The sequence below is a fragment of the Paenibacillus sp. PAMC 26794 genome (assembly GCF_000316035.1).
GTDB lineage: Bacteria > Bacillota > Bacilli > Paenibacillales > Paenibacillaceae > Paenibacillus.
Genome location: NZ_ANHX01000050.1, coordinates 1 through 57,671 on the forward strand (window position 1 = coordinate 1; position 57,671 = coordinate 57,671).

A 57,671-nucleotide genomic window follows, 5' to 3' on the forward strand; every position below is an offset into this window, starting at 1 on the left:
CATGTGCTGGCTTCGTTAGAGTCCGTTCCAAGGCGTTCTGAGGAGCAAGCTTCGTAGAAGCCTATTCGGGGTTTTCGTGGATACAAACTTTTTAGCTAGCCAGGGTGATGGCGGTTTCATAGCGTCTTGTTTTTTAGAGCTTGGTTACTTCCGGTTAATAAAGGTCGTATTCAGGAGGGCACGAATCGGAGTCTGTCCTTTAAACTCCCCCGCACCTATTTCGCTGAATCCCTACTTTCCAGCAAGATTGTATAAGCCTTACCGGGTTTCGGGTTTCGAATTGGCGGTTTGCGGTTTGCGGTTTGCGGTTTGTGGTTTTAGAGTCTAATTTTCACCTAGGCAAAAAACTTTCAACAAGATACTTTGCTGCAAACTAGTGAACTCACTAACCATGTTGGACTACAACACACATGGCACACGACATAGAAAGAGCCGTCCCTAACGTCAGAATCATGACGATGGGACAGCTCTTTTTTTTAACTCTATATTCAACTTCATATTTATACTCATATCTATCACTTTACTCAACCCAAGATCGAAGCGGAAGGAACCCCATGCAACTCCACACTCTCCACGTCATCTTGAACCCTACTCTACTTCATCCTCCCACCCCACTGCTCTCCCTCTCACAACTGCGGTCTACAAATCCAACCGTCACCTACGATCTGCTGCAACCGCAGCCGAACGATCGCAACTGTCTCCTACGAATCAGCCACAACCGTGCGAATCATGATCCGCAGAGCATCCAGCATCATGGGAATAGGCAGCGACGGAACGGAAGGCTGCAACACCGCCATCTCTGTGGAGGCGGGAAAATGTACAAATCCCGCACGGATCGGAAGTTGCCCTACTCGAATGTGATCCAGAACCCGGTACATCGTGTTGTTGCAGATATATGTACCTGCTGTATTGGACACGGTAGCGGGAATACCTGCTGCGGACATGTCATCCACCATGGCACGTATGGGCAAGGTGGAAAATAGGCCGTCCGGGCTGCCATCTACAATTGGCTCATCCACCGGGCTTTGCCCCTGGTTATCCGCGTAGGAGCCAGGCGGAATGTCTTTGACATTAACGGCAATCCGCTCCGGTGTGATGGACGTTCTGCCCTTGGCCAACCCACAGGCGATGACCACATCTGGCCGATAGGCTTCCATCTCTGCGATCAGCAGGTCTGCACATTCATCGAAGTGCACGGGCAACAGTACTGTTTTTAGCTCAGCACCCTCGATCACTTCGTTTGCAAGAGCATCCATTAATGCCCCCGTCGGATTCACCGCATCCCCGCCAAAAGGTTCAAACCCGGATATCAGAATCTTCACTATCACACGTCAGCTCCTGTCTGTTTACTCCGATTTGTAACGCAATCCCCACTGGCCCCGAATCGTGTCCATCAGCTTCATGATTTCCAGGGATTCATCCAGTTTGATGGTATGGCTCTCCGTCCGACCTTCTAAGATACAACGTCCCGCTTCTTCTGCCTCAAAAGCATAACCAATGCACGTTCGATCATCCGTGAACTTCTCAGGCTCGTCCTGACCATTCACATGCAGATAGGCTTCTTTGCCCGCCAGGAATAAAGGTAGACGAATCTTGCCTTCCGTACCGTATATGACCGCTTCATTGCTGAGGTTCAGACGAATGGCAGCACTCAGTGATGCAGAACGCCCCTCAGAATAGGACAATAAAACCGAAAACTGCTCATCCACACCTGTCGCTCCGATGTTCGCTGTGCTCCACACATGCTGGGGCTGCTCGCCAAAGATCATCGATGCAAAAGAAATCGGGTACACCCCTGCATCCAGCAAAGCTCCCCCACCCAGATCCGGATTAAGCAACCTACCTTCCGGCTCCCAGCCGACACGGAATCCAAAGTCTGCCTGGAGCAAACGTACTTCACCAATTCGTCCTTCTGCAATCCATGCTCTGGCTTGAGCGATCGGTGGCAAAAAGCGTGTCCACATCCCTTCCATCAGGAAAAGGTTACGCTCCCGTGCCGTCTCCACCAGTTGCTCCAACTGACGCGTATTCATGGTAAACGGCTTTTCACAGAGAACCGCCTTGCCTGCCTCCAGACAAGCCATTACATTCTCCTTATGTACAGGATGCGGTGTTGCCACATAGATAATATCTACCTCAGGATCTTGCAGCATCTCATCATACGAGCCGTAAGCGCGTGCAAAACCATATTCAGCTGCAAACTTCTCCGCACTTCCCGCTGTCCGTGAACCTACCGCTGCCTTCACTGCGTTCCCGGCATGCTCCAGATCCCTTGCGAACTGGGATGCAATCCATCCCGTGCCCATAATGCCCCAGCGTACTTTGTCCCGTCCCACTACTTCTGTCATATTAAAGCCTCCCTACTGCAATTTGAGTTGAAAAGGTTCATGATTCAGATCAGGCCAACATGTTATCCCCTTTATTTTACCAAAAAGAAACACTTACGTCAGAAAACGATTTCGATTATGTGCTTTCAATAGACTTCAAGCTCATCAGGGCCTCGAACATATCTGTGTACATTTCAATTCTCCAGTAGATTTGCTAAGATTATCAGCAGACTAGGGCCAAGAGGTCTTGTCCCTTAGCATGCTTGTAACTAGCGACAATCTGGTTAAACTATCGATCACATCTGATAACGGGATCATATACCCTGTGCTATTCATAAAACATCTGACTATACTGCAAACGCGCTTTTGACAAGACAGTCAGTAATCATAACATCATGCAAAGCGTATCAATAGATGAGACATTCAAGAAAGACGCTCAGGTCCGAGAAAATAGGGTACGTTCCAGATTCAATTATTACCTAAAACTGTTCATAAGAGAGGAGGTCGCATAGCACCATGACTATCATCCCCGGTACCGCCCACAGCGGCATGAATCCACACACGTTGCACCAGCAGACAAGTCCAAATTCAGAAAAGGAATCCTCAACCCGAGCAGACCTGGATGCATTCTTGAATGATACCCTGATCGAACTTCGTCAGGCAGAACATATTATAACCCGTGGGAAATGGCGCTGGTCCACAACTGAGCTAGCTCATCATACCTTCATATACATGCACAAATTCACAGGCCAACTGATCATGAACAGGACCGAATCTCACGTGGTTCGCAAATCCGCTTATCTGTGCACACCAGGAACTGCAATTGAACTGATTAGTGATGAAGACCATGATATTGAACTGTATATCATTCACTTTGATATGTATCGGGCTACGGAGAAAACAAAAGCCAGACGAATCTACGAACGTGAGCTCAGTTCACCTGTTACAGGCTGGATTCAGGGCCCATTTTACGGTATACAGCGCATTGCCGCACAGCTTACACAATTAAGCAATGAAGGTTTGGAAAGGGGCTTGAAAGCACAGCTCTTCCTGACGGAACTGTTACATATGCTCTGGCCTCAAGAAGACCAGACTGACGTGGGGGCTGGGCAGGATGAACCCGAACAGTGGCTCAGGTCCACCCTGCAATACATGCGCGAAAACTATATGCACGAGATCAAGCTGGAGAAGCTGGCTGAACTGGCTGACATGCACCCGTCCTATTACTCGCAGCTATTCAAGAGCCGCATGCAGAAAAATCCGATTGAGTACATCACTCATCTGCGTATGAACCGAGCCAAGGAATTGCTGCTTACTTCAGATCTGCGTATCCGTGATGTAGCTCGTGAAGTGGGTTACCGTGACGAATTTTATTTCAGCCGACGTTTCCGAAACCATGCCGGTTATGCGCCAACTTCCTATTCGAAGCAGGTCCACCGAAATATCGTGTCGCTCTCCTATCCATACACGGACCACCTGATGACACTTGGTATCACGCCATGCGCAGCTCAGATCCAAGGCCATCTTCCTCATATGCCCAAATCGCTGACGCTGCCCTTCCACGCCTATGAACCTTGGGAACAGGGACGTCAGGCTTTCCTTGATGTGAATCCTGAATTGATTCTGACCAAGGACAATGCAGCTGCCAAAGCGATGGAGCATATTGGCGATGTCGCGCCCATCATCACGATTCCCTGGAACCAGACAGACGTATTCGGTCATCTGCATCAGATTGCATCCATTGTGGATCGTACCCAAGCAGCCAGAGATTGGCTGGATCGACATGAACGCAAGGCAGAGCGTGCACGCAAAAAAATCAAGGGATTCGTCGGGGACATCACCGTTGCCGTTGGCACGTTAACGCCTAAAGGTCCACGGATGTATAGCCATCGGAACTTTGGACATGTCTTTTATCGAACCTTGCAATTGGCCGCTCCTCAGCGCATTCAGACCGAACTGGTTGGCAAATCTCCCGGCGTTGGATTCAATTGGCTTCCCTTTACACCAGGAGAATGGGACGGACTGGAGGCAGATGTGCTGGTACTGGCGATTAATTCTATGCATGAAAAGGCAACACTGTTGAAAGAGATGGCTTCAAATCCACTGTGGAACAGCCATCCTGCGGTAAAAAACGGACGTGTACATCTCATCGACTGGAATTCATGGGTCGTATATGCTCCATATTCCATCAACATCCAGCTCGATGAAGCGCTCTCTATGTTGACGAACAAACCTTCACTTTTGTAATCTAAAAAATGTCCATCTCCAGAATCTTAATTTATGCCATGTACGGGCCTGAATTAAGATTCTATAATGATCACTAATTGATAATGATAATCAATAACAATGAAATACGTTGTTGGTACCAAAGGAGTGACCCGTATTCAACATCCGGGACTGCCACATCGTCCGTCTAATTTAAGAAAATCTGCAGTGACCGTTGGGCTGACGTTTTTGTCTGCCATAGCCATACTGCTGCTAAGTATGTTTGTCGCAATCTCGTTAGGTGCCAAAGGGCTAACTCTGGAAACCGTATGGGCTGCCATATTTCAGTACAACCCAGCGTTGACACCACATCAGATTATTCATGAGCTGCGGCTGCCTCGTGTCCTTGCCGCGGTTATTATCGGCGCTGCCTTTGCTGTTGCAGGAGCTTTAATGCAAGGCATTACGCGTAATCCGCTGGCAGACACGGGCATTCTGGGCATTAATGCTGGAGCCACTTTTGTCGTAGCACTGAGCTTTGCCTTTTGGCCCGGACTACCATACGGCTGGATTATGTTTTTATCATTCGTGGGGGCTGTTCTCGGCACACTGCTTATCTTCATGCTTGGAATGGCAGCACCTGGTGGTCTGAATTCCATCAGACTGACCGTTGCCGGAGCCGTTATTGCAGCCATGTTAACCTCGCTCAGCACAGGCGTTGCCATTTATTTTGACCTGAGTCAGGATCTGGCCTTCTGGTATGCGGGAGGTTTTGGCGGAATAGAATGGCGGCATCTCAAGCTGATTCTTCCCGTGCTGCTCGCCACACTAGTACTCATTATGCCACTCGCCCGGCGTGTATCGCTTATGTCACTCGGTGAAGAAGTAGCGATTAATCTCGGGATCAACTTGCGCTGGACGAGGTTTCTCGCCCTCGCAGCGGTTGTTGTGCTGGCTGGTGTGTCCGTGTCGGCAGTAGGCTCGATTGGATTTGTCGGACTTGTCATCCCTCATATCTCCCGCAAACTGGTGGGTGTGGATTATCGACTCATCATTCCGATGTCTTCTCTACTTGGAGCGATATTACTGGTGCTCGCCGATCTGGGCTCACGCATCGTGAACCCGCCCGAGGAGCTCGCGGTAGGCATTATGGTCGCTTTTGTCGGTGTACCGTTCTTCCTCTATCTGGCCCGTAAAGAAAGGAGGGCCTTGTAGCGATGAATTTTAATACACCTTCACGAGGTAAACGTTCGATCGTCGTCAGTATCACGCTGGTCTGCATCGCCATTGCCGTTATTGTGATCAGCCTGAACACGGGAACCATTCGTCTCTCCCCAGCGGCTGTGTTACAGACTTTGCTTGGTAATGGCAGTTCGGATGATCAGATCGTATTGTTCGATTACCGACTGCCACGCATTCTGGTCACTGTACTGGCCGGAGCAGGACTTGGTATTGCCGGAGCCGCCCTGCAAGGGATCACCCGCAATCCATTGGCGGACCCGGGCATTCTGGGATTACATGCCGGGGCTGCATTTGGACTAATGGTGTTTGTTAGTCTCTCCTTTACGATGGATGGCTCTGTGGCCTTGCTGATTCCGTTGTTTGCTTTTGCAGGCAGTGTGGCCGCCGCCCTGATCATCATGCTGTTATCTTATGATCGGCACAACGGCGTATCACCCATTAAGCTGATTCTGGTGGGAATCGCGGTAGCGGCTGGGTTCCATGCGTTGACACTCTACCTATCCCTGCGTTTGGATGAAGACACCTATTCCTTTGCCGCACGCTGGCTCGCTGGAAGCGTCTGGGGCCGGGATTGGATTCATGTGCAAGCGTTGCTTCCTTGGGTGGTGTTATGTATCTCGTACATTTGGAGTCGATCCAAAACGCTCGATGCCTTCAATCTTGGAGATGCTGCCGCAACCAGTATTGGGACGCCTGTCCGATCCCAGCGTATTATTTTGCTGCTCTGTGCCGTGGCTTTGTCTGCCGTTAGTGTATCGATGGCTGGTGGAATCGGCTTTATCGGTCTGGCGGCGCCGCATCTGGCACGCAGACTTGTCGGTCCGATGCATCGGCATCTGATCCCTGCTGCCGGGCTCATCGGTATGGTTATTCTGGTGACCGCTGATACGATCGGGCGAACCATCTTTCAGCCTAATGCCATTCCGGCAGGCGTGGTGGTTGCTGCGATTGGTGCACCTTACTTTTTGTACCTGTTAGTACGAAGCAAGTGATCTTTTTTTCAAAAAAAACAATTAAGACATCCAAGAGATGTTCAAGGAGAATGTGATTACCCATGTTAAAGAAAAATCTTATGCTTGTCATGAGTATCTGTCTGGTGCTTGTGCTTGCAGCCTGTGGAACGACCAATAATTCATCATCTGCTTCTGGTGGTTCTTCTACGGATACTTCAACCAAGAATCAAGACAACAGTGCAAATTCGGGAGAGCAACGTATTGCCTCCATGTCGATCCACTTGACCAATGATCTGCTCTCTCTTGGCATTACTCCGGTTGGTTCCGTTATCGGTGGCGAAGCCAAAGGCTTCCTGTCCCATGTTGCTGATCAACTTCAAAATACAACGCCACTTGGTCCGGTTAAAGACCCGGATATAGAAGCTTTGCTTGCCCTGAAACCGGATGTGATCTATCTGGACGAAGAATTCTCCGGTGGTGATATTGCCAAATTCGAAAAAATTGCTCCGGTGCATGTCTTCAATCTGGATGACGGTACATGGCGCGACCATCTGAAAGACATTGGCAAACTCGTGAATCGCGAGAAGGAAGCCGAGCAATATATTCAGGACTATGCGACCGAAACGGAAGAAGTGAAATCTCTGATTCATGACACGATTGGTGATGGAACTGTGATGGCGATCCGTGTTACTGCCAAAGAATTGCGTGTATTCAGTACACGCCGTCCCATGGGTCCCATTTTGTATGAGGATCTCGGTCTGACTCCTGCCAAAGGGATCACAGATATCGATTCGACTAAACCGTATCAAGTCGTCTCCCGTGAAATATTGCCGGACTATGATGCAGATGCGATCTTTGTGGTTGTGAATTCGGATGATGAAGCCCAAACCATGTTCAAGGAGCTGCAAAACAATCCGATCTGGCAAGGTCTGAAAGCAGTCAAAGCCGGTCATGTCTACCCGATTGGTGCACAACCTTGGCTCGATTACTCATCGATCGGTAATAAAATGGCCATGGATGAAGCCAAAGAAATGTTCTCCAAAAAATAAAGTGTCCGATACATCTGATACCCATCAACTATAAAAACAACAAAAAACCTCACTTTGAAATCGGAACAGCGTTTGTATGAATCATACTTACACTCTATTCCCCTCAAAGCTGAGGTTTTTTGCTTTGGGTCTGCCAGCAAGTTGCAGTCCATCCTCTTCCACCAAGTGCGCTCAAAGTGTACAGACAATGATCTCAACATCCGTATCGGCAAAAGCCTCCTGGATAATCGGACTGACTTTCTCCCACTTTAGCCTGTCCAACCCGCATCCTATTCGGGGCATAGCCAGTTTCGTAATGCCATCCTTCATACATACGTCCCGCATGGATTCTACCGCATTAGTCAACGATTGATACGTCGGCTTATTGGAGACTTTGCCTTGGTGACCAGATTCATCGTCCGTCCTACTGGATAACATCGTCCAATCTCAAGCGGCTCTTGTTTGGCCTGCTCTTTAAGATTTTTCAAACCAAATCGCTCCCGGAACTGTACCGCAATGCCCTTGCCCATCCTTGCATCGGCTGATATGCAGTGTGCAAGCGTGTACTCATCCCCCAGTTCAAATAAATCCTGTTCTCTCTCATGAAACTGCATGCATTCATCTCCTTTTCACGCGCTCTCATTCAATCTATATCCCATATTTTTTTATTAGCCCTCTGTCAAAAAATGTTGAAATGCCTTTAGTGTTCTCTGACCTGCGGATCGATCATATACAGCAAATACAATTCGTGCAAAGGAGTCCTTAAATCCCTCTCCCACTAACACATCATGAAAATACTTCGCCACCACTGCCGGTTCATTACGAAATACTCCACAACCATATGCACCGAGAACAATCGTCCGATGACCATTCGTAGCAGCCACGTCCAGAATATAACGGATGCGTTCCTTCATCACGGACTCAATCTGTAGATCATCAGCTTCTCCACGCTCTTTCACCACCCCCGCATTCACCGCTGGCGCAGTGATGAAGGATGATACATAATATTGATCCAGCAGTCGGTCTTCATCATCACGGATCACCGGAACATCTGGAGAATAGATCATATAATTCGAATAGAGACCCGATCGCTGTTTGCGATTGTACTCGTACATTTCATCCATTTGGGCGACGCACGGGTATAGTCCTGTCGCTCGGGCCAGACTCTCTTCCTGTGCCTGACTTCCACCAAGGAAACCGCCGCCAGGATTTTTCGCCGATGCAAAGTTCAGACAGACCACATCTTCTCTTCCTTCAGCTACCGTCAAACGTGAAGCCGCTCCAAGTGTAGTCTCGCCAGTAACCTCAATGCGAACCGATACAGCTTCTGCTTCAGTTGATGAGGCTACCGAATGAGTTTCTGCGCGAGCTTCTGTACGGAACTTTCCCCTGAGTGCAGAAAGCTCCGAAGGACGGTATAATACCGAATTACTGATCGCTTGCTGCACATCAGTGCCAATCTCAACCTTATTTTCATATCCATTGACGTATTGCCCTTCTTCCAGAATAGCCAGCGTCTGCTGTGCGATACTGGCCCGCATGGTACGTGGATTGGAGCCGGCAATACCCGTTGATCTATCGAGTTTACTGTTGTTGTAACGCCCGCTGCTGTTCTTGTTATTACTGCTATTGTTCTTATACTGTTGCTTATCACTCATCTGAATCACTTCCTATATCTTCTCTTAGACGGGTGAGAATCTCACCCAGCCAGTTGGTTCCCCGCCATGTTCTTCTATTCCGAATACGCGGATCTTCCTCCGCTAGTCCCACACCCCAGATACGATCATCCGGACTTGCTTCCACAAGGGTCGTTCCATGGGTGGCACGCAGTGCGGTCAACAGTTCTTTGTTTTGTGTAAATTTGGCCAAATTGCCTTCATAGACAATGCGCTGGCATTCCGTTTCCCATAAAGTCTGGTCGAAACCTGCGACCTGCCTGCCCAGCTTTTTTTGTACCGAAGCAGAGCTTGCCTTCAGAATCTTGTCTGCGATGGTCTGATCGCCAAACAGAAGCGCTTTCTGGTGCATCATGTATTGCTCCGCACTTGTGTAGTGAACCCCGTTCACGGTAAAATCCGCCGGGTGCCACTGTGAGAACGGAGATACAGTCCGCCAGAAAAACGTAAACTTTTCCATCCATATCCCCTCTTTACTTGTTCCTCATGGTTGCAGCGATCCCGCCCATGGCTTGAATCACTTCTCCTATTTCATTGATGCTTCCCCTTTTCAGGGTGTCTGCCTCTCTGGGTTCAATCTGTATAAACGTGATGGTCGATGACCGGCACTGCTCGCATACTCTCCCGTCTCAATGACCCAATCGGCGATTTTACGCCGGAAAGCGGCAGCCAGCAGTTTTTTGCCACTGATGATCTCATGTACTTTCTGAAGTGCAGTCAGCGTAAACGTCTCCGGCATCAGATTAAATGCAATATCCGTGTACTCGATCTTGGATCGCAGACGTTCAAGCGCATAATGAATGATTTTGGCATGATCAAATGCAATCCCCTGAACCTCACCCAACGTCAAACGATGGCTTCGTACTTTTCCTTCTATGGCTTCTTTTGTCTCAACAATTGCCGATAACTCTTCTGTTCCATTGGTCAAAATCAACTGCAATCTGCGTTCTGTCACACGTCCACGCTCATGGATATGGCGCTTCTCTTCCAGAAGCCGCTGCTCCACCCGAAACCAATGGGCCTCACTGGCATCATCGCCAGCCTGAAGCTCCAGCTCGCTGCTATCGACCAGCGCCATATAGGAACAGCTGATGACCCGTGTACGCGGATCTCGCTCCACATCTCCCCAGGTGTACAGTTGCTCCAGATAAATATCATCCAGCCCTGTCTCCGTCAACAATTCCCGCCGAGCAGCATCTTCCAATGATTCCTGCATGGAGACAAATCCGCCCGGTAACGCCCATTGGCCCAGATAGGGATGACCACCCCGCCGGATTAGTAGTAACTGGAGTTCGGGTTCAGCGAGCTTGCGATAATTCTCCTGAGCTTCACTGCGAATCGTAAAGACCAACATGTCCACGGTGACGGAAGGACGTTCGTAATCACCAGCATTATACGTTTCCAGAAACTGTTGTTCACTGATATGTACCTGATCCTGATGCTCCCGGTAATCGGGAGTTTTTCCTCCAGAGGAACCTTCGTAAGTCATAATATACAAACTCCATTCTGTTAATAACATTATGTTATTAACAATTAGATAATATCAATTTATCACATCATTTTATGTCAGGTCAATACTTCCAGTCCTAAATAAATGATCTGTATTCACTTGACGATATGTCAAATCAAACTTAAGATTTATTTAGTCGACTAACTAAATATTAAGTGTTCAAAAAGTCTTTTTTTCAGTACCGAGAAGATGGAATGAAGGTAGAAATGGAGCAGATGATATGAACCCAGTCCAAAATGATCGGTTAATGGGACAGCTATCCGAACTCGTGAAACTGAAACGTTACAAGGTTCATGAGAAACTTGTGAACCACCCCGAGTTATATCCGGGGCAGCCCCCTTTGCTGTTCCAGCTTGAACGGGAGGATGGCCAATCCCAGAAAAACTTGGCCGAACAACTTCAGCGCAGTCCCGCAACAGTAACCGTGATGCTCAAGCGTATGGAATCATCCGGTTATGTGAGACGCGAAGCAGACCCGAAGGATCTGCGCAGTCTGCGAGTATACCTAACGGATCAGGGGCGCTCTGCGCTACAAGAATTGAGAGAAGTGATTCAGGAGTTGGAACAGCAGGCCCAGAAAGATTTTACACCGGAAGAATCCCGGATCATGTCTGCACTTGCACAGCGTATGCTCCAAAACCTGCGTGAATCCTGAGGTGATGCAGATTCGCGATTGAAGCAGCTAAAGGTATTATGAAATTGATTCACTTATGCAATTAAAACTGAGGTGATTCCCTATTGTGGACGTTAAAACGATTCTTGACCCCGTATAAGTCGGCGGCAATCGTTGCCCCGCTGCTCATGGTACTTGAGGTAACCATGGACCTGCTCCAGCCCAAGCTGATGTCCAGCATCGTGGATGATGGTGTACTTGCAGGGAACCTGCCCCATATCGTGACTACAGGTCTGATCATGTTACTTGTTGCGTTAATCGGCTGGGTGGGCGGCGCAGGCTGTACACTTTATTCAAGCAAAGCTGCCGTTGGATACGGCACGGATCTGCGCCAGGAGTTGTTTGACCATATTCAAACCTTCTCCTTCCGCAATCTGGATACGTTTCAGGAGGGATCTTTGATCACTCGTCTGACCAGTGACATTACCCAGATGCAGACCTTTGTACAGATGCTGCTGCGGATTTTTATCCGTTCACCAATGCTGATCATCGGTAGTATTATCATGGCGTTTACGATCAGTGTGAAGCTGGCTTTGATTCTTATTGCGACTGTACCGGTTCTGTTTATTATTTTATTTATTCTGATAAAAGCTTCCTATCCGCTGTTTGCCAGCGTTCAGAGCAAGCTTGATCAGGTCAACGCCGTGCTTCAGGAGAATCTTGCCGGCATTCGTGTCGTCAAGGCATTTGCACGTGCACGTCTGGAGAAAAAACGGTTCAAGCAATCCAACGAAGAATACACTACAACCGCCGTCAAAGCCTGGCGTATTGTAACGCTGAATGCACCCGTGCTCAGCCTGATGCTGAACGCTACCATTGTAGCGGTGCTGTGGTTCGGAGGTTTCCAGGTAGTCGGAGGCGATATTGCTGCTGGAGATCTGATTGCTTTTATCAACTATGTCACGGTTGTACTCTCTTCCCTCACGTCGATCGGCATGATGATGATGGGCTTCTCCCGCGCCAAGGTATCTGCTGCACGGATCAACGAGGTGTTACATACACAGCCGGGTATTCAATCGGGAACCGGCAACTCCGGGAATGTACAGTCACCCCCGACTACCTGTGATCAGAACTCATACCAACCGTCTCCCCTTCCTTCGCGCGCATCGGGTCAAGTGGAGTTCAGAGACGTTTCTTTCCGTTATGACGGAGACCATACACTTACAGGAATTAACCTGATGGCTCGCCCGGGTGAGAAAGTGGCTCTGATCGGTTCAACCGGTTCAGGCAAAACCTCGCTGGTGCAGCTAATTCCCCGTCTGTATGATGCTTCGGACGGTGAAGTGCTCGTGAATGGAGTGAACGTTCGCCACTGGGATCTTCAGGATCTTCGCAGCCGTGTATCCATTGTGCTCCAGGAATCCATTCTGTTCAGCGGCAGCATCCGGGATAACATTTGCTTCGGCCGGACCGGTGCAACGGATGCTGAATTGCGTGCTGCGGCACAAGCTGCAGCAGCGGATGATTTTATTATGAAACTGAAAGATGGGTATGACACGGAACTGGGCCAGCGCGGGGTCAATCTGTCCGGTGGACAGAAACAGCGTATATCCATTGCACGCGCCCTGCTCATGCGACCGGAAGTACTGATTCTGGATGATAGCACCAGTGCTGTTGATCTGCGTACGGAAGCGAGCATTCAGAAGGCTTTGCAGTCCTTGATGAAAGACAGCACGACCTTTTTGATTGCACAGCGAATCTCCTCCGTAAAGGATGCAGACTGTATATATGTTATTGATGAAGGACAGATCGTTGCCAGGGGCACACATGATGACCTTATGGCTCATTCATCACACTATCAAGCGATCTATTATTCGCAGCAACGGAAGGAGGATGTTCAATTTGGCTAAACCTGCATCTTCCTCCATACAACAAACGGTCGTGCCTCCCATCGGAAGACCCGGACCAGCGGGAAGAGGACCTGTTCCCAAAGTCAGAGCGAAAAATGCTCGCCATGCCCTGATTCGGGTATGGTCGTATATGGGACGTCATCGCAAAGGAGTCATTACTGCATTAGTGCTGACCGCTCTTGGAACACTGCTCAATCTGGCAGGACCTTATCTTCTCGGCCGCGCCGTCAACGAACATATCGTTCCAAAAGTAACAGCGGGTTTACTGAAGGAATGTCTCCTCTTGCTGAGTGTGTATGTCTTTGGCTCACTCCTGATGTGGGCTCAATCCTATGTCATGATTGGTGTGTCCCAACTGACCGTTAAAGATCTGCGACATGCGTTGTTCTCCCGACTACAAGAGCTGCCTGTCCACTTTTTTGATAAAAATCAAAGCGGGGATCTGATGAGCCGGGCGACCAATGATATCGATAACGTATCTACAACGTTGAACCAAAGCGTAACCCAATTGATGTCCAGTGCGATCCTGCTCGTTGGTTCCTTGTCGATCATGTTTGCACTTGATGTACGGCTTACCCTGCTCAGTCTGGTGACTGTACCCTTGATTACCATAGCCACTCGCCTGATCGCGTCAAGAACACGTAAACACTTCACCGCCCAGCAAAAATTACTTGGTGAGCTTAATGGGTATGCTCAGGAAACGATTGCTGGACAAAAAGTCGTAGCGGCTTATAACCGTCAGGATCAGGCACATCAACATTTTCAGAACCTGAATGAGAAACTGCGCACATCCAGCACACAGGCTCAGATTGTTTCGGGTTTGGTTGGGCCTACGATGAACGTGATGAACAATATCGGGTTTGCCATACTGGCTTCTGTAGGTGGATGGATGGCTTATCATGATCTGACGTCCATCGGACTGATTGTCAGCTTTCTCGCTTACTCCCGCCAGATCGAGCGGCCGCTCAACGATCTCGCCAATCAATACAATCTGATTCAGGCTGCAATCGCAGGTGCTGAACGTGTGTTCCACATCATGGATACGCCTGGTGAATATGTGGAAGAACAGAAGAAACAACTGGATCAGATTCAAGGCAAAGTTGTATTTGAAGACGTCTCCTTCGGGTACAGTGCGGAGCGAGACATTCTCAAGAAGGTCAGTTTTACTGCAAAACCTGGTGAGATGATTGCACTTGTTGGACCCACCGGCGCAGGTAAAACGACCATTATCAACCTGTTACCCCGTTTCTACGAGATTACAGGCGGACGGATTACGATCGATGGATGTGATATCTCGGAACTGGAGAAGGATCAACTCCGTCAGCAACTCGGCATTGTACTTCAGGATGCCTACCTGTTCTCGGGTACCATTCGCGACAATCTCGCCTACGGCAAGCCGGACGCAACCGATGAACAGATCAGGCAAGCGGCTGTGCTGGCGAATGCAGATTCGTTCATCCGCAAACTGCCACAGGGCTACGATACCCCCATCATTTCCGGGGGAAGCAACCTGAGTCAGGGACAACGACAACTGCTGACCATTGCCCGGGCAATTCTGGCTGATCCGGCCATTCTTATTCTGGATGAAGCAACAAGCAGCATCGATACGCGTACAGAGATGAAGATCCAGGAAGCGATGCGCACTTTAATGAAAGACCGTACCAGCTTTGTTATCGCCCACAGGCTGAGCACGATTCGTGAAGCTGATCAGATTCTCGTCATTGATGATGGACAGATCGCTGAACGGGGCAGCCATGACGAGTTGATGCAGCAACAAGGATTCTACTATCAGTTACATCAGGGACAGCACAATAATTCGAACTAAAGCGTGTCTGCACAAAGCTACTGCATGCCGAGCGGACCTTAGCGCGTCTGGAGAAAGCAAGTGCGCTGTATCCTGAATGTGGGAGAACATTTCCTTCGTGTGCGAACAAGTGATCAATACGCCACAAAAGCGGATTTTCTCCATTCCAAATGAAAAGCTCCACTCCGTGCCGGGCGGGATTGGAGGACATCGTCCAGCTCGCGGTTGAGCAGAGCAAGAGCGTAAGCTAACGAAGCTGAGGCGTCTTATTCAAGCTTTTGAAGCTCCCTCAGAAATCTAAAGAACCTGAGAAACGTTATATTCAAACAAACAGCCGTTTTCAGCATTTTTTTCATGAGATTTTGGAAATAACGTGTCTGAAGTTTCTTACAAATTAAAGTAAGGACCTGAAGGCCAAATAAGACGTCCAATGTTCCTTGGAAAATCGACTACCCATTCGCCAGGATCAGCCGGCTTGAACTTCAGACTTTTATACGCTGACCTCCATCATCACATCGCTTACTTGAATTTGAAGACACACTCTTATATAGCTAAAATGATCTGAACCTATGTGGGCTCCACACATTAGTTAATCGAAATACTAAACGCCGCACGGGGTTCTTCAGGACCCATGCGGCGTTTTTTTGTTTTTGTTTAATGACTATGTTATTGCTATCTCTGGGTCAGTTATACGATTTACGTCTCCACAGGCAGATGAAGCGTGAAGGTGGAACCAACCCCCATTTCGCTATGGACGGTGATCTTACCATTATGATCCTGAACGATTTTCTGGCAAAGTGCAAGTCCCAGTCCCGTACCTTCTTCTTTGGTTGTATAAAATGGATTAAAGATGGTGGATAGCGAATTTTCCGGAATGCCGCTTCCTGTATCTGTAATTGAAATGAGTACTGCGTCTCCATCCTGCAACAAATCCATATGAACCTCACCAGGGTCTGTCATTGCTTCAAAAGCGTTACGAATCAGATTGATCAATACCTGCACAATCTTATCCCGATCCATGTTGATCACGACTGGCTCATTAGTCATTTCAAGCGTAATTCGATGCCCTCGGGATGCCGCGTCTGACTCGGTCAAAGACATCACCCGCTCAAGACAGTGGCCCATTTGTTCCGGCTTCATGTGATTGACATGTGGTTTGGAAAACTGCAAAAATTCAGCCGTCAGATCGGTTACTCTCGTCACCTCACCCATAATCACTTCATACCATGGCGCGATATTAAACGCTTGTCCACGTGACAGCTGCAGGAATCCCCGAATTGCGGTAAGCGGGTTCCGAATTTCGTGAGCCATACCCGCGGCCAGTTCACCTACGGCCCTTAGTCTTTCGGAACGAAATACTTCTTCTTCATTTTTCAGCCATTTGCTGCGCTGTTGTTGAAGCAGCCTATCCTCGGCTACCGTCATAAAGTGCTGCAATGAATTCGACATTTCCGGGTACAGAGAGATGCTGTAGCTTACCTGGAGTCCTTGAAGCTGAACGGATAGCAGTGACGACATTCGTTCTTCGACATCCTGTATCTCCGGCAAAACGACTGCAAATCGGTCTCCCGCATACCGGGATATGCCATACGCCTCGGTGAAATGATTGCTAATCATCTGGCCTGTACCTGTGATTACCGTACACCAAGGATCTTCTGAATCTTTTTTAAAGCCGCTAAAGTTATTGACATTCAAAAGGACAAGCAAAAAAGATCGATGCTCTTCTACTGTCTTATGCAGCACCTCCATGTAACCTTCGTAATTCAACAGTCCGGTAAGCGGATCATGCAGGGTCAGGAAGCGATTCTTTTCCCTAAGCCTGCGCTTCTCGACCTCACTGTTGATTAAGGTATGATACAAAAAAATGATAACAACCGAGGTTAACAGGTCAAATAGCGAAACGAGCAAAGCATATGTATCTACAGGCACATACGAAAGCCGAATCACCGTATATTGCAGCATAAGCAGCAACGAAATCGGCAAGGTCTGCGCCAACCTTGGTTTGTCCTGGATCATTGAAATAATGAGCATATAATACAGCATGTTGCACCAGTTCAGTTCACTGAAATAGTGGAATATCCCGAGAAAAATCCACTGAAACTTTCGCAGCACAGGATATCGTCTCTCCCCATAAATACTTGCTACCAATAATGTCGCTGAAAGTGACATTATTGCCATATGAGGGGTAAGCCTGAGAACATAAGAGGACAGAATGACAAGCAGACAACCTAGCGGGAATATCACCATTTTCATCGTGTAACTAAGCAAACAGCCTCGCCCCCTTTGACATAAAACTCACATCTAACAACTTATGTACATGTATTATATCGATTATGATTAGCTGATGTTGTCGATTAGTGGAGGCTCGTCAAATTCGCACGAATGTATAAATTTTAAAGGCAATAGGACATATGATGTAATTGTAATCCACAAAAGTGAAACAATTCCTCTACGATGGTCATTATTATGTTACAATACATTAATGGATTAATTTAGGATAAATTCTGGGTATATGGAGGATGTCACATGACAACACAACGAAAACCACTGGGCTTCGGAACGCTATCTCTGCTCGTACTGACGATGGGCCTTGCTTTTAACTTTCCATGGGGCCAAGCAAATTTCATGATCAGTCATTACCTTTTCAACTTAATAAACATGCCTATTTATAGCAACGGAACTCAAGGACTACACATTCCTTTTGTAGTAGCAGCCCTCTTCTGGATTCCAGCCTTCTTGATTGCCAAAAAATATCGTGCGCATTTCGGTACCAGTGTATCTTATAACGTCGCCGGATTTATGTTGCTCTTGTGCATGATGGGGCCATTTATCCCCGTTATCGATTGGATGGTCAATGGTTAAACAATTAAAGCCAGCTCTCTATATCCCGAGGGCTGGCTTCTTTGCTGCTTTACCATATAAGATGAATGGAATTTTTACACCATAACGTAGAGTGCAGAACCAATCTGAAGAAGCGATAGCGTTCGCCTAAAGCTTTCTAAGAGAAAGCTGCATCGGAAGCATACGCTTATCACCGGATTTCCCCCTATTAATATAGGGAATCAAGAAAATCAGGGGATAAGGGCGATCGGAAGATGGTACTGCACTCGGAGTACAACGGTGTAACCTTTTCACGTTAATCTTATTTTTTCGCCATATACTTACGGATGTCAAAAGCCACCGCAGCAACAATGATCAATCCTTTGATAATCAACTGCCAGTATGGACTTACACCGATAAACGTTAGACCATAGTTAATGACCCCGAAGATCAGCACACCCGCCATCACCCCAGGTACCGTTCCAATACCTCCTGCCGTTGATACGCCACCTACCACACATGCGGCAATCGCATCCAGCTCATACATGTTACCATAATTGTTTGTTGCTCCACCTGTGCGTGCTGCCTCAAGCACACCACCCAGGCCATACAGTGCACCCGCAATGGCATACAGCGCCACCAGGTTGCGAGCCACATGAATCCCGGATACATGCGCTGCCTGAATGTTGCCACCGATCGCGTACATGTTTTTACCGAGACGTGTTTTGTTAAAGATCACCCAACAGATTAATGCCACCGCAATAGCAATGAGGACAATATACGGGATGGAATAACCCCCGCCCAGATCAATGTATCCAGAGCCAATGACAGTGAAGTCCGGTCGCAATCCTCCGATCGGCTGTGACTGATTGGGTTCCGTATCAAAATAAATGGAGTTCAGTCCGTACACGGCAACCATCGTACCCAACGTTGCGATAAAAGGAGGCACATGTAATTTGGCGACAATGAGTCCATTGACCAATCCCACAAACAGACCTGCGGTAATCCCGACAAGGATCGGCAGACCCACCCATAAGTGGGGCAGATCGGGGAAGAAGCGATTGGCATATTCATCAATTTGCAACATCGATGCCGATACAACCGCTGTCAGACCAACCACCCGTCCAGCGGATAGATCGACCCCGCCCGTGACAAGGATAAAGGCTGCACCGAGCGCAATAATGGCCCGTGTGGAGGACTGCTGTAAGATGTCCCGCAGTGTGGAGAAGGCCAGAAAATTCGGATCGGCAATCGCAATACCAATAATGAGCAGGATCAGTACGATAAAGATGGCGCGCTGTGTTACATATTGTTTCACTTGATTGATCATCTGTGTGTTCATCTGTTTCCCTCCTGACTAAGCCATCCGTTGCTGCGCGGCCAGCCTCATAATATCCTGCTCTGTTGCCTCGGCTCCGTCTAGGATTCCGGTGAGACGCCCTTCGCTCATCACCATAATGCGATCCGACATACCCAAAAGCTCAGGCATCTCTGAGCTAATCATGATAATGCTTTTGCCCTGACGAGCCAGTTCCGTAATAATGGTGTAAATCTCAAACTTGGCCCCTACATCGATTCCACGTGTCGGTTCATCCAGTAGCAGAATCTCCGGGTCGGTCAGCAACCAGCGCGCTAACAGAACTTTCTGTTGATTGCCGCCAGACAGGTTTCGAATCAGCGTGTTAACTGAAGGTGTTTTGGTTCTGAACTTCTGCGTCTGCTCACGTGCCTCTTCGCGGCCCTTTTTCTCGTCCAGCAAGCCCACGCGATTTCGGTAGCGCCCCAGACTGGCAATGATCGTGTTCTCATACACCGACAACACCGGGAAGATTCCTGTGACTCTTCGTTCTTCCGTGAGCAACGCAATGTTATGACGCTTCGCTGCTGCGGGGGAATTAATCTTCACCTTGCGCCCATGAATCGAAATCGTACCTGAAGCGAGTCCGCGCAGTCCGAACAAGGACTCCATCAGTTCTGTCCGTTGTGCTCCAACCAAGCCGCCAATGCCGAGCACTTCACCTTTTCGCAGCTCAAAGGATACATCACAAAACGATTTGGACTGATTCGATGTCAGACCCTCGGCTTTTAATATCACTTCACCGGGTACGTTTGTCCGTTCCGGGAAACGTTCGTCCAGATCACGGCCAACCATACGCGTAATGATCAGATCTGTCGTTAAATCAGCAGCATCCCAAGTCCCGACAACGAAGCCATCACGCATGATTGTCACTTCATCCGAGATCGTCAGTATCTCCTCCATCTTGTGTGAAATATAGATAATGGATACGCCGCGACTGCGCAGTTCATTAATAATAGCGAAGAGCTGTTCCACTTCCTTGCCTGTCAGGGAAGAAGTGGGCTCATCCATGACGATGACTTTGGATTGAAAAGAGACCGCCTTGGCAATTTCCATGGATTGAATCTTGGAGACAGACAGTGTTCCTGCCTGAGCCTTCGGATCAATATCCAGGTTCAAGTCCTTGAACAGAGTCAGTGTATCGGTATACATCCGTTTCTCGTCCACCAGTATTCCCCTCATCGGAAAACGCCCCAGCCATATATTCTCCATCACCGGACGATGCGGGACCGGATTCAGTTCCTGATGAATCATGGATATGCCTTGCTGAAGTGCCGCTTTGGAATTCGGAATATCCACATCATTTCCTTCGATGCGTATCGTTCCTTCATCCGGGCGATACATGCCGAACAGACATTTCATCAGCGTGGATTTGCCCGCTCCATTCTCTCCCATCAAGGCGTGAACCGTTCCTGGTTTCACCTTCAACGTGACTTGACTTAGTGCCTGCACACCCGGAAACGCTTTGGAAACTCCATTCATCTCCAGCAGGTAAGGTGACTCCATCTTGGTTCCTCCCTTCCATATGACCGGTAAAAAAGGGACGCTACCCGAATGACGGACGTCCCTGTCTCGTGCTGTTATTGGGCGTCGGCAATGTTGTCTTTCGTAATCTTTTTGTATGCAATCCAGACGTATTTACCATCTGTAATATCGTATTTGGTATTTTCCTTCGTTGGTGTCTCACCTTTGGCAAGTACGGAAGCGAGTGCCACCGTGGCTGCACCCTGATTCTTGGCATCATTGAGCACCGTGCCCAGCATCGTGCCATCCTGTAGAGCCTGAATGGCTGGAGCTGTTGCATCCACACCTACCACCGGCATGGATTTGCCATCTTTGAAGTATCCAGCTGCTTTCAATGCCTCAATGGCTCCCAAGGCCATGTCATCATTGTTTGCGAGAACGGCTTCAATCTTGTCACCATGGGAAGCCAGGAACGCCTGCATTTTCTCCTGACCTTTCACCCGATCCCACATCGCTGTGTCTTCCGCCAGCGCTTCCACTTCGATACCGGCATCCTGGATCGCCTGAACCGAATATTTGGTCCGAAGCTCTGCATCCTGGTGACCTGGTTCCCCTTTCAGCATGACGTATTGCAGTTTGCCATCACCGTTTTTGTCCGCTCCCGGATGTGCTTTCCAGTAATCCACAATCAGCTGTCCAGAGATTGTACCGGACTCCTCTGCTTTTGCTCCTACGTAGTACACTTTATCCCATTTGTTCATATCTTCAGCTACTGGCTCACGGTTGAGGAATACCACTGGAATGTTCGCTGCCTTGGCCTTATCAATGATGACACCTGCCGCCGTCCGGTCCACCGGGTTCACGGCCATTGCATTGTATTTCTTGGACACAAACAGATCCACTTTCTCATTCTGGGTCGGCTGTGCATTCTGGCTATCCACGATATCCAGAGTCGCAATGCCTTCGGCTGCTGTGTTCATCGCATTACGCACGCCCGTCATGAATGTATCGTCAAATTTGTAGATGGCAACACCAATCTTGGGCGTTTCCGTACCGGCTGCTGTCTGGCCTCCTGTATCTGTTCCCGTACTTCCACCTGCGCTGTCTCCGCCGCTGCTACACCCCGCCGCCACAACCATACATGCCGTAATCAACAGTGTCATCCATGTTTTCTTCATATCCTAATGACCTCCCCCAAGTTCATTCGGCTTCACCGATGTCTTTATTATGAAAGGGTTTACATTAAATTCGAATACAATATCTTCACCTGTTCTATCGAAATCTTCCTCAAGTTAACAGACACCTTAATTCTTCATTCATTATTCGTTCCGGCATTCGTTCCAGCATTGGTTCATTGTACAAAAGGAAACAACAGCTTCTGGTTATCCATCCAGAACATATTGTCTGTACTAACCAGCTTGGTCTCAAGTAACACTCTCGCTTGCACCTGTTGATTGTTCAGCCGCGCAACGGCTTGATTCAATCCCAGATAACCTGCACTGTATCCATTCTGGACGATGAGATGATCAAAGACCCCTTCTTGCAATTGCTCCAGTTGCTGTTGTTCACTGCCGAATCCAACAATCCTTACCTTGTCCGCAGATTTGCGTCGATTCAGTTCATCGGCTGCTCCCAGAGAAGCAGGTTCCTGAAGAGTAATGAAGCCATCCACCTCCTGCTGGTCCAGCAATTGCTTCGCACTCTGCCAACATCCATCCCGTGTATTACATATCGATTTGGGTTCCACTTGAATATCAGGATACTGTACCAAGGCTTCCATAACTCCCTGCTCTCTCTGAATCAGACCAGTATTAAGAGGATCGGGGCCCAATAAAGCCACATGCCCTTTCCCTTCCAGAAGCTCCGCCATAGCCTGGCCGGCCTGTCTTCCCGCCTCAACATTATCCATCGAGATGAAACTGGTGATGCCTTTCACGGGAAATTCATCGTTAAGCACAATGACAGGAACAATGGTCCCATCGGAATTTGTTGTCTGTGCCTCCTGAATGATGTCACTAAGGGCCTTCTCACTTAGGGGATCAACCAATAGAGCTGATGCCCCCTGCTTCAGAGCCGATGCGGCGGCCCCCACTTGAGCCTGCTCTCGCGCACTACGAGACAACGTTTGGCTGTTGATATTTGCCTGTTTGACCTGCATCTGACTTCCAGCAGAGTCCAGAATGGCAGGCGTGTACACATCACCATCGGAAGGGTATGCTTCCACGGTAATCAGTTCGGCTCCGTTCTCTTTGGCAGCCGCTTCGGCGCCAAGCCAGATAGCTTCCGCAAGTTCCCCTGTCCCAGCTGGCGTAATCAGCGCGATACGTGGCGGTACTGCCGTAGCATCGGGACTCGATAAGCCACAGGCGCTGCATATGAGCAGACAGCAGCTTGCAGCTGTCTGGGTTACTAACCGACGTTTCCGGATTCCAGGAAAGCTCGCAGCAACCTTTTTCCAAAACGTACGAATGTATGACCCTACAACTCTGTGGCTGTGGATATCGCTCCTATTCTCCTTATTGTCCGTCATTAGGATCGCCCTCCTTCTGCTGCGATTGAATGGGAATCCGAACCCAGACCGTGGTGCCTTCTTCCAGCTCACTTGCAAATTCAAGTCCGAAGCCCTCCCCATAATAGAGCCGGATTCGGTCATGTACGTTGCGTACAGCTACGCCGGAGCCTGCACCGCTTTTAACAACCGGACTACCACTCAATAATCCCGACATTTGTTCTTCCGTCATGCCGACCCCATTATCTGTAATGCGAAACACCAGCTTGTTGTCCTCACGATAAACATCAACCTCAATACTTCCTTCGTCCATGTGGTACTCGATGCCATGAACAATGGCGTTCTCAATCAGGGGTTGCAGCACCAGCTTCAATGTCAGGCAATCCAGAAGCGTATCATCGGCCTTAATCGTAAAGTTGAATTTGCGCTTGAACCTCATCTGCTGGATCGTCAAATAATGCTGCGCATGCTCCAGCTCTTCCCTGATCGTGATAATCGTTTTACCTTGACTAAGACTGATGCGGAACAGGCGAGAGAGAGACGTGATCATCGTGATCACTTCCTCATTGCGGCTCATACCTACCATGCGCACCACTGAATTCAGCGTATTGTACAAAAAATGAGGATTGATCTGGGCCTGCAAGGCTTCCAGCTCCAGACGCCGCTTCTGCTCCTGTTCATGGATAATCTCATCCATCAAGGTTCGGATTTTATTGACCATCAGGTTGAAGCGACGGGATAGTCGTTCCACCTCCAGCGGCCCTTCAATAGGCAACTCCACGTTGAAATCCCCGCGCTCCACGGCCTTCATCTTGCGCTCCATTCGCCGGATTGGGCGAGTGAGACTGGAGGATAAGAACAGCGAGACAAGAATGACCAGCACCAGTACAACGACCAATACACGAATGAGATATCCGTTCACTTCCTGACGCGTTGTCATAATCTCATCCAGATAGGCAACACCGACGATTTTCCACCCGATATTGGCAACGGACTTTACGGTATTCAGCCTTTTCTGCCCATCCGCTTCATCTTCGTAACTGCCGGAAGCCACCAAAGCCTGTTCGATATTCTCGCTTTTGAGTCCCATATACATCAATTGCTGCTGCGGATGGTACACGATATTTCCCGCACTCTCATCGATGATATAGACATATCCCCGTTGCCCCAGACTGACCCGGCGGCTCAGTTCATCCATCTGTTTGAAATTGATATCGACCAGCAGGATAACCTGCCGTTCCTGACCATTTTGCCGTATCGTTATGCCTTTGCTCATGGAAACGACCCATTTGTATGGGCCTGTGTACATGTTCTGAATATGAGGTAACGAAAAACTCAGGTGATCCGGCACACGAAGCGCAGACTGAAACCACCCTTGCTGTGTCACATGGGCACTCGGTTTTAATTCGGCTGTAGGTCGGTTTTTGAGCAATTTCCCCGTGGAATCAAGTAGAGTAATCGAGATGATATCTTCACGACTGCTGAGCAGTATGTCAAGCTGTTTGTCCACTAGTTCCCCTTCCCATGTCCCGTCACGCAGCATGTGTTCCTCAATGGCACGGTACAGATGCGACATACTGCGGACGTAATCCTCCAGGTTATAACTGACCTGATCCACAATCTGTCTCGTCGTCAGTTCCGCACTTCGCTCGGCAGCCTGCGTGAACTTGTCATGCAGAAGCATCGCCATGATGGTCAGCACCAAGACGATGAAGACGGAAAAGGACCATGTAATAATAAACCGGATACTGCTGACTCTGGACGAACGCAGACGAGAGCGTAATTGAGGTTCCATGGACTTCACCCATCTGGACGAAAACTTCATCGGATTGAACCTTCACTTGCCGCCTGGGAAGCCTGTTTACGGTATTCTTTCGGCGAGACACCAATATGTTTTTTGAAACAAAAACTGAAGTAATTGGGTTCGGCAAAGCCAACCTGCTCCGCAATCTCAAACGACTTCAGCTCTGTCGAGCGAAGCAGTTCACGCGCTGCCTCCATTCGGATCTGCATCAGGTACTGCAGGAAGGTAAGTTGCACTTCTTTTTTGAAAATGCCACAAAAATAACCGGAGCTGATATGCAAATGCCCGCACACCTTCTGAATAGATAGGTCCGGGTCGGCATAATGCTCTTTCGTGAAGACTAACGCCTGCTCGACAATATCTTTGTATACATGCTGGCGACCGCTGGCAATGCGATGTTGCACGAGTAGACAGACTTCCTGTACCTTCTTCTGTGCCTCAGTAAGTCCCGGCAGTCGGAACAAATCCGCATACAACTGGAACCCTGCACCAAATATGTCTTCCATCGCTTCTCCTGATGCCTGTGCTGCCTTCCATACTGTTGTTAATACTTCAATTAAATAGAGCTGAATATCACTTCGCCCGTGTTCCACTGTAATTTCCCGGAAAATGATCGCCAGTGCTTCCTCCAGCTCTGCTTGTGTCCCCGCCTTCAGGCAACGTGTCAGCGTCTGCTGCTTCAATTCGTCAAACCGCAGCTTGCCCGCCGTCTGTCGCTCCACGTCCGCAATGTATATGATTGAATCTGTCCCGGGCACAAGCCGATAATCCAACGCCAGCAGGGCATCTTCATAGGCATGATTCACATCCGCAAGTGTATCGACAATCTGACCAGATCCCACCGTAGCCGGGATACGTAAATAGTGGTTGATGCTGCGCATCACATTTTCCAATGCCTTCTGTTGCCGCTTCGCTCCATCTGTACCGCCCGAGCGATCCACATAGAGCAGGACAATCGTCTCCTGATGCATAAAGGCATGACCCGCCCCATGCTCCGCCCAGACTTCTGCCGCAATGTTAAGTGCAGCAAAGCGTTTCAGTTCAGCATCTCCTTCCATGTGCAGTGTCAATACGGACACACCATAGCGTTCTCCTGTCAGATCCAATCCGCATTCTTTGGCTTTACTATGAATATATGTCGAGGATTTCTGCCGATGGAGCAAGGTCGCCATCAGATCTGCCTGTAATAAAGGCAAACTGGTATGATAGTGCTCACGCAGCTGCTGTATATCTTCACGCTCAGCCACTTCAGACGCCATCTGGGCGCGCAGTCTTGTGAGCAGTTCGATGAGATGTCCTGCCGAGAAAGGCTTCAGCAGATATTCATCCACACTTAACGAGATGGCTTGCCTCGCATAATCAAATTCATCATAACCAGTCAAAATGACCACCTTTACGAGTGGATTACGTTTCCTCAATCTTTGTGCGAGTTCCAGACCATTCATGAATGGCATGCTGATATCCGTCACCACAATGTCCGGCTCTACCCTCTCCGCCATCTCCAATGCTTCCCGCCCATTCTCAGCCAAACCGACTATCCGCAGATCGAGCGCTTCCCAATCGACCTCTACAACAAGTCCTTCACGCACATCTTCTTCATCATCCACCAGCAGTACCCGGTACACGTTTGGATTCCTCCCTTTTGATGACGGCCTTATGCCCTATCAACAAATATATATGTAGCATTGTGAATCATTTGATTTCTTATTGCTCACCGAATTGAAGCAAAATGCATAGGCTCATGTTGATCTGTTCCAAGGTGGCCATCATAATATACAATATTATCAGGGATATGTAATCGCTTTCTTTATTAGAGGTAAGGCAACCCTGTCGGGCAGTGCCTAAGTGAAATGTGAAGGATCGTATATGAATGCTAAAGGTAGGTTAAAGTAATACAAACACGGAAAATTTCGAAGTACTTCTAATAAGAGGTGTTTTGATTGTGATTATAATTCAGATTCTTCATTCTTGTTCTCTACGATGATTCGTACGTAATGCTTTAACATAAATCATTGTTGTATCTGGGTTGGTGTGTCCCATTATCTCGGCCAAACGGTGCAGTGGCGTATGCTCAGCCATGGCGTAGCCAAAACGATGACGCAGGTCGTGTGAACTCAGTCCTTCCAGCCCTGCTGTTATCATTACTTTTTTAATCAGGTGGCGCAATGCTCTCTCCGTTAAACGATCGTTTGTCTTCTCTGAAGGAAAAAGGTACGCATGATCGGTAGCAAGATCAGATAAGTACTGATTCAACATGACAACACACTGCATATTCAAAGGGATCTTACGTTGCACGTTGCGTTTATCGGCTCTCACTGTCAAGTGACCGCTTCGTCTACCAAGTTCGATATCATGAGGCTTGAGGTTGCATACCTCCATCGTTCGCAAGCCTGTGTGAAACATAAGGGTCAGGATGGTCTGATCACGAAGGGAATTACCGTACTCCACTGCCGCGAGGAATGCCTGCTCTTCTTCAAATGTCATTCGGCGTGGACTTACTTTGTCTTCCGGAATGAATTTTAATGGTTTGGAAGGGTCATGACTGAGCCTGGATTCCAAGACAGCCCATTTGAAAAAACGCTTCAGCGTAATCAACCTCCGGTTAATGGTGGCTGGTTTCAATACCATAACTTTGTGAGCATCTTCACGATAACTGACTAAAGTGGATGTATCCACATCTTCAATTCGCAGTGAGAACTCTTCGCTGAGCATGGTGCTTTCCTTGTACCATTCGATAAAGTGTTTCAGATCACTTGCATATTCCTTCACGGTTTTGGGATGTAATTCTCCCTCTTTAGCAAGCATATGTATGAATTCCTCTACTGTCGGTTCCCGCTGCACCGAAACCCCTGATGACTGATTCATTAGAAAATACCTCCAAATCTTGACTTATATTAGCGGACATGGTATTATCATATTAATCGATACATTAGCGGACATCAAGTTCGTGGTTTAAATGCACCAGGTGAGTGTCAATTTTAAATTATACTCGTCATAATGATCGGCTAAAAACTTATTTTTTGGAGGAATCACATGCAAACAGGTACAGTGAAATGGTTCAACGCGGATAAAGGATTCGGCTTTATCGAAACTGAAGAAGGAACAGACGTATTCGTTCATTTCAGTGCAATTCAAGGTGAAGGTTACAAATCTTTGGACGAAGGTCAACGCGTTCAATTCGAAGTAACTCAAGGTAACCGTGGACCACAAGCTGAGAACGTTACTAAACTTTAATTATATGAAAGCTGCCTTATTAATAAGGCAGCTTTTTATTTACACATATGTTGAACAGTAAAGAAAAGATTTCACATCCCAAGAATGAAAGCGAGGTATTCCCCATGGATAAAGAACAATTGATCACAGAAGTAGCTAAGGCTGGCGGTTTCTCCAAGAAGAATGCTGAAAAAGCTGTAACCGTTGTACTGGACTCGATTCTCGAAGCTCTCAAAGAAGGCAAAGAGGTTCAACTGGTCGGATTCGGGAAATTTGAAGTGCAGAAGCGTGAGGCAAGAACGGGAAGAAGCCGGAAAACAGGCAAAGAAATTCAACTACCTGCAGGTAAAGTTCCTGTATTCACAGCAGGCTTAAGCATGAAAGAAGCTTTAAATTAAACAACGCAACAACTTATTGAAAAGAGGTTTTTATTCAAACACACAATGATAATATGGATTTAAATGTCGTGTTTACTACCGTTGATGATATCATTAACTTTTATTCAGGCAAACAGACAAACTCGGATCATGCAGAAAATCACACTCATTTGAAGCCCCCATCAGTACAGTCTGATTGCAGCCTACGACCACCCACCCGTTAAATTAACATTTCATCTTGGACAACAAGAGGCCCTGATCCGCTCAAAACGGTCCAGGGCCTGATTTGCTTGGAAGCCGGCTCCGTCAGGAACCAGCTTATTTGTCTTTTATGCACAATGCACAACCATCCTATTTGCTGTTCAGAAGTTCGCGCAAGATCTGTAGATCATATGTAGAGACAAGACGTTCCAAATGCGTATCCAGCCATTCCTCATCCTGATCCCACCACTTCAATTCCAGCAGCAGTGCAATCGTCTCTTCGTCAAAACGCTTTTTAACAGTCTTGGCTGGATTACCACCAACAATCGTATAGGGTTCAATGTCCTTAACAACGGTTGAATTGGAGGCAACGATTGCCCCGTCTCCAATCGTGATACCAGGCATGATCGTCACATTTTGTCCAAGCCATACATCGTTCCCCAGTACCGTGTCACCCTTATATGGAAGTTGTTCCAGTGTAGGTGTCACACGCTCCCATCCTCCACCAAAAATGTTGAACGGATACGTGGTCATACCCTCCATCCGATGATTCGCGCCATTCATAATGAATGTCACACCTTCCGCAATTGCACAGAAATTGCCGATGACCAGGCGATCACCAATAAAGTCATAATGATGCTGTATCCGGTCATAGAATTGCTCTGGCGGATTCGTGTTGTCGCTATAATACGTATAATCACCGATGTCCACGTTGGAACGCGGCGGCAGGTTTTGAATGTAACATACCGTACGGATATTCTCATTCGGGAAAAGTTTGGTTTTATCAGGGGCCATATTGTAGTCCCTCCTTTTCCCTATTGTAACAGATATTAAATCTTAAATGGACTAAGTGAGGCCAGACATGGACGAGGCCGGATTTTGCTGGATATTCGCTCCGTCTAACCTGACAAAGCAGAGCAAAAAGGGATTCAATCTGACCATCGAATCCCTTTTCTTATTCTCCATACAACAACGTTGATCTGCAGGAGATATTTCTTATTTGGATGTAAGGCTTACTTGTGCAGCGGTTTGATCCCAGTCCACGGTAAGTCCCAGTCCTTCTGAGATGAAGCGTACAGGCACAAGTGTGCGACTGTTTTGAATGATCGCTGGTGCATCAATTTCGAGTGTCTTTCCATTTACGGTTGCCGTGCTGCTTCCGATCTTGAGCACAAGGGTCTGATCATTCAGAACCGCTGTTACCGTCTTGGCCGTTTTGTCCCAAGTCACTTCTGCACCCATTGCTTCGAGGATTGCGTTCACAGGCACCATCACTCGGCCACTTTGCTGCAGCGGGTTCTGATCCGGGAATGTGATCGATTTACCATCGAGTGTTACGGTAATGGTTTTGTCGGTTGTTCCGGATGAAGTATTCGAACCGGTCTCTTCCGTAGTCTCAGGCAAAGGTGTTACTTCACGTCCGAGTTGCTCTTGCAGATTGGCAAGACGGTTCAGGGCAAATGTCGTTAGTGAGCCGGATGCCATGGAGCCCATGCTCCAGCCTCCGCCAAAGTTGCCGCCAGGAGGTGTTTGGGCATTTCCTGTATTCGTTGTTGGATCTGTTGCACCATTTCCAGTTGTGACCCCCGGCTGAGTCGGAGGTGTCATTCCTTCAAAACCTTCAGGCGGCATCATGCCTTCCATGCCCTCAGGTGGTGTCATTCCCTCAAATCCTTCTGGTAGTGTAAAGCCCATACCATCTGCTTCATCTGCATTTGCAGAATAAGCAATGTTGGATTCAAACTGTTCTGTCGTATAGAATTTCGTTGGATCTGCTTCTACATAAGGACGAATCTCATCGGCAAGGCCAGTAATACGATCCTGAATGCCTTCCATATAGTCCGTCAGTTCATTGACGTAGCTCAAATATTTTTCCTTATACTCCGGCACAGCAAGCAGATTGTTAATCATCGGTACATTCTCCATGCTAATACCCAGTACAGGCTCATCTACAGATACGTTCGTTGCATTGATGTTGGTCGTGGTCGAACCGGTTGTTGTGCCACGTCCCCCTAGACCCGAGTACCCGTTGAAGGACATGTTGAAGTCCCAAGGAACAACCGTGAACTTGCCGTCGGCATCACTGTAGAGCATGTAGTTGTGTCCTTTGTCACCGTTATAGCTGTCATAGTTGCCGAAAACCATGTTGCCTGCAATATATTGAAGCGCCGAATCCACGTCCAGTACACTTTCAATGTCACCTTTTTTGCCTTCAGGCATGTCATTCAGCGTTTTGATGAAGTTTTTGAGCTTGGTTTTGTTCTCGTCCGTACCCAAATCCTTTGTCAGCGTGCTGTATTCGCCTTTTTCTTCATATTGGAGATAAGTCTTCTCCTCGGTATCATAGAGAACACCATCCTCATAAGCTTCACCGTAGTTGCGTTCCAGGTAACTGTCATCTACTGCTTCAACGCCGGTGTAGAAACCAACCAGTTCGCCGTTCACATACAGATTAACATAGTTCGTCATCGGTACATCCATTCCAATGCTGCGCAGCGCTTCATAATGGAGAACTTCACGCATGAACGATGGATCAGAATAGTTGTTGTTCAGAACCATTTTATCCAGACCAAGCAGGGTTTGTGTTTTGTCGTATTTGTCGAATTTCAATCTAAAGCTGTACCGGTCCGAATCTTTCATCGCGGATACAACTTTCAACGTCAGATTACCTTTGGTGGAGAAACCAACGTTGTCCAGCTTGTTGCCGTCCACTTCGACACTTACCTTCTTATAATCCTTATCTAGCGGGCTTTCGAGCATGCTCTTCCAGTCTGCATCATCAATCGTTACATTTACGTCAATGACGTTATCCGTCTGGAACAACGATTCATAAGCTTGCGTCACGCCTGCACTTGAGATTGTCGCTGTACTCTCTGCGGCATATGCCGCATTCGGACTTACAATCAAACCAAAAGATGTCGTTACCATGGTCACGGACAATGCCGTTACTGCAACTTTTCGTAACAAAATATTCAAGTGATGAATCCTCCTTCTTGGTTTCTCGGTTAAGCAACTGGGGCTTATGTAACCATGGTAGGGGACGAACCTTTAGTGAATCTTAAATTAATAATTCATAACAAAAAGTAGCCCATCAGGCTACTTGTTCTGATCCTTTATAGCTCCGTAACGGTCACACCTGCTGCTTTGTAGTAGTCCTCATCTACATTGTTTAGAATGTTGGCCTTCATTAGAATGCTTACTCCGGCAAAGAGACCGATTCCATTCGCGTTACCTTCGATTCGGTTATGTTCAATCCATACGTTCTCAGGGTCCCCTTCGCCGACATTGCCTGCTCCGGCATCGCCTTTATCGCGCTCAAGCCTCACACCCCAGTAACCGCTCGCCGTATTGTTACGAATGACATTGCCGCGAATCACCGTGCCCGGTCCGTTCAACACTTTGATCCCTGCTGCCTCTGCAATCATAGTGGTATTCTCGATGAAATTATCCTCAATTAGGGTATCGGGGGTACCCATGGTTACCGAAATACCGATTCGACTGTTCGTAATTGTGTTGTCATGAATGTAGTTCCCTTTGCCAGACTTGCTGTGGTTGCTGGGCGCCGAACCCCCGGTATTGCCGAGCCCAATCCCTGCGCCTGTCAATACGTCCGTAATGACATTGCCGGAGATTTCATTCAAATACTCCAGTTCACCATGAAGGTCGATGGCGTCCAACTTTGTTCCGTTAAACGTATTGCCACGTAACACGTTATTATGAGCCACAAACTGAATCAGTGCTCCATGTCTGAGATAAGGACCTTCAAATGTACTGTCCTCCACCACATTCCATAACGTATCATTGTCAAATCCGAGCCGATCGGTCTTGGCCGTTCCCTGAATGGAAATTCCGTAGCCTGAACCTCCAGGGCCCAGATCTGTTGCATTGCGAAAGGTTGCATGCTCCACAACAACATCGCGGCTGTGCTCAATGCGGATCGCCATTCGTTTGAACTTCTCCACAATCACGCCGTCAATCGTAATGTCATACGATGGTGCCTCGCCATAATTGGCGATGTGGATCATGCTATCCGGCCCCCCTGCAGAGGGATTATTGGATTGATGATCCGTCGTGTAGCTGCCGGACCAGGCTGAAGTTATGGTCATGTTGGATACGAGGATGCTATGCTGAGCCGATGCTTTCAGAACGGCACTTCCCGTCACCTGATTCAGCGATGTCTTGAGCACAGTTCCTTCACGGCTCTCACCTCTCAGATTCACTCCGGATTTGAGCATCAGATTGGTGCTGCCATCCGGTCCGGACAACAAATTGTACACTCCATTAGGCAAAAACACTTCATCACCAACGCTGGCCTCATCAATGGCAGCCTGTATAGCAGGACGGTCATCACTCACATTGTCGGCGGGATCTGCTCCATAATCCCGTACATCAATTGTACGTCCGGTCACGGCATGTGGAGCATGGACAGCATGTGGTGTGCCATCTGTTTCCGTCAGACCTGGGGCGATAAAGGGTATCGTCCCTTCAGGTGGCTGTGGCACGATGTATGGAATCAGAGCCACAGGTGTCCCTCCTCCTGCAAAAGGGGCATACAGATGCACATCGCTCAGACTTGTGTAAATACTTGCATCGGAATTGCCATGCCCGGTGATTCGCACATACCGTGCAGACGTGTCCGGGATATCAAACGCCTGCATTTCAGTTGTATCCCCACTGCTTTCGCCGCTAAATATCTGGGTCCACTGCTCACCGTCAACAGACGATTCCATCTCAAAAAATGTCTTTCGGATATCCCCTTTGTAAAAACCAATCCCAACATAGCCTACTGGCTGTGCCTGCCCCAGATCAAATATGATCCATTGCCCCTCTCCTGCAACAGACCAGCGTGTATAGCTGTTATTGTCGAGGGTATTGGTCGCCAGGTTGCCGTCGCTCCCACTTGCCGTGACGGAAGCCACAGGCAGGGACGATACCGGAACGCCAAGGGTTGTCAATTCGGTTGATAAAGCACTGCTGACGTTGCCCGCTTCGTCAATCGCCCTCACTTGAAATGTATATGGTGTTTCCGCTTCAAGTCCGCTGTCCCGGAATGACTGCTTACCTTGTTCGCTCAGCAGAACTCCATCACGATAAATTCGGTAGGCAGATACAGCCGTATCGTCACTGGCAGCAGGCCATCTCAGTTCCGCAAAATCCGTTCCCCAGTTGCGAATCTCCAGTTCAGCTCCCTGCTCCCATTCGGGTGACTGCGCGTCACTGCCTTCTTCGATTAAAGCAATGACAGATAACTGTGGACGCGGATTGCTCGTTCCGTTGGCTTCCTTGGTATAGACGTTAACGGAAACACCTGTTGATCCCGCATCCGCGAGCAAAAATGCAACCTGCCCGGCATCTGGACGACTCTTCACATAATCGGTTACATCAACTTCATAGACGGCCGGACTTCCATTCCGATCTGCCGAGACATGGAATGTGCCCAGCAGCGGAGCTTCGCTCAGACTTTGGACGGGAGCATTCGACCAGGTTAGTGATGATTCACTCCAGTCTGTGGCATCCAAACCATAAAGGGACAACTCCGTATCGGTATTCGAAGTGCCTTTCTTCGCTGCAATCCGCAGTTGATAACGATCTCCTTCCGGCTCATTTCCGGTCATATCAAATTTGAGATATACATATTTCTTGGTCGACGAAGTGGAAGAGATGCTTAGTAATCCGGTGCTGGAACCTGTAGCCTGATTGAAATTCAGATCAGGCTTGCTGCTATCAATCGCCGCATCGTCGCTTGGCAGCTTGCTTGAGATGACCTTCTCCATCAACGGTCGTTCTTCTTCCTCTTCTTCATCTCCATACGAAGTGTCTTCGGGATTGCTTTTGAAAATAATTGGCTCCGTAACGATCCGGTTCTTCACATGTTCATCCAGGAAGGCCCATGCCTCCGTATTGGCATTCTCGGAAGCTGTACCTGTAAATCCATGGCCCTGGCCGGGTACAATCTTCACATCCACAATCGGCACACCCGCAGATTGAAGCTGCTCTGCAAAAGTAACACTGTCCGTGTATGGAATGGTGGCGTCAGCATCCCCGTGGCGAATCCAGAACGGTGGATCATCCGGTGAAGCATAGGTGCCCGGCATCGCAAGTCTGGCCTGTTCCGGTACATCCAATGCGCGATGACCGCCAAGCAGAGCCGTGACCGAGCTATAGTTATTGGCAAATGTCGTCGTAAAATCAGCGGGTCCGTACCAGTCGGCAACCGCCTGCACTTTGTCCGAATACTCAGGCCATCCGCCAGAACCTTCGAGATCCGGTACCTCTACCGTGACTCCTGTATCAAGCACGACGGGATCACCAGCGACCAAGTCCCCCGTTGTGCCGAGTAATGCGGCCAGGTGACCGCCCGCAGATGATCCCCATACGCCGATACGACTTGGGTCCAGATTGTACTGGGCGGCATGGGCCCGCAAATATCGGATAGCAAGTTTGACATCCTGAATCTGGGCAGGGAAAGGCGCCTCAGGCGTCAGCCGGTAGTCCAGAGATACACCGATGTAACCGCGTTTGAGTACATAATTGCATATGGAGTTCAATGCCTGCTTCCGGTCCCCGTGATTCCACCCACCTCCGTGAATATAGATCATGACTGGCATCGGTTCAGCTGCCGCTGTCTCGGGAACGGCAATGGATGAATACATCGCCCGCCCACCAGCCATGCCAATCTCCACATCCTCGTATAAAGTCACTCCTTGCGGTGGCGTAAACTCAGTATTCTCTTCTCCAGGCGGCACTGGGGAAGGGGCAGGCGTTATACCCGGAATGGCCTGACCGTAAATGGCAACATTGTCGATATACATGTTCGCCTGCATGACATCTCCTGTCCGAAATCGAATATTCACTGTACTGTTATTGTTCGCCTCCGCACCCAGCGTCCAGCTTTTTAAGGTATTGCCTTCCTTATTTTTCACATCTGGAGTGCCTGGGGGAAGTTGGAACGTCTCCAGCGTTGACCAGGAAATTCCACCATCCTTCGACCATTCAATAATCACGCTTCCGCTTATATAGGAGGAAGCTCTTGTGTAGTAGCTTAGCCGGATGTTTCCGTATCCGGTCAGATCAAGTGGCAGCGCGAGTGCATCAGTTCCGTCTATCTTGATCATGTTGGGTTGGGATGGTGCGGTTGTTGAAGAAGAGGTTTTGACCTTGCTCCCGCCCGCACCGTCCTGACGCCATGGTGCCTTCAATGCAATTCCGCCCGTAGAGCCAAAATTGTCGGGATCATCAAAGTTTTCCGCGTAAATCTCCAGCTCGGGCCCCTCGGGTTCCGGAATATTTACTTCCTGTGCAGCATTGATAACAGAATGAGGAATATCGTCTTCCATCGCCCGGACTTCATGCACAGGAATGGCAGTACCACTAATGAGTATGAAAGATATGGCAACAAGCACAGCCCGCTTCGTCCACGTTTTGAACAAGTCTTTCATTAGTATCCCTCCGTATTCAGCTAACTTGCCACTCCGATGACAGAACAACCTTCCGATCGCTGTTATCGTGTAAATTGTATAGTTCGACTTATATCATTAGCGACGCGGTGCTGAAACTCCCTCACCCTTCTTAAATTTCTCCGTAGCTTCCTCGATGGCCTGATCGCCACCCTTGGATTTCCATTCCTCAACCACTTTCGGCCAATCCGAGATCGGCTCCTTACCATAAACCATCTTGATCATGTGTGTGAGCAATACTTGAGGAGGTGTATCCGAATTGGGAGCAATCTCGGGATTCTGCACAAAGGCCTCCAATCGTGGATCAAAGTTGATGCCATCCCGGCCTTCTTTGGCTAAAATCGTATCGTAAATATTCATCAGTTTCCTGCCTTCTTCTGTCAGCGATAACGAGCCTTTATTGTACGTTGTGTCCTGAACAAACCATAAGAACGACTGACGGTAACGCTCTTCGTCCACGCCAGCGGAATCCGTTGGAGCGGTGTACGAAATCACGCCATTATCCTCTGTGTAGGTTTCTCCTTCCGTGCCGTACGTGAAAAACTTCTCCGCTTCATCGGACACCATCCAGTTAAAAAAACGGATAATGGAAGCCGGATCAGCCGCATCCTTATTGATAAAGTAGGCACGTGTCACCGGACCGTACAGATAATAACCACCTTTACCGTCCGGGCCAACAGGGGAAGGGATAATTTCGATTTTTGCATCGGGAACCGACGCTTTAATCTGCTTCTCCCATTGAATCAGTTCGTTGGCATTCATGGACCACATGCCCGCCTTACCAGAGAGAATCGTATTTTTGAATACCGTCGAATTGATGGTCGCAAACTCTTTGTTAATCAGCCCTTCTTCGTACATCGTCTTATATACCGTCAGGGCTTGCTGCATATTCTCGTTATCCATGAACTTGGGTACAATCTGGTCGCCCTGTTGCTCCATCATGGACAGGAACTGCTGCACATCATAGGCACCAAAGAAGGTATCCGCATATTTGAAATCTTCACGCCCCATATATGGATTCTCCACGCCAAGCTTTTTAAAGGCGCGCAGCACTTCCAATGTTTCCTCCACCGTGGTAGGCACCGGCAATCCCGTTTGATCCAGCAGATCCTTACGAATCCAGGTTGCCCGGCGGGATGGATTGGATAAATATTCGGGGATGGCATAGATCTGCCCGTCATGGGTGACCTGGTCCCAGGCTTCCTTCGGCACCGCTTTGAGCAAATCTTGCCCATACTGCTGCAACAGCTCATCCAGCGGCTGGAATACTCCGGCTTCGACCGAACCGGCCATCTCCTTGCCGTTGACGCCGCCATCACCCTGCACCACATCAGGAATATCGTTGGTGGCAAACATCTGGACCATTTTCTGCTCATATTCCTTATGAGGCACGAGCACGATTTTCAGATCGCTATTGGTCAGTTCCTCCAGCTTTTTCACCCATTTATCCTGGTTGATGTCCGGTGACTTCTCCACATACGTATACGCCAGCGTTCGCAGTGACATGGAGAACCTTGTCTTGCCGTCTCCCCCATTCTCACCGGATTCCGCCCCGTTTCCCTTGCTGCATCCCGCCATGAAGGTTGCCGCCAGCAATAGCGCCATGCCTGTGACCATCCACTTTTTCATGCTACCCCTCTTTTCATCCTGATTTAGGTTTAGGTATCACTTATATGTGAAGCGCTTTCATGAAGATGATAAAACATCCCCACCGCCTGCAACAATGGGGATGTTTTAGATGAGATTGCGTTTTCTTTAGGTCATACTCAGCGTTCCACAGCATCCAGTCATATAGAGCACTATATAAACTGAACGTACAAACTTTACACTCAGCCACTGCGATTGCAGTACCCTCTTCCGATCGCTGTTATCCCCAGATTTTTTTGATTCCCTTTTCAGAGGGAAAAATCCGGGGATAAGCATATGCTTCCGATGTAGCTTTCTTACAGAAAGCTTTTAGCGAACGCTTCGCTTCTTCAGATGGGTTCTGCACTCTTCGTTCTTGTGTAAATATTCAGTTCATCTTATCTAGTACGTCTTGGATACCTCGATCTTCTTCGTTACACCGTTGTCGGTAAAATAGAGATGGATACCGTGATCCTGGTCATCGATGAAATAGGGTACATACTTCGGCTCCTCGATCTTATAGGGTACAAGCAGCGTTACAATTGTATGACTTGTGGCAGGCCGCGTTTCCGCGCTCAGATGATAATGTCTGTCCAGCCCTTCGTACTCTGCCGGGTCCACCTCTGCGAATTGATCCGTCTGGCTAAGCGCCAGCTCACCGGAGGAAGCATATACAAACGTGCCCTCAAGCCCCGCCTTAGTACCGTTCAGGCGGAAGCTCTGCCCTTTCAGCTGTAGCGGGTGCAGTGCATGGAACAGCCATTGAACGCTGTCCGGTTTCTCCAGATCAATATGGTCCACAATGACGAAATAGGATGATTGCAGAAAATGAATCTCTCGTACAACACGCTTCACATGGGGTACGGTGCTGGCATAGGCATCGGTCGCTACCGCGCGCACATAACCATCGCCGTCCCGCCAATAGGCCTCTTCGATCTGCCCGGTTGCGGCCATATTCAGCACCTTATTGTTCTCGGCATACTGACCTGCTCCGCCAATCAGCAGATTGTTTTTGGAGCGTGTCTGCCTGCGCCATTCCCGGTGGAAGGAGCTGCCGTGCGCGATATAATAGCCCGTATCCGCCGCGAGCGGCTCACCGAATGCATGCAAAGTGAAGCTATTCTGATCCGCATGACTGTGGCTGATCGAGCCGTAACGGCTCGACTTGAGCAGAAGCATCATATGCTCATCCGGATCGTCCATCCGGTGATGCATGGCTACCCATCCCACATCACGGAACCACTTCAGCGGCTCGATGTCCACAGGCGACTCTTCCTCCACCTGCGGATAATCGTGGCGGTATACTAATTCGTCAAAGTTAAAGTCCCACCAACCGTAGTTATAAAAAGCACCCTCTGTCCCCGGATCGGATTGACGTACACGCTCAAAGTACCACTGGTACCAACGGTTGCCTGTAACCCCCGCCAGTTGGCGGACAAGATAACCTGTTTTCAAGTTTACCGGGTCACCCAGCGTAGACTGGTCCCCAAAGCTGGCGCGCCGAGCATCGGGCGGGTACACGTAGAAAGGAAAATCTCCGGTACGCTGGAAGAATGGTCGACGGAAAAAGTCGATGCCCGCATAGTTTCGCAGCAAATTCATCGCTTCGGTCACATAGGCCATGCCTGTTGTCCAATACATCGGGCCTTCGGCCCAGCCTCCATCACTGCCTCCCCAAGGAGAGTACAGACAGGCATAATAATCGATCGCATAATCCAGCCACTCTGCAGCCTGCTGCTCCTCATGCAACAAGGCCATACAGCAGGGCACAAGCACGGAGGACAATGAACGCACCGCATGGCTGTCATAGGGCACATGATGAATCTTCGAGCGGACCATCACATGCTGGGCTACCTGTTCTGTCCGCCGCAGCAAACTGCGCCTGACCACTTCCTGCTCTTCACTGTTCAACTCATCATGCAGCCAGTCATAACCCCAAGCGAGCGCAGCGGCAACCCGAAAAGCCGCCTCGTCATTATAATCGCGGGAGGTCGTTCCCTCCGTATCCCAAGCTGCCACATGCAACAACCAGGTTTTCGCCGCTTCAAGCAGCCGTTCGTCTCGAAGCACCCGTCCAGCGATACTCAGATGACGAATCGCATATAACACTTCCTGACAGTCAATGTACATTTGCCTCCAGAGCGGGGCGACACGTTTGTTCTCCGGGTAAGGCTGCGGTTCACGAATGGGTTCACGGTTTGCCCATGGCTCCACGGAATTTGCCATAAATGCATCCCAGCCGCAGTATGTAGCATCTGACGCAATGGCATCCGCAAGTGCATTCAGCCCACGCTCACCAAGCCACAGCCGGGGGTGAGACATGTCTGTGAAATCGTATCGCTGCGCCCGGGAAGGTAGCGGTGTCTCGGGTAATCCCACTGGCACAGTGAACCGCCGCACCTCACTCCAAGCCGACACTTTCCCTTGCTTCCCTTGCGAGGTATGCCCTTCGGCTTCACTCCCTTGCTTCCCCTGTGAGACATGCGTTTCGGATTCGCTACCTTGCTTCCCCTGTGAGACATGCGCTTCGGATTCGCTACCTTGCTGCACTGGATGATCTACAAGCAGCGCATATCGCCAATAATAATCCCCAGGTCTAAACACCTGGTCTGGCGTGAAAAAGTTATACGGGAGCGGCGCAAAGGTCATCGTCTCTTCTTCCTGAAAAGAAGGGCTCGCCGACACTTGCAGCAGATAGGCATTCTCATCCTCCTGCTGTGCTGCCATCCAGGTAAACCTTGGCGGATTCTCTGCCAGAACGGTATGCTCGTCAGGGGCATAGTCCACATGGAACGGCCCGCTGATGGGTTGGTACAACGATCTTTCTGCAAGCTTTCGCTTCACTTCCATCGTTTTGTCCCCTCCTTATCATCACAATGTTGTAACATCAACGCATATACATGCCGCCATTGATTTCAAGCGTCTCTCCGGTAATAAAAGAACCCAGGTCGGAACACAGGTACAATGCCGCTCCTGCGACATCATCGGGAGTCCCTTCCCGTCCAAGCGGGATGCTACTTACCGCAGAAGACCGACCTTCTGCCGAGGTGAACGTAGCATGGAATGCCGTCTGTCCGATGAAGCCCGGGGAGAGCGCATTCACCGTAATCCCGCCAGGGGCAAGCTCTTTGGCAAGCCCTTTGGTTAACGCCATGACAGCCGCCTTGGATGCTGCGTAAATCGCTGCACCCGGCCCGCCCCCATTATGGGCCGCTACGGAGGTCAGATTAATAATTCGGCCGCCACCAGCCGCCTTCATGCCAGGAATGACCGCTTTGGAGACAAAGACGGCGCTCTTCAGATTGACATCCATAATCCGGCTGTACAGCTCCTCACTCATCGTTTCAATGGGGCTCCGCTCCACCAGATGTCCCGCGTTGTTAACCAAAAGGTCAATTGGACCGCCAAAACGGAGTGTAATCTCTTCAACCATCGCTCTGATGGCATCCGTATCCGTCACATCTGCCTGAAATGCCGCCGCTTCACCACCAGCATCCCGGATGGCGGTCACAACTTCCTCCGCCCGCTCCATATTATGCAGACCATTCACAGCGACCTTCGCCCCGCAACGAGCCAACGCTCCAGCGATAGCAGCACCAATCCCTCCACTGGAACCTGTTACCAATGCGATTTTGTTCTGTAAATTGATATTCATGTTCTATCTTCCTCCTTGTTATTGGTTTCAATTAAATTCGCTTGCTGTGCTGGTCCGCCGGAAGCGCCATCGTAATGGTCGTTCCCAAGCCTTCCTCACTCTCCATCATCAAGCCGTACGTCTCTCCAAATACGAGCTGAATCCGGCGATGTACATTCATAAGTCCGATGCCACCACGATGATAAACATCATCGGTGTCTTCACCTGCCAGACGGTTCAGTTCCAGACGGCGACACAGCTTCTCCAGACGTGAATTGCTCATGCCCATGCCATTATCCTGGACAATGACAAGAAATCGATCTTCCAGACGCCGAGCATCGATGCGGATAAAATGACCCGGTTCCATGCCCCGTGGAAACGCATGTTGCAGCACATTTTCCACCAGGGGCTGGAGTGTGAGACGAACCATTTTTTCCAACAACAGATCCGGTGCAATGATGACCTCAACTTCAAGCTCCCGATCCATGCGATGTTTCATGATGGAAAGGTAGGCCAGCACATGCTTCAGCTCATTGGCAACCGTAATTTCCTCCAGATTGGTCTGAATGGAATAACGGAGCATATGAGCCATCGATTCAACCATCTGCGTAATTTCTTCGGAATCCTGTACAACGGCATAACATTTGATCGTCTCCAGGGTGTTGTAGAGAAAATGCGGATTGATCTGCAACTGGAGCGCCTGAAATTCCGCACGGTGTCGTTCCAACGCCTCCTGTTGTAGCTCAATTTCCGACTTCTGGCGGCGCAGCTCCGACTCGTATACACTCTCGATCATGTCCGACAAACGGCTGACCATCAGATTATAGCTGCGAATCAGCACTCCGATCTCATCGCGCCTTTCCTTCATCTCCACCTTGTTCCAGATTCCCTTCTCCGTCTGTCTCATTCCGTTCATCAGCACACGAATGGGTTCTACTTGAGATGCTCCGATCCGGTAGGCCACCACAAGCGCAGCGAGCAAGGTCCCTGCACCAACCCATAATGTAGCTGAGCGTATCGTTGCAATCGGCCTTTGAAGCTCCGACAGCGGCACGGAAGCAACAAAGCGCCAGCCTGAATAGGCAGATAGCTCCGATATAAACAGACGTTTGGTGCCATCCGTGTTCTGTTCCAGTGACCCTGCCTCCATATGCATAAGTCTGTCCACGGTGCTGGACGACATCACGGTCTGCGCCTCCTCGTCCCCAGGAGTGTAAATAACATTTCCATTCTGATCCATCACATACTGATATCCCCCTTGACCGAGATCGAGTTCTCCCCAGATGTTGTCAAGCTCCAGCACATTCACTTCCATCGCCAGCACTCCGTTTGGTGTATAGGAGGATACCCCCCTGATCCGGCGCGCAATCGTAATGACGTTTGCGTTCTGTCCACTGCGAATACTGCGGGTGAGCAAAGTCGATTTGCCATTCGCAGGGGTTGCAGCGAGCAACTGCTTATACTGCTGTGCAGCATCGATATCGGGTATGCCCGCTGAATTTTGGTTGTCATCGATGACAACCCGCCCGTTCTCCCCGATAACATACAGGAACTTGATCTGTGGATATAACATAAAAACAGGCGGGAACACGTTCCTTTTAATCTGACGGCTATACTCGTAATAGGCATAACTATCCTCCGAACTCATATCGAGAAAGTGCTTCACACTTCCATTTGAGAGGATGGAGTAGGTTGCACGATCATAATTTTGCAAATACAGATCGGTCTGGTACGCCGTATTACGCATCGTTTGGGCGATGTTGTCCGCCAGCTGATCGTTCATCTCAGTCGAGGCATAGGTATAGGTAAACAAGCCAATAGCGGACAGGGACAACGTAATGACGATGGCAAAATGAAAGAACAGGCGGATCGACAGGCTGCGCTTCATCATTCAATGCCCAACTTGCTGCGGTATTCGGACGGGGTCAGTCCGGTAATTTTCTTGAATGTCTTGGTAAAATGGGGATGATCCGCATACCCCACTTCGTAGGATATATCCGTAATCCGGTTGCCCGGCTGTTCCAGCATGCGTTTGGCCAGTTCCATTTTGCTGCGTATACGGTATTGGATAAAGGTCTGACCTGTCGTCTGCTTGAACAGTTGGCTGAAGTAGGACGGGTTCAGTCCCAGCTTGGAAGCAATCTCGTCCAGTGACACTTCGCGGCGCAAATGCTTCTCCAAGTAAGCCTTTGCTTCTTCCACCGGATGCTTGCGCTTGCCGCTGCGCTTTTCCTTGATCCTATTCATCAACGTCTGGATTTCGTTGCCCAGAGCCTCGAAGCACTCCTTTGAGGAAGCGCTTACAACTATCGCACTAGACGTACTCATCGTTCCGTTTCCCCGTGCATTCATTCGGGCCACAATCAATTCCAGCAACTCTTGAAAAAGCTCCGCTGTCTGCTCAGGCATCAGGGCATATGCCGGATAACGATTCGACCATGCTGCGAGCAGCTCCGTCACATCGGATTGCCTTAACTCCCATATAGCCTCTTCCAGACGCATCGCCCAATCATTTAACTCCCTCACGGGCACAAGGGATACCGTAGGTTTATCCTCTTCTGAGGCCAGCAATTTGAGCAGCAGTTCATGAAGCTCCTGTCGTCCCACTGGCTTGAGCAGATATCGCTTTACCCCATAATCCATACAGGCTCTTGCATATTCAAAGTCTGAATAACCGGAGACCACAATAATGCGCATCGTACTTCCTTGCTCGGATAAACGTCGGCACAACTCAATGCCATCCATCGTTGGCATGCGAATATCTGTAAACAGGATGTGTGGCCGAAAGTCCTTCACCACCTGAAGGGCCTCTTCCCCATGCGCCGCCTGCCGGATCTCACAATCGAACAGTCCTGCTTGCTCAATCATCTTCGCCAGACCCATCCGAATCATCGGTTCATCGTCCGTAATCAAGATTCTGAACATCGCCATTCCCCCGTTTCCGTCAGATCTGTATGCTGCTTGTAGTTAAGATTTGACGGAGCCGACCATGATTCCTTTTACAAAATGCTTTTGCAGGAAAGGGTAAATGATAATGATTGGCAAGGTGGCGATGATGATGGTCGCCATTTTGATGCCTTCCGGCGATGTATGTGCAAGGGTGCTATAGACGGCAGAACCCGGATCGACGGAAATATCGTCACTCTCAAACAACTTCTTCAGTGTTACCTGGATCGGCCACCAGGCCGGATCGTTCAGATAATAAAGCGCGGTGGAATACGCATTCCAGTGGCCCACCGCATAGAAAATGCCGAGTGATGCCATCGCCGGTTTGGACAATGGAATAACGATACGCCAGATGATGCCAAACTCCCCACAGCCATCGATGCGGGCGGCGTCGATCAGTTCACCCGGCAGCTGTGAGAAGAACGAGCGCATGACGAAAAAGTTAAAGGCGTTAATCGCTCCAGGCACAATCAGCACCAGTGGATTGTTGACCAGATGCAGCTCCTTCATCAGGATAAAGTTCGGAATGAGCGGTGCCGAGAATACAACGGTTATCAGGACAAACATGACAACAAGAGAGCGACCCTTGTACTCTGGACGGGACACGGGATACGCGAGTGATGCCGTTGCGGCGAGATTGACCAGCGTACCCACTAACGTTACCCCAACCGATACCGCAAAGGCCCGCCAGAAGGCAGCATCGCCGAATACATATTCGTAATTGATCAAGGTAAAAGCTACAGGCCAGAAGCTAACCTTTCCGCCCATGATCGCTTCCGAGCTGCTAAGTGACTGGGCCAGTACATTAATGAAAGGCAGAATCATCGTTAACGAGAGCAGCGTAAGAAAAACGAGATTTCCAATGCGAAATATACGGTAACGGACACTGGGGGTACGCATCCATCTCGCCTCCTAATACAGGCTTTCGCCGGTTGTTTTTTTGCTAAAGAAGTTGCCGAGTAGAATAAGCATCAAGCCCACGACCGACTTGAACAACCCGATGGCTGTTGTATAGCTGTATTGCTGTGAGAGAAGCCCGGCTTTGTAGATGTACGTATCGAGAATCTCGCCAGACTCCAGATTGAGCGGATTCAGGAATACAAACACACGCTCAAAGCCCAGATCAAGGAACTTCCCGATGTGCAGTAGCAACAAAATCATAATCGTTGGCAGCAAGCATGGCAGAGTAATAGACCATATTTGCTTCAAACGTCCGGCTCCATCTACCTCAGCCGCCTCATACAGATCGGGATTGATGCCCGCAATGGCAGCCAGGAAAATAATCGTGCCGTACCCGGAGTCGCGCCAGATCCCGGAACCGATCAGAATGGAACGAATGTACGAGTCTTCTCCAAGGAAGTAGATCGGTTGCATGCCCAGAAATCCAAGTGCCTTGTTGACCACCCCGGCATCCATCGAGAAAATACCCATGAAGATACCGCTAATGACGACCCAGGACAGAAAGTGAGGCATGTATACAATCGTTTGCAGCAAACGCTTAAACACAATCATCCGTACTTCATTCAGCAGAATCGCCAGTAAGATCGGTACCGGGAATGCAATCACCAGATCATATAATCCAAGCAGAAGTGTGTTATTAAGGATTCTTAAAAAATCATAATGGCTGAACATCTTCTGGAAATGCTCCAGACCTACCCAATCACTTCCGGTGATGCCTTTGAAAATGTTGTAGTTCTGAAAAGCAATGACCGAACCGAATAAAGGTACATATTTGAAGAGGAAAAAATACAGAATACCCGGTACCGAGAGAAGATAAAGTATTCGGTATCGCCACAGATAACGTCCCGTCTCTCCAAGCCGAGCGCCCAGACCAGACGAGTTAAGTGTGGCTGCTCCCCGGCTTGGCGGCAAGATGTCCGCCGGCTTCACGTCTTCTTCCCTCCTTGCTTCTGTGATGGCATGCTTCTCAAGTTATCAGGAACGTTCTCGTCCCAAGGGATTTCATTGAACTCGATGGAGATGTAATCCGGCTCCCGGTCGATAATACGTGAGAGCTCGCGTGTGAACACCTCCACGATCTCCTGCTTTTGCTCATCCGTCCTGCCTTCATACAGCCTGATCGTAATTTCTGGCATCCGATTTAAGCTCCCTTCATTACGTGATGTAAACGCTTTAACAACTTCATCTTAGCGTTCCTGCGGAAGGGCAACAATGGACTGTCTTTTCATTCACTTGTGTTTTCTTTAGGTCATGACAAGTAAGCCCAAAAAGCCCGCTTACGAATGGGGACCTCTTAGAACATCTTATTTTTTGAATATATAGTAATTAATTTCATCTATTTCACTAGAACCTTGCATTAATAAACGTAATAATAAAGAAACAAAACGAAAAACACGTCCACGGAACCGGTACCTTAGAACTATTTTTGTTCATAAAGCTAATATTAATATGACTTTATAACGATATACTTTAGGAAGTAGCTTACCTGGGGGTCCTATAAGCGAAGTAGAAATTGAAGCAACGTAGGAAGTACCCTGAACCAATGAGAGAATGTCATGTAACAACAGCAGAATCCAGAATTATAGAAGTTGCACGATATCGATTCACTAGACATTCGTTAGATTACATAGCGTATAGCCTCCCCATCCAGGTATAGTACATTTTCACAATCGTAGAAGGAGTGAACCATCTTGTTTAATAAGCTTCGCTGGAGTACCATGCCTTTCTTCATCAAAAATTTGGTGATTTCATTCGGTAGCATCATGTTGATCGGTGTAATCCTGATTACTGCCGCGTATCAATTGCAAAAAAACATCTTGGTTGAACAGTTGCACGACCAAGCTACCGTCATCACCCAGAAATGGTATGATGATCTCGACACTGCCAAAGTGGCAGAAGCGGCCAAGGAAAAAAGCTACTCCGGTCCTGTACAAAAGGAAATGAAAGCTTATCTCGATTCCATCCATGAATTCTATCCAAACATCGCGCAAGCGTACATTTTCGGTTCAGAACTTGAGCAAGGAAACGGAACGTCCATCATCGCGATCCCAACGAATCTGTTAGAACCATTCGAGGAAGGTAATCTGCCCGCAGGTGCCATGTACCCGCTGCCTCAGAATAACGTCGTAGTGCTGGAACAGATGAAAAAGGACGGAAAACCTGCCTTCAGTGATTTCTACACAGATGAGTACGGAACCTGGACTACTCTGATCTATCCGATTAATAACGCAGATGGCTCCATGTACGCTGCTCTTTACTTCGATGTAGATGCAAGTGCCGTTCCAAAAGGCCTGAACAAACTGCTTACGTACGGTTTGATGTTCCTGATCGGTTTCCTGATCCTGTTCATGGTGTTGCAATTCATTTTGCTGAAAAGAACGTTGCTTCCGATCCGCAATCTGATGAAAGGTATCGAAGAAGTCAGCACGGGTAATCTGGACGTAACCATCGATACCGGGCGAGATGATCTGGGTATCATCAACGAGAAGTTTAATGCGATGATCCATCGCTTCAATACAACCATCTATAAAGTACAGAATGCTTCACATCACCTCTCGGAATCTTCCAAACAACTACTGGGCATTTCCGAGAAAAATAATGTGAACATTCAATCCATCAGCACCAATATTCGGGAAATATCCACTGGACTGGTGTCACAAGACAAAGCCACTGTGGAGAATGCACGTGCCATGACAGAGATGTCAACGGTAGTGCAGACGATCGCCAGCAGTTCAGCCGATGTGGCAGATGAAGCACTCAGCATGGAGCAACGCTCCAGCACGGGTAATGTGGTGATGCAACAAGTTATTGAACAGATGCGCCTGATCTCCGGTGCGGTGCAAAATACGTCAAACTCGATTCAGTCTTTGGAGAATAACTCGAACGAGATCAGCAACATTGTTAACGTGATTACGGAGATTGCCGGACAAACTAACTTGCTTGCACTTAACGCTTCAATCGAGGCAGCCCGCGCAGGTGAAGAAGGAAGAGGTTTTGCGGTGGTTGCAGGTGAGGTACGTAACCTTGCAGAGCAATCTCAGGAATCAGCGAAGCAAATTCGACAGTTAATTGAAGAAATTCAACGGGATATCATGCAGTCTTCCGAAGCGATGCAGTTGGGTTCCAAGGAAGTTACCAAAGGCTTGGAAGTTACCCAAGAGACTGGTGTATTCTTCGAGAATATTCTGACTGCTACGAATAAAGTTGCAAACCAGATTCAGGATATCTCCAGTTCTACTGAAGAGATCTCGGCAAGCACACAAGAAATGTCTGCTACGGCCGATGAACTGTCTGCCAATGTCAGCAAGGCAGCAAGCAGCAGTAAACAAATTGAGCAGTCAATTGATGAGCAGGAAGCCTCCATGGCAGCCATTGTGAGTGCCTCCGATGAGCTCTCGGTTGTATCCGAGCAACTGCAAGAACTGATCTCATTCTTTAAAGTACGCGCAGAATAGAATTAATAGGATACCGTAAAACACCAGGGCTTATGAGTGATTTAACTCGAAGCCCTGGTGTTTTTTTAATGAAGCTTCATTTTTTGGTGCATATATAATCCTCTTGTTCTCTTCACCAAAGCCGAGTTAAAAAGTGAGGGGTACACATAAAAAAAATCCCTGTCTTATTCTTCGCTTTTGGGTATACCTCATCGTGTGAATTCATTAGTGGTATTAGGAGCACAGTTAGATAACGAAGCCGTGCTCTATCTCTTCCCCAATTTCAATTCACGCACTCCATACAGAGTGCGACTTATCTCCATCACCCAATACGATTGCCGGTCTGTTATTTCAATCCACACACTCCATACAGAGTGCAACGTCCAACTTACCCATGAGCATCCGCTTGTTATCATTTCAATCCACGCACTCTATACAGAGTGCGACGAAATGTACATCGTAGAGAACGTACCGGGCATGAAATTTCAATCCACGCACTCCATACAGAGTGCGACACGCGGTACTCCGTGCCGTCTTCGGCAATGACGGATTTCAATCCACGCACTCCATACAGAGTGCGACTGTTCCCATGGCGGATTACTCAATAGTGAATTCTATTTCAATCCACGCACTCCATACAGAGTGCGACGTGTTGCACCCATCCCCACATCACGAATACAACATTTCAATCCACGCACTCCATACAGAGTGCGACTGTTTTCCAACTTTTTAGCTCCATCACCCATTTTTATTTCAATCCACGCACTCCATACAGAGTGCGACGGGATGACAAATTCAGTTGGGTGGTTGGTATTATATATTTCAATCCACGCACTCCATACAGAGTGCGACGTAAAACTCATGGCGTATTGAAACACTTGGTTAAATTTCAATCCACGCACTCCATACAGAGTGCGACAACATGGAGATATGGTCAGAGCCGTATTACAATCAGATTTCAATCCACGCACTCCATACAGAGTGCGACCCGAGACACAATTACAACGAGAACGAGCAGACTATATTTCAATCCACGCACTCCATACAGAGTGCGACTTTACAGAATTTCTTAGTAAGGTTTTTAGCAACAAAGAATTTCAATCCACGCACTCCATACAGAGTGCGACGTAAAGACTAGTTCTAGTCAACTGCGAATAGACTAATTTCAATCCACGCACTCCATACAGAGTGCGACCACTGTGCTGAATCCTAAACGGGATTCAGTATCATTTCAATCCACGCACTCCATACAGAGTGCGACATCGCCGGAGTAAGACGCATTGGCTTGTATTCATATTTCAATCCACGCACTCCATACAGAGTGCGACGCAGAAAATCTGAAGAAGTGTCAGAAAATATTCCTATTTCAATCCACGCACTCCATACAGAGTGCGACAGCGAAAAGTGACGTAATAACTATGCTTGAAGAATAACTATTAACGTATTTTCGATAGTTCTACTTCTTTAAAACGGTTATCACAAATTTCCGATCATAAATCATTGCCAAAAGGTCACAATAAAGACCTTTTCGACAAATTCCGAGGTGCGAATCCCCCAGGGAAATCATGTGAGCTTGGCATTCGCACCTGCTAAAGTATTAACGGATCACCCATATCATAGGAATCTTTGGCACCCACATGTTGAACTTTACTTTTGTAATTATCACCTAAGTTATAGAATCGGAGACTATCTGTATCCTTATCAATCAACTCTTCCAGTTCGAATCTTAATCGTCTAAACTGGGCAGCATCCAGTATACATTCAAACACCGAGTTCTGCACTCGCTGACCGTGATCCACACACTTTTTTGCCACTTTAGATAGTCTTCTTCGGCCTTCACTATCTATCGTGCTCACATCATACGTAATCAAAATAAGCAATCATCACACCTACTTCCACAGAAACGGAGGATACTCATCCAGATCCCCACGTATATATCTTGCCAGTAGTAACGCTTGAGTGTATGGTACAAGCCCCCAAGGTATTTTTTCATTCAAATACGGATGCATAATCTTTTCCTGTTTACGATCTTGCCACGCTTTTAGCACTTTCTTTCGTGTCTCATCATCCATAATCACTGCGAGATTTTCTTTCACATAAAAACCTTTATCGTTAACTACCTTCTTATTAATGAGAGAAAGTACAAATCGGTCTGCGTACACTCCTCGAAGTTCCTCCATCATATCCAGTGCAAGTGAAGCTCTGCCAGGACGATCCCGATGCAAAAAACCAACGTATGCATCAAGTCCGACAGATTCAAGTGCAGACTTCATATCATTAGCGAGTAAGGTATAAGCAAATGATAATAGTGCATTCACTTTATCCAGCGGAGGACGTCGGCTACGTCCATAAAAATAAAACGATTCCTTTTGCTGTAGAATCAGATCATCGAACACAGAGTTATATTGCACGGCAGCCGATCCTTCCAATCCGCGCAATATATCCAATTGCTCCACCTCGCGCAACAGCTTCATCGTTTCGCCTAGCGACTCCGTAACTTTCTTGATTCGTTCCGTGTCGATACGTAGTGCATAATCCCGTGTGGCTCGTTCCAGAATCCACTTGTTGTTGTACAACTTGCCTGTAATCATATTACGAGCAACCCGCGCACTACGCACCTCATCGTCCGAGATACGATACTGTTCTTTGCGAAGAACCACATTTCCTCGATCCTCACCAATCACCCGTGCGAGGAATCGCCCCGTTCGTGTCATAAATGTCAAACTAACATTGCGTGACGCACAAGCCCCCATCAGTGCTGGACTTACTCCAGCATAGCCAAAGGTACAAACGGCCTCCAAATTATGTAGCGGATAGCGAGCAAGAATTTCTTCCTCCTGCTTCACCACAATGTTTTCCCCATCCAGTCCAAGGTATGTATCGGGTAATGTTACAAATAAGGTGTTCAGCAGCTTTTTCATTCATTCAACCTGCTTTCGATGTAACTTGAAACGGAGCGTTTGTTCAAGATATCAGGCACACATATATTGTTCAAAGAACAACTTAGGCAGTGTGGTCCTGCTTTGGCTTTGGGTGTATGGTTCCGTTCAAAATAATGTCTCATCTCTTGAATACTTGCCTTCACTCGTTCCCGATCTGCCGCAGTAATTATGACTTCAACCCTATGTTTGATCTCATCATAATAAAAATAGGCCTTGGGAATATCACATACGAGCATTTCTTCGAGACATATGACTTGTGCTACCAATTGGGAGTGATCCGAATCATTTCGTTTGGGCTTGCCGCGTTTGTATTCAACAGGATAAGGAAGGTATAACCCTTCCTCTCCCGCAAGTGGAACTCCAGATGGATCACGAATGAATTCAACCACATCACAGATGCCTGTGATCCCAAGTTCTCTCGATTGTACCGGAAGTGCACGAACCACTAGTTTATCGCCTCGTTTTTCACGAAGCGCTGGCTGATCTGCCTTTCGATGCAAATGATCTCCTTCAATGGTACGCACATTGTCTTCCCACTGCTGTTCGATATGAATTAATGCCCACTGCCTTCTGCAAAAGTTAAAATGCTGAATCCCCGAAAGCAGCAGATAATCCTCTTCGTTATAGTCCTTCATATTCTTGGACTGCCAAGCCTTCCAGCGGCACCACTGTATAATTATAATCATCGTAGGACTTTGCTTCTGCTACGCCTGGCTTCAATTCAATTTGCAGAGAACGATGTACTTTCGCAGATGAATACTGCCCCATTTTGGAGCTATGTTCCCACCAATATAACTGGTGAACCTCCATGCTACCATCAGGACGGGCCGAGGACGTATCATTCTCGAATAAGGTTCTCAGTGATTCACGAATTTTCTCCGCGTCTTCATATGTAAATCCGGTCTTCTCTGCCAGTTGCGTGTTGATACTTCCATAAAAAACATAAACTCCAAAATCTACGCGGTGTTTCATGCCCATCGTGTCTGAACCTTTTTTGTCTGGATCTTTAGCTGTTGTGACAGAGTTAACACTCTTCGTAATCTGCATGCTTGAGATGTCAATCCGATCCAAACTAACCGCTGTATGAATCGATACCGGACCCCGAATCCCCACAGATACATCTGTGCCGCTAAAAGCAAATACCTGTCCAAAGCTGCGTACGTCAATCCAGGACTGACAAGCGGCTTCTGCATACATATCCTTATTTGCCTTTTTACCTTTGGCATGCTCTTGTACATTCTCATTGGCATCGACACGATCTTTAATGGAACGGTGAGCATCATTCCGTTTTTCATCGGATTGCACCAGAATGGACTCTCCCATATCCTGAAGGCGGTTACGAATTTTACGCTTTATACATACATCCGAGATTTCTCCTAAGCCATCGTAGTTCTGACGAGGACGGTTTCCATTCAATGGATCACCATTCGGGTTGGCATTACGAACAGACAGTACAACAGCAAAATCGATTTTGTGATCAAGTGTACTCATTTAGTTATCCCCTTGTTCGTTCAATTGGTTTTCATCGTCTTTATCAAGTGTAGCTGCGGCTTCTTTATCTTTCCTACTTGTATATAAATCGTTACGCTGACTGTAGAAGCCTAGTAAGTATAATCCCGTAAGTGGCTTGTCTGTAAAATCTTCCAACTGTAGTTTATCTCCAACTTCATCCAGCAACGAATTATAATATCTGGCACCCGTCCCCATCCGCGCTTGATAAGGTTGGAGATTAGATTGAATAATGCTCCAAGTTCTGCCTGGTCGTTGTGCAAAGGCGTTCATATATCGAATGGCATTTGTCGCTCGTTTTTCCTCTTTACCCAGAGCACTTCTCTCTAATACATCTGCAATGGCAAGCATTCTGCCAAATACGTAGCTACGATCCGTTGTTTCTGTATTCAGACTCACTCCATACCCCTCCTTCTTATTAACAAGTGCGCAAGTAATGCTCAGTGTTTTCTCCCACTCCCAATTTTCCATGCCTACCGGGTTGGATGCACGTTGGATAGAACTGCGAACGATATCCAGCGGAATGGGTCGCTCATCTATGATACATGGGAGCATTCGCTCCATTAATCCCTTAACTACCTTGTCACTGGCTCGTGGACCATAGGCTGCAAATGCAATGTCTTTGGTCGCAGGCGCCCCAACAAACGAGACGGGTTTGTCATTTTTATTTTTCCGATAACGATGTAACCAATAACAGCTCTCATGCCAAGCTAATATTCGATCCAAATACTCGTTCTGATCTAAACTCCGATAATACATAATCGACATTCGCCCTGGTGTGGCCGCATCCAGTGTCATCAAAGTCACTTCATGTTTAGAGTTATACTCCCCATCGTATCGGTAACCGCCAATCGCCTTCCTGATTTGCAAAGCAAACTCCTTATGAGTTGTGTCCCTGCCAGCAAATGCTTCCTCATCATCCTCATCCCACAAGCTAAATGCATCTTCTTGAGGTTCTGGCATATCCAGACTTGTGCTTCCCCACACCAGAAACACTTTGCCATCAATGGTGGTTCCTTGTCGATCAATGAGCCACTTCAGAGCGTTATGCCCTTTCTGTGAAGCTTCGTAGCTTACTACAGCTGCGTCACGACTGGTACGAAAACGCCCCCGATACGTAAATCCACTAGAGTCGTTAGCTGAGATCAACTTGGACTTATCCCCTGAGTGACGTATGCGAGAAGCATGTTTATCAGCAACTGGTAGGTAATCACCTGTCACGAAACAGATATCCTTGTCCTGCAAACTCATCTCGTAAAAATGGATAAAAGACTGCTGTACCGAAGCATCCCGCCATAATCTGGATTCGGGTTCTCCTGGAATATCTACAGCAAATCGAACAAATGCCCCACTCTGATCTGCTGCGATGACATTGAAGATGTCAGGCTTTTTCCCTTCCTGGTCGCCAGGCCCTGCGATCCACTTCTCCAGCAGCTTACCTTGGCTATCCACATGAAGTATGCCTCTGTTCACTAAATCAGCGATGAGTGTACCTTTGCTGACATAGTGAAGTACACTCTGTACTCTAGGGTGACTAAAGGGAGATTCGCACCAAGCCTTCAGTTGGTTTAAATAATCCTGATATGGTGTTCCCTTGACCTCTCCGCAGAACTGAGTGTAATCTCCTGCAACATAGGATAACTTGTCAAAAAGCGGATACGGTACGGGTGCACTCGTTCGGCTTGCGGAAGCTTCGGTGCAAGGAATAATCGTACTGCCATCATTCTTTTCTACCACTTTGGCATTTACGATATCTCCTTTTCCATTCAGATGAACTTCAATATGGGCGGTCTGTGTTGTGTGCGAGATTGGAATCAGAGCGTATTCCTTGCCGTTTTTCTTCATTTCAAATTGTCCGACAACCTTAGCGTGATCATCATACGTTCTGCTTAAATTGGCAAGCCAACTCATTCACTCACCTCATTTCCAAACCATTCTGAATGAAGATCATCTACAGATTGCATATTCCCTGCATCGAATATTTTAGCTGTACCTTCTCCCACTTTGCGCACCAATGTGCATTCATCCGGACGGATAAATTGAATGACACCATGCTGCATTTTCGCTTTCCACAGACGAACCTCTCGCTCATTGCTTCCTGTTTCATCCGGGTAACTGATTCCATGCAACATCGTGCCAAAATCAAGCTCACCTATACGATCATAGAAACTGTCATCTTCACCAAACTGGCACGGTTCAACGTACCCCTGACATTCACGGGTCCCCAGAAAGATATCTCTTCGTCCCCCAACCTGAACTGCTCGTTTGGCGATATTGTGATGTTTATGTTCGTTCTGGTCATGTATCAAATCTTCACGATGCGGATTAAATATAAAATGAGCCTTCACCTGATAACGCACATCTCTTAGATAGGTGTAATAGGCCAGTGTGTTGCCCCCGCTATATTCAATCGGACGCATACCCTTTGATTCGGTCTGAATTGGATTCATAATACGGACTTCATCTACAATCCAGGTCAGCGTTGGCTTCCAGTAAATAGATTCAACAATCCCTTTGAGGGCTTGGTATGTAGGAATCTGATAAGAGAATTTTTCTCCGCCCAACTTGGTCAGTGGATCGGTGAATAGCGCATATTTTCCCGAAACCTCAAATACGATTTGATTTCTCAACATTTCAGCTCCTTTCTATGGGGTATAGGAGGGAGAAACATGTATCATGAATCTCCCAGATGTAATGAATCAAATGATCAGATCATCATAGGTTCCCAAGCACCTTCACCCTTAGATTCCACGCCGAAATCATCGGAATATGCTGGTTCTCTCAATGCAAGAACATGCCCATGTAAAAGAGGTCTCACATCTCCATTTTTCTCCAATGCACGGAGTTCATGGTCGTAGATATTCACCGTATACTGCTGAGCCTTGCGTAATAACTGACTCATTTCACCAGGTTCAATTGCTCCATTCAAGTCCAGAATCAATTCTTTTCCTTCTTCACCATAAGGAACAATTACGAGCGTGGCGTTCGTGGATATGGCTTCGAAATACTTCTCTGCCGTAGCGATCGCATAATGATTCACAACCTCTGGCCTACAATCATGCTTCTTCTTATAGGCATCCACGTAATAACGATTACGGTCCATCAGATCAAACAAGTTCTGTTCAAGCTTAGGAATGGGGTAATGCATTTTGTCTCCAATATCGTTAAAATAATATTCGAAATAACGGGACATTGCCTTTGAAGATAACAAGTCATCGCCGAGCGAACCCGGGTCATCCTCGAATTCCTGTAGCACACGTTCCGTTTTCTCGGCACCAATTTGAATCTCAGGCAGATTCGTTAATACCTCATCCGATGAGCGAATGATGTACACATTACGAACCTTATCTTTCCCATGCCGGTTACATCGTCCAGCCGCTTGAGCAATCGAGTCCAAACCAGCCAAGGAACGAACCACGCAATCAAAGCTGATATTCACACCCGCCTCAATAAGCTGTGTACTCACACAGATGATTCGTTCACCCTTTGCCAATCTCGGAATAACGCCATATTCCCCGGATAAAACCTCTTTGCGATGTGCTGCACACATATTGGTGCTCAGATGAACCACCTGTACGCCACTCTCTCTCAGCCATTCCACCTCATTTAACTGTTCAAACAGTTTACGGACCGCTGTTTTCGTGTTCAAAATGACCAGCACACTGTCCACTTCCCTCATCTGTTCCTGGACAAAAGAAGATACTTCCTCTGCACCCCAGCCCGAAGGTGATTCCCGCGTAAGGTCCTGTAAATCAACTCGTTTGAAGCTTCGTCCGACCTCATCTAAATTCTGAATAATCTCCGGCTGCTTGGAGAAATGTAGCTTGTGCTTCACAAAATCCAATGCAGGCTGAGTAGCCGTACAGAGCAACAGGCTGGATCGCCCAATCACATGCAGGAAATTCAGTGCAGCATTAAAGAGGGAGATACAATGAACGGGAACCGACTGCACTTCATCAAATACAATGACTGCATTGGAAAGCTGGTGTAATCTGCGGACATTTCGGGTTCCTTTGGCATAAAAGGTGTTCAAAAACTGAACCATGGTCGTAAAAATAATCGGCCGATCCCAATGATCACGGGCAAGCTTGAGATTCTTTTTGCGCAAATCCAGGGTTTCCCCTTCGTCGCCCTCATGGCGTTCGTCATC

44 protein-coding genes and 1 CRISPR repeat array (1 of these 45 running past the window's edge) are annotated in these 57,671 nt (G+C 48.2%); of the genes, 11 read left to right on the top strand and 33 right to left on the bottom strand.

What is annotated here, in order from left to right; genetic code table 11:
• Positions 1-701: 701 nt before the first annotated feature.
• Entirely contained in the window at positions 702-1,328 is a 627-nt protein-coding gene (locus D829_RS0117990; RefSeq protein ID WP_346773281.1) for a pyroglutamyl-peptidase I, read from the bottom strand.
• Between the two features lie 18 nt (positions 1,329-1,346).
• Positions 1,347-2,348 (bottom strand): Gfo/Idh/MocA family oxidoreductase, encoded by a 1,002-nt coding sequence (locus D829_RS0117995; protein ID WP_017690311.1) that lies wholly within the window; start codon positions 2,346-2,348, stop codon positions 1,347-1,349.
• 495 nt (positions 2,349-2,843) lie between these two features.
• Between D829_RS0117995 and D829_RS0118000 the strand changes: the two genes are divergently transcribed.
• From D829_RS0118000 to D829_RS0118015, 4 genes are all read left to right on the top strand, one after another.
• Positions 2,844-4,574, top strand: a complete 1,731-nt coding sequence (locus D829_RS0118000) for an AraC family transcriptional regulator (RefSeq protein ID WP_017690312.1) — start codon at positions 2,844-2,846, stop codon at positions 4,572-4,574.
• A 99-nt stretch (positions 4,575-4,673) separates the two neighbouring features.
• A complete protein-coding gene (locus D829_RS0118005; RefSeq protein ID WP_017690313.1) occupies positions 4,674-5,747 on the top strand; it encodes an iron ABC transporter permease in 1,074 nt (357 codons plus the stop codon).
• Positions 5,748-5,749: 2 nt separating this feature from the next.
• On the top strand, positions 5,750-6,766 hold the full coding sequence (locus D829_RS0118010) for an iron ABC transporter permease (protein ID WP_017690314.1): 1,017 nt from the start codon (positions 5,750-5,752) through the stop codon (positions 6,764-6,766).
• A gap of 62 nt (positions 6,767-6,828) precedes the next feature.
• The gene (locus D829_RS0118015; RefSeq protein ID WP_017690315.1) at positions 6,829-7,776 is read left to right on the top strand and encodes an iron-hydroxamate ABC transporter substrate-binding protein; all 948 of its coding nucleotides are present in this window, start codon (positions 6,829-6,831) and stop codon (positions 7,774-7,776) included.
• A 171-nt stretch (positions 7,777-7,947) separates the two neighbouring features.
• Here D829_RS0118015 and D829_RS34070 read toward each other — a convergent pair whose 3' ends face one another.
• The 5 genes from D829_RS34070 to D829_RS0118035 all read right to left on the bottom strand — a co-directional run bounded on the left by D829_RS34070 (position 7,948) and on the right by D829_RS0118035 (position 10,920).
• Positions 7,948-8,100 carry a hypothetical protein gene (locus D829_RS34070; RefSeq protein ID WP_241230791.1) on the bottom strand — a complete coding sequence of 51 codons (153 nt, stop codon included), beginning with the start codon at positions 8,098-8,100 and terminating at the stop codon, positions 7,948-7,950.
• A 17-nt stretch (positions 8,101-8,117) separates the two neighbouring features.
• Entirely contained in the window at positions 8,118-8,369 is a 252-nt protein-coding gene (locus D829_RS34075) for a hypothetical protein (protein WP_017690317.1), read from the bottom strand.
• Between the two features lie 54 nt (positions 8,370-8,423).
• Positions 8,424-9,296: a TIGR02452 family protein gene (locus D829_RS0118025; protein WP_036661502.1), complete on the bottom strand. Its 873-nt coding sequence runs from the start codon at positions 9,294-9,296 to the stop codon at positions 8,424-8,426.
• A 109-nt stretch (positions 9,297-9,405) separates the two neighbouring features.
• Positions 9,406-9,891, bottom strand: a complete 486-nt coding sequence (locus D829_RS0118030; RefSeq protein ID WP_017690319.1) for an NADAR family protein — start codon at positions 9,889-9,891, stop codon at positions 9,406-9,408.
• 90 nt (positions 9,892-9,981) lie between these two features.
• Entirely contained in the window at positions 9,982-10,920 is a 939-nt protein-coding gene (locus D829_RS0118035) for an NUDIX domain-containing protein (protein WP_017690320.1), read from the bottom strand.
• 241 nt (positions 10,921-11,161) lie between these two features.
• On the opposite strand from D829_RS0118035, the gene D829_RS0118040 reads away from it, so the two are divergent.
• The 3 genes from D829_RS0118040 (at position 11,162) to D829_RS0118050 (ending at position 15,289) form a co-directional block, all read left to right on the top strand.
• Complete coding sequence (locus D829_RS0118040; RefSeq protein ID WP_017690321.1) at positions 11,162-11,596, top strand: MarR family transcriptional regulator; 435 nt, start codon at positions 11,162-11,164, stop codon at positions 11,594-11,596.
• Between the two features lie 83 nt (positions 11,597-11,679).
• Positions 11,680-13,464, top strand: coding sequence for an ABC transporter ATP-binding protein (locus D829_RS0118045; protein ID WP_017690322.1), 1,785 nt, complete (start codon positions 11,680-11,682; stop codon positions 13,462-13,464).
• 130 nt (positions 13,465-13,594) lie between these two features.
• On the top strand, positions 13,595-15,289 hold the full coding sequence (locus D829_RS0118050; RefSeq protein ID WP_241230793.1) for an ABC transporter ATP-binding protein: 1,695 nt from the start codon (positions 13,595-13,597) through the stop codon (positions 15,287-15,289).
• Between the two features lie 675 nt (positions 15,290-15,964).
• Here D829_RS0118050 and D829_RS0118055 read toward each other — a convergent pair.
• Positions 15,965-17,380 (bottom strand): ATP-binding protein, encoded by a 1,416-nt coding sequence (locus D829_RS0118055; protein ID WP_017690324.1) that lies wholly within the window; start codon positions 17,378-17,380, stop codon positions 15,965-15,967.
• 414 nt (positions 17,381-17,794) lie between these two features.
• Between D829_RS0118055 and D829_RS0118060 the strand changes: the two genes are divergently transcribed.
• The gene (locus tag D829_RS0118060) at positions 17,795-18,130 is read left to right on the top strand and encodes a hypothetical protein (RefSeq protein ID WP_017690325.1); all 336 of its coding nucleotides are present in this window, start codon (positions 17,795-17,797) and stop codon (positions 18,128-18,130) included.
• A 280-nt stretch (positions 18,131-18,410) separates the two neighbouring features.
• Here D829_RS0118060 and mglC read toward each other — a convergent pair whose 3' ends face one another.
• The 7 genes from mglC to D829_RS0118095 all read right to left on the bottom strand — a co-directional run bounded on the left by mglC (position 18,411) and on the right by D829_RS0118095 (position 28,087).
• Positions 18,411-19,430: a galactose/methyl galactoside ABC transporter permease MglC gene (mglC, locus tag D829_RS0118065; RefSeq protein WP_017690326.1), complete on the bottom strand. Its 1,020-nt coding sequence runs from the start codon at positions 19,428-19,430 to the stop codon at positions 18,411-18,413.
• A gap of 15 nt (positions 19,431-19,445) precedes the next feature.
• The gene (locus D829_RS0118070) at positions 19,446-20,951 is read right to left on the bottom strand and encodes a sugar ABC transporter ATP-binding protein (protein WP_017690327.1); all 1,506 of its coding nucleotides are present in this window, start codon (positions 20,949-20,951) and stop codon (positions 19,446-19,448) included.
• A 74-nt stretch (positions 20,952-21,025) separates the two neighbouring features.
• The gene (locus D829_RS0118075) at positions 21,026-22,087 is read right to left on the bottom strand and encodes a galactose ABC transporter substrate-binding protein (protein ID WP_017690328.1); all 1,062 of its coding nucleotides are present in this window, start codon (positions 22,085-22,087) and stop codon (positions 21,026-21,028) included.
• Positions 22,088-22,260: 173 nt separating this feature from the next.
• Positions 22,261-23,439: a substrate-binding domain-containing protein gene (locus tag D829_RS31420; protein ID WP_017690329.1), complete on the bottom strand. Its 1,179-nt coding sequence runs from the start codon at positions 23,437-23,439 to the stop codon at positions 22,261-22,263.
• On the bottom strand, positions 23,426-25,213 hold the full coding sequence (locus D829_RS0118085) for a sensor histidine kinase (RefSeq protein ID WP_051154011.1): 1,788 nt from the start codon (positions 25,211-25,213) through the stop codon (positions 23,426-23,428). Before D829_RS0118085 ends, D829_RS31420 begins: the two co-directional genes overlap by 14 nt.
• A 26-nt stretch (positions 25,214-25,239) precedes the next feature.
• The gene (locus tag D829_RS0118090) at positions 25,240-26,847 is read right to left on the bottom strand and encodes a response regulator (RefSeq protein ID WP_017690331.1); all 1,608 of its coding nucleotides are present in this window, start codon (positions 26,845-26,847) and stop codon (positions 25,240-25,242) included.
• A gap of 337 nt (positions 26,848-27,184) precedes the next feature.
• The gene (locus D829_RS0118095) at positions 27,185-28,087 is read right to left on the bottom strand and encodes a tyrosine-type recombinase/integrase (RefSeq protein ID WP_017690332.1); all 903 of its coding nucleotides are present in this window, start codon (positions 28,085-28,087) and stop codon (positions 27,185-27,187) included.
• A gap of 168 nt (positions 28,088-28,255) precedes the next feature.
• On the opposite strand from D829_RS0118095, the gene D829_RS0118100 reads away from it, so the two are divergent.
• Together D829_RS0118100 and D829_RS0118105 are read left to right on the top strand one after the other, a co-directional pair.
• Positions 28,256-28,456 carry a cold-shock protein gene (locus tag D829_RS0118100; protein WP_017690333.1) on the top strand — a complete coding sequence of 67 codons (201 nt, stop codon included), beginning with the start codon at positions 28,256-28,258 and terminating at the stop codon, positions 28,454-28,456.
• 104 nt (positions 28,457-28,560) lie between these two features.
• Positions 28,561-28,833, top strand: a complete 273-nt coding sequence (locus D829_RS0118105) for an HU family DNA-binding protein (RefSeq protein WP_036606368.1) — start codon at positions 28,561-28,563, stop codon at positions 28,831-28,833.
• Between the two features lie 330 nt (positions 28,834-29,163).
• Here D829_RS0118105 and D829_RS0118110 read toward each other — a convergent pair whose 3' ends face one another.
• The 11 genes from D829_RS0118110 to D829_RS0118160 form a co-directional block, all read right to left on the bottom strand.
• A complete protein-coding gene (locus D829_RS0118110) occupies positions 29,164-29,808 on the bottom strand; it encodes a Vat family streptogramin A O-acetyltransferase (RefSeq protein WP_017690335.1) in 645 nt (214 codons plus the stop codon).
• A gap of 201 nt (positions 29,809-30,009) precedes the next feature.
• Complete coding sequence (locus D829_RS0118115) at positions 30,010-31,989, bottom strand: CotH kinase family protein (protein ID WP_017690336.1); 1,980 nt, start codon at positions 31,987-31,989, stop codon at positions 30,010-30,012.
• Between the two features lie 137 nt (positions 31,990-32,126).
• Complete coding sequence (locus tag D829_RS32515; RefSeq protein WP_017690337.1) at positions 32,127-36,452, bottom strand: alpha/beta hydrolase fold domain-containing protein; 4,326 nt, start codon at positions 36,450-36,452, stop codon at positions 32,127-32,129.
• Positions 36,453-36,548: 96 nt separating this feature from the next.
• Positions 36,549-38,099, bottom strand: a complete 1,551-nt coding sequence (locus D829_RS0118125; RefSeq protein ID WP_017690338.1) for an extracellular solute-binding protein — start codon at positions 38,097-38,099, stop codon at positions 36,549-36,551.
• A 399-nt stretch (positions 38,100-38,498) separates the two neighbouring features.
• A complete protein-coding gene (locus D829_RS0118130) occupies positions 38,499-40,946 on the bottom strand; it encodes a DUF4962 domain-containing protein (protein ID WP_017690339.1) in 2,448 nt (815 codons plus the stop codon).
• A 37-nt stretch (positions 40,947-40,983) separates the two neighbouring features.
• Positions 40,984-41,751 (bottom strand): glucose 1-dehydrogenase, encoded by a 768-nt coding sequence (locus D829_RS0118135; RefSeq protein ID WP_017690340.1) that lies wholly within the window; start codon positions 41,749-41,751, stop codon positions 40,984-40,986.
• Positions 41,752-41,782: 31 nt separating this feature from the next.
• Positions 41,783-43,621, bottom strand: a complete 1,839-nt coding sequence (locus tag D829_RS0118140; protein ID WP_017690341.1) for a sensor histidine kinase — start codon at positions 43,619-43,621, stop codon at positions 41,783-41,785.
• A complete protein-coding gene (locus tag D829_RS0118145) occupies positions 43,618-44,655 on the bottom strand; it encodes a response regulator (protein WP_017690342.1) in 1,038 nt (345 codons plus the stop codon). Before D829_RS0118145 ends, D829_RS0118140 begins: the two co-directional genes overlap by 4 nt.
• Before the next feature lie 42 nt (positions 44,656-44,697).
• Positions 44,698-45,576, bottom strand: coding sequence for a carbohydrate ABC transporter permease (locus tag D829_RS0118150; protein ID WP_017690343.1), 879 nt, complete (start codon positions 45,574-45,576; stop codon positions 44,698-44,700).
• A 12-nt stretch (positions 45,577-45,588) separates the two neighbouring features.
• Positions 45,589-46,506, bottom strand: a complete 918-nt coding sequence (locus D829_RS0118155) for an ABC transporter permease subunit (RefSeq protein WP_026081265.1) — start codon at positions 46,504-46,506, stop codon at positions 45,589-45,591.
• Positions 46,507-46,562: 56 nt separating this feature from the next.
• Entirely contained in the window at positions 46,563-46,772 is a 210-nt protein-coding gene (locus D829_RS0118160; protein ID WP_017690345.1) for a tautomerase family protein, read from the bottom strand.
• Positions 46,773-47,354: 582 nt separating this feature from the next.
• Between D829_RS0118160 and D829_RS0118165 the strand changes: the two genes are divergently transcribed.
• The gene (locus D829_RS0118165; RefSeq protein WP_026081266.1) at positions 47,355-49,091 is read left to right on the top strand and encodes a HAMP domain-containing methyl-accepting chemotaxis protein; all 1,737 of its coding nucleotides are present in this window, start codon (positions 47,355-47,357) and stop codon (positions 49,089-49,091) included.
• Between the two features lie 259 nt (positions 49,092-49,350).
• Positions 49,351-50,466: a CRISPR direct-repeat array (repeat unit 33 nt; unit sequence ATTTCAATCCACGCACTCCATACAGAGTGCGAC).
• A 193-nt stretch (positions 50,467-50,659) separates the two neighbouring features.
• Here the strand turns inward: D829_RS0118165 and cas2 are convergent.
• The 7 genes from cas2 to D829_RS0118200 form a co-directional block, all read right to left on the bottom strand.
• Positions 50,660-50,950 (bottom strand): CRISPR-associated endonuclease Cas2, encoded by a 291-nt coding sequence (gene cas2, locus D829_RS0118170; protein ID WP_026081267.1) that lies wholly within the window; start codon positions 50,948-50,950, stop codon positions 50,660-50,662.
• A 9-nt stretch (positions 50,951-50,959) separates the two neighbouring features.
• Entirely contained in the window at positions 50,960-51,991 is a 1,032-nt protein-coding gene (gene cas1c / locus D829_RS0118175) for a type I-C CRISPR-associated endonuclease Cas1c (protein ID WP_017690348.1), read from the bottom strand.
• The gene (gene cas4 / locus D829_RS0118180; protein WP_017690349.1) at positions 51,988-52,647 is read right to left on the bottom strand and encodes a CRISPR-associated protein Cas4; all 660 of its coding nucleotides are present in this window, start codon (positions 52,645-52,647) and stop codon (positions 51,988-51,990) included. Before cas4 ends, cas1c begins: the two co-directional genes overlap by 4 nt.
• Entirely contained in the window at positions 52,634-53,503 is an 870-nt protein-coding gene (cas7c, locus tag D829_RS0118185) for a type I-C CRISPR-associated protein Cas7/Csd2 (protein WP_017690350.1), read from the bottom strand. Before cas7c ends, cas4 begins: the two co-directional genes overlap by 14 nt.
• Positions 53,504-55,432: a type I-C CRISPR-associated protein Cas8c/Csd1 gene (gene cas8c / locus D829_RS0118190; protein ID WP_017690351.1), complete on the bottom strand. Its 1,929-nt coding sequence runs from the start codon at positions 55,430-55,432 to the stop codon at positions 53,504-53,506.
• Entirely contained in the window at positions 55,429-56,151 is a 723-nt protein-coding gene (gene cas5c / locus D829_RS0118195) for a type I-C CRISPR-associated protein Cas5c (protein WP_026081268.1), read from the bottom strand. The genes cas8c and cas5c overlap by 4 nt, the downstream gene beginning before the upstream one ends.
• A gap of 77 nt (positions 56,152-56,228) precedes the next feature.
• Positions 56,229-57,671 carry the 3' portion of a CRISPR-associated helicase/endonuclease Cas3 gene (locus D829_RS0118200; RefSeq protein ID WP_017690353.1) on the bottom strand. Its footprint extends 1,014 nt past the window's final position, so only the last 1,443 of its 2,457 coding nucleotides appear in the window; the start codon falls outside the window, past its right edge; the stop codon is at positions 56,229-56,231.

Excerpts from the sequence above, each read along its gene's own strand:
- D829_RS0117995 (WP_017690311.1), bottom strand. The coding sequence starts at position 2,348 with ATGACAGAAGTAGTGGGACGGGACAAAGTACGCTGGGGCATTATGGGC.
- D829_RS0118000 (WP_017690312.1), top strand. The coding sequence starts at position 2,844 with ATGACTATCATCCCCGGTACCGCCCACAGCGGCATGAATCCACACACG.
- D829_RS0118005 (WP_017690313.1), top strand. The coding sequence starts at position 4,674 with ATGAAATACGTTGTTGGTACCAAAGGAGTGACCCGTATTCAACATCCG.
- D829_RS0118010 (WP_017690314.1), top strand. The coding sequence starts at position 5,750 with ATGAATTTTAATACACCTTCACGAGGTAAACGTTCGATCGTCGTCAGT.
- D829_RS0118015 (WP_017690315.1), top strand. The coding sequence starts at position 6,829 with ATGTTAAAGAAAAATCTTATGCTTGTCATGAGTATCTGTCTGGTGCTT.
- D829_RS34070 (WP_241230791.1), bottom strand. The coding sequence starts at position 8,100 with ATGCGGGACGTATGTATGAAGGATGGCATTACGAAACTGGCTATGCCC.
- D829_RS34075 (WP_017690317.1), bottom strand. The coding sequence starts at position 8,369 with ATGCAGTTTCATGAGAGAGAACAGGATTTATTTGAACTGGGGGATGAG.
- D829_RS0118025 (WP_036661502.1), bottom strand. The coding sequence starts at position 9,296 with ATGCGGGCCAGTATCGCACAGCAGACGCTGGCTATTCTGGAAGAAGGG.
- D829_RS0118030 (WP_017690319.1), bottom strand. The coding sequence starts at position 9,891 with ATGGAAAAGTTTACGTTTTTCTGGCGGACTGTATCTCCGTTCTCACAG.
- D829_RS0118035 (WP_017690320.1), bottom strand. The coding sequence starts at position 10,920 with ATGACTTACGAAGGTTCCTCTGGAGGAAAAACTCCCGATTACCGGGAG.
- D829_RS0118040 (WP_017690321.1), top strand. The coding sequence starts at position 11,162 with ATGAACCCAGTCCAAAATGATCGGTTAATGGGACAGCTATCCGAACTC.
- D829_RS0118050 (WP_241230793.1), top strand. The coding sequence starts at position 13,595 with ATGGGACGTCATCGCAAAGGAGTCATTACTGCATTAGTGCTGACCGCT.
- D829_RS0118060 (WP_017690325.1), top strand. The coding sequence starts at position 17,795 with ATGACAACACAACGAAAACCACTGGGCTTCGGAACGCTATCTCTGCTC.
- mglC (WP_017690326.1), bottom strand. The coding sequence starts at position 19,430 with ATGAACACACAGATGATCAATCAAGTGAAACAATATGTAACACAGCGC.
- D829_RS0118070 (WP_017690327.1), bottom strand. The coding sequence starts at position 20,951 with ATGGAGTCACCTTACCTGCTGGAGATGAATGGAGTTTCCAAAGCGTTT.
- D829_RS0118075 (WP_017690328.1), bottom strand. The coding sequence starts at position 22,087 with ATGAAGAAAACATGGATGACACTGTTGATTACGGCATGTATGGTTGTG.
- D829_RS31420 (WP_017690329.1), bottom strand. The coding sequence starts at position 23,439 with ATGACGGACAATAAGGAGAATAGGAGCGATATCCACAGCCACAGAGTT.
- D829_RS0118085 (WP_051154011.1), bottom strand. The coding sequence starts at position 25,213 with ATGGAACCTCAATTACGCTCTCGTCTGCGTTCGTCCAGAGTCAGCAGT.
- D829_RS0118095 (WP_017690332.1), bottom strand. The coding sequence starts at position 28,087 with ATGAATCAGTCATCAGGGGTTTCGGTGCAGCGGGAACCGACAGTAGAG.
- D829_RS0118100 (WP_017690333.1), top strand. The coding sequence starts at position 28,256 with ATGCAAACAGGTACAGTGAAATGGTTCAACGCGGATAAAGGATTCGGC.
- D829_RS0118105 (WP_036606368.1), top strand. The coding sequence starts at position 28,561 with ATGGATAAAGAACAATTGATCACAGAAGTAGCTAAGGCTGGCGGTTTC.
- D829_RS0118110 (WP_017690335.1), bottom strand. The coding sequence starts at position 29,808 with ATGGCCCCTGATAAAACCAAACTTTTCCCGAATGAGAATATCCGTACG.
- D829_RS32515 (WP_017690337.1), bottom strand. The coding sequence starts at position 36,452 with ATGAAAGACTTGTTCAAAACGTGGACGAAGCGGGCTGTGCTTGTTGCC.
- D829_RS0118125 (WP_017690338.1), bottom strand. The coding sequence starts at position 38,099 with ATGAAAAAGTGGATGGTCACAGGCATGGCGCTATTGCTGGCGGCAACC.
- D829_RS0118130 (WP_017690339.1), bottom strand. The coding sequence starts at position 40,946 with ATGGAAGTGAAGCGAAAGCTTGCAGAAAGATCGTTGTACCAACCCATC.
- D829_RS0118135 (WP_017690340.1), bottom strand. The coding sequence starts at position 41,751 with ATGAATATCAATTTACAGAACAAAATCGCATTGGTAACAGGTTCCAGT.
- D829_RS0118140 (WP_017690341.1), bottom strand. The coding sequence starts at position 43,621 with ATGATGAAGCGCAGCCTGTCGATCCGCCTGTTCTTTCATTTTGCCATC.
- D829_RS0118145 (WP_017690342.1), bottom strand. The coding sequence starts at position 44,655 with ATGTTCAGAATCTTGATTACGGACGATGAACCGATGATTCGGATGGGT.
- D829_RS0118150 (WP_017690343.1), bottom strand. The coding sequence starts at position 45,576 with ATGCGTACCCCCAGTGTCCGTTACCGTATATTTCGCATTGGAAATCTC.
- D829_RS0118160 (WP_017690345.1), bottom strand. The coding sequence starts at position 46,772 with ATGCCAGAAATTACGATCAGGCTGTATGAAGGCAGGACGGATGAGCAA.
- D829_RS0118165 (WP_026081266.1), top strand. The coding sequence starts at position 47,355 with ATGCCTTTCTTCATCAAAAATTTGGTGATTTCATTCGGTAGCATCATG.
- cas1c (WP_017690348.1), bottom strand. The coding sequence starts at position 51,991 with ATGAAAAAGCTGCTGAACACCTTATTTGTAACATTACCCGATACATAC.
- cas4 (WP_017690349.1), bottom strand. The coding sequence starts at position 52,647 with ATGAAGGACTATAACGAAGAGGATTATCTGCTGCTTTCGGGGATTCAG.
- cas7c (WP_017690350.1), bottom strand. The coding sequence starts at position 53,503 with ATGAGTACACTTGATCACAAAATCGATTTTGCTGTTGTACTGTCTGTT.
- cas8c (WP_017690351.1), bottom strand. The coding sequence starts at position 55,432 with ATGAGTTGGCTTGCCAATTTAAGCAGAACGTATGATGATCACGCTAAG.